Source organism: Nitrobacter sp. Nb-311A (genome assembly GCF_000152905.1).
Classification (GTDB): Bacteria; Pseudomonadota; Alphaproteobacteria; order Rhizobiales; family Xanthobacteraceae; genus Nitrobacter.
The window spans coordinates 56,965-103,826 of record NZ_CH672417.1 but is presented as its reverse complement, the minus strand read 5'-3'; the positions used below and the strand labels follow the sequence as shown (position 1 = coordinate 103,826).

General features: G+C 61.9%; 49 protein-coding genes and 1 pseudogene (1 of these 50 running past the window's edge). 31 read left to right on the top strand and 19 right to left on the bottom strand.

Going from position 1 to position 46,862, the window contains the following annotated elements:
- On the top strand, positions 1-1,259 hold a 1,259-nt coding region (locus NB311A_RS11775; RefSeq protein ID WP_009798787.1), incomplete at its 5' end, for a TadG family pilus assembly protein.
- Positions 1,260-1,270: 11 nt separating this feature from the next.
- Positions 1,271-1,522 carry a hypothetical protein gene (locus NB311A_RS23195; protein ID WP_366071503.1) on the top strand — a complete coding sequence of 84 codons (252 nt, stop codon included), beginning with the start codon at positions 1,271-1,273 and terminating at the stop codon, positions 1,520-1,522.
- Between the two features lie 172 nt (positions 1,523-1,694).
- On the opposite strand, the gene NB311A_RS11770 is transcribed toward NB311A_RS23195, so the two are convergent.
- Positions 1,695-2,222 (bottom strand): DUF3617 family protein, encoded by a 528-nt coding sequence (locus NB311A_RS11770; protein WP_009798785.1) that lies wholly within the window; start codon positions 2,220-2,222, stop codon positions 1,695-1,697.
- A gap of 161 nt (positions 2,223-2,383) precedes the next feature.
- Positions 2,384-2,674 (bottom strand): hypothetical protein, encoded by a 291-nt coding sequence (locus NB311A_RS11765; protein ID WP_040675123.1) that lies wholly within the window; start codon positions 2,672-2,674, stop codon positions 2,384-2,386.
- Between the two features lie 165 nt (positions 2,675-2,839).
- Here NB311A_RS11765 and NB311A_RS11760 point away from each other — a divergent pair, with 165 nt between their 5' ends.
- From NB311A_RS11760 to NB311A_RS11750, 3 genes are all read left to right on the top strand, one after another.
- Positions 2,840-3,295 carry a hypothetical protein gene (locus tag NB311A_RS11760; RefSeq protein WP_009798783.1) on the top strand — a complete coding sequence of 152 codons (456 nt, stop codon included), beginning with the start codon at positions 2,840-2,842 and terminating at the stop codon, positions 3,293-3,295.
- Between the two features lie 208 nt (positions 3,296-3,503).
- Positions 3,504-4,196, top strand: coding sequence for a ribonuclease T2 (locus NB311A_RS11755; RefSeq protein WP_009798782.1), 693 nt, complete (start codon positions 3,504-3,506; stop codon positions 4,194-4,196).
- Between the two features lie 92 nt (positions 4,197-4,288).
- The gene (locus NB311A_RS11750; RefSeq protein WP_009798781.1) at positions 4,289-5,143 is read left to right on the top strand and encodes a 23S rRNA (adenine(2030)-N(6))-methyltransferase RlmJ; all 855 of its coding nucleotides are present in this window, start codon (positions 4,289-4,291) and stop codon (positions 5,141-5,143) included.
- 97 nt (positions 5,144-5,240) lie between these two features.
- Here NB311A_RS11750 and NB311A_RS11745 read toward each other — a convergent pair whose 3' ends face one another.
- Positions 5,241-5,861, bottom strand: coding sequence for an outer membrane protein (locus NB311A_RS11745; RefSeq protein ID WP_009798780.1), 621 nt, complete (start codon positions 5,859-5,861; stop codon positions 5,241-5,243).
- Positions 5,862-6,202: 341 nt separating this feature from the next.
- Here NB311A_RS11745 and uvrC point away from each other — a divergent pair, with 341 nt between their 5' ends.
- From uvrC to NB311A_RS11715, 6 genes are all read left to right on the top strand, one after another.
- Positions 6,203-8,209: an excinuclease ABC subunit UvrC gene (gene uvrC / locus NB311A_RS11740; protein WP_050752111.1), complete on the top strand. Its 2,007-nt coding sequence runs from the start codon at positions 6,203-6,205 to the stop codon at positions 8,207-8,209.
- A gap of 137 nt (positions 8,210-8,346) precedes the next feature.
- Positions 8,347-8,964 (top strand): CDP-diacylglycerol--glycerol-3-phosphate 3-phosphatidyltransferase, encoded by a 618-nt coding sequence (gene pgsA, locus NB311A_RS11735; protein WP_009798778.1) that lies wholly within the window; start codon positions 8,347-8,349, stop codon positions 8,962-8,964.
- Positions 8,961-9,212, top strand: coding sequence for a molybdopterin converting factor subunit 1 (gene moaD, locus NB311A_RS11730; RefSeq protein ID WP_009798777.1), 252 nt, complete (start codon positions 8,961-8,963; stop codon positions 9,210-9,212). The genes pgsA and moaD overlap by 4 nt, the downstream gene beginning before the upstream one ends.
- 22 nt (positions 9,213-9,234) lie before the next feature.
- A complete protein-coding gene (locus NB311A_RS11725; protein WP_009798776.1) occupies positions 9,235-9,711 on the top strand; it encodes a molybdenum cofactor biosynthesis protein MoaE in 477 nt (158 codons plus the stop codon).
- Entirely contained in the window at positions 9,711-10,733 is a 1,023-nt protein-coding gene (gene prmB, locus NB311A_RS11720; RefSeq protein WP_009798775.1) for a 50S ribosomal protein L3 N(5)-glutamine methyltransferase, read from the top strand. The genes NB311A_RS11725 and prmB overlap by 1 nt, the downstream gene beginning before the upstream one ends.
- A 91-nt stretch (positions 10,734-10,824) precedes the next feature.
- Positions 10,825-12,252 (top strand): MATE family efflux transporter, encoded by a 1,428-nt coding sequence (locus tag NB311A_RS11715; RefSeq protein ID WP_009798774.1) that lies wholly within the window; start codon positions 10,825-10,827, stop codon positions 12,250-12,252.
- 89 nt (positions 12,253-12,341) lie between these two features.
- Here the strand turns inward: NB311A_RS11715 and NB311A_RS11710 are convergent, their stop codons facing one another.
- On the bottom strand, positions 12,342-13,454 hold the full coding sequence (locus tag NB311A_RS11710; RefSeq protein ID WP_009798773.1) for a branched-chain amino acid aminotransferase: 1,113 nt from the start codon (positions 13,452-13,454) through the stop codon (positions 12,342-12,344).
- A gap of 286 nt (positions 13,455-13,740) precedes the next feature.
- On the opposite strand from NB311A_RS11710, the gene NB311A_RS11705 reads away from it, so the two are divergent.
- From NB311A_RS11705 to rocD, 4 genes are all read left to right on the top strand, one after another.
- Positions 13,741-14,259 carry a MarR family winged helix-turn-helix transcriptional regulator gene (locus NB311A_RS11705; protein WP_009798772.1) on the top strand — a complete coding sequence of 173 codons (519 nt, stop codon included), beginning with the start codon at positions 13,741-13,743 and terminating at the stop codon, positions 14,257-14,259.
- Positions 14,256-14,984 carry a response regulator gene (locus NB311A_RS11700; protein ID WP_009798771.1) on the top strand — a complete coding sequence of 243 codons (729 nt, stop codon included), beginning with the start codon at positions 14,256-14,258 and terminating at the stop codon, positions 14,982-14,984. The genes NB311A_RS11705 and NB311A_RS11700 overlap by 4 nt, the downstream gene beginning before the upstream one ends.
- Complete coding sequence (locus NB311A_RS11695; RefSeq protein WP_009798770.1) at positions 14,981-16,381, top strand: ATP-binding protein; 1,401 nt, start codon at positions 14,981-14,983, stop codon at positions 16,379-16,381. The genes NB311A_RS11700 and NB311A_RS11695 overlap by 4 nt, the downstream gene beginning before the upstream one ends.
- A 216-nt stretch (positions 16,382-16,597) precedes the next feature.
- Entirely contained in the window at positions 16,598-17,815 is a 1,218-nt protein-coding gene (gene rocD / locus NB311A_RS11690; protein WP_009798769.1) for an ornithine--oxo-acid transaminase, read from the top strand.
- Between the two features lie 129 nt (positions 17,816-17,944).
- On the opposite strand, the gene NB311A_RS11685 is transcribed toward rocD, so the two are convergent.
- From NB311A_RS11685 to NB311A_RS11675, 3 genes are all read right to left on the bottom strand, one after another.
- Positions 17,945-19,453 carry an aldehyde dehydrogenase family protein gene (locus tag NB311A_RS11685; protein WP_009798768.1) on the bottom strand — a complete coding sequence of 503 codons (1,509 nt, stop codon included), beginning with the start codon at positions 19,451-19,453 and terminating at the stop codon, positions 17,945-17,947.
- Between the two features lie 156 nt (positions 19,454-19,609).
- Positions 19,610-20,440 (bottom strand): pyrroline-5-carboxylate reductase, encoded by an 831-nt coding sequence (gene proC, locus NB311A_RS11680; protein WP_009798767.1) that lies wholly within the window; start codon positions 20,438-20,440, stop codon positions 19,610-19,612.
- Positions 20,441-20,623: 183 nt separating this feature from the next.
- Entirely contained in the window at positions 20,624-21,124 is a 501-nt protein-coding gene (locus tag NB311A_RS11675) for a YbjN domain-containing protein (protein ID WP_009798766.1), read from the bottom strand.
- 695 nt (positions 21,125-21,819) lie between these two features.
- On the opposite strand from NB311A_RS11675, the gene NB311A_RS11670 reads away from it, so the two are divergent.
- The 3 genes from NB311A_RS11670 (at position 21,820) to ychF (ending at position 24,326) form a co-directional block, all read left to right on the top strand.
- Positions 21,820-22,521, top strand: a complete 702-nt coding sequence (locus NB311A_RS11670) for a 50S ribosomal protein L25/general stress protein Ctc (protein ID WP_009798765.1) — start codon at positions 21,820-21,822, stop codon at positions 22,519-22,521.
- 15 nt (positions 22,522-22,536) lie between these two features.
- Positions 22,537-23,151 carry an aminoacyl-tRNA hydrolase gene (gene pth / locus NB311A_RS11665; protein ID WP_009798764.1) on the top strand — a complete coding sequence of 205 codons (615 nt, stop codon included), beginning with the start codon at positions 22,537-22,539 and terminating at the stop codon, positions 23,149-23,151.
- A gap of 77 nt (positions 23,152-23,228) precedes the next feature.
- Positions 23,229-24,326, top strand: a complete 1,098-nt coding sequence (ychF, locus tag NB311A_RS11660) for a redox-regulated ATPase YchF (protein WP_009798763.1) — start codon at positions 23,229-23,231, stop codon at positions 24,324-24,326.
- Between the two features lie 91 nt (positions 24,327-24,417).
- Here the strand turns inward: ychF and NB311A_RS11655 are convergent, their stop codons facing one another.
- Positions 24,418-24,714 (bottom strand): DUF4282 domain-containing protein, encoded by a 297-nt coding sequence (locus NB311A_RS11655; protein ID WP_009798762.1) that lies wholly within the window; start codon positions 24,712-24,714, stop codon positions 24,418-24,420.
- 149 nt (positions 24,715-24,863) lie between these two features.
- On the opposite strand from NB311A_RS11655, the gene NB311A_RS22640 reads away from it, so the two are divergent.
- Both NB311A_RS22640 and NB311A_RS22005 read left to right on the top strand, forming a co-directional pair.
- Positions 24,864-25,136: a hypothetical protein gene (locus NB311A_RS22640; protein ID WP_245256992.1), complete on the top strand. Its 273-nt coding sequence runs from the start codon at positions 24,864-24,866 to the stop codon at positions 25,134-25,136.
- Between the two features lie 175 nt (positions 25,137-25,311).
- Positions 25,312-25,464: a hypothetical protein gene (locus NB311A_RS22005; RefSeq protein WP_009798761.1), complete on the top strand. Its 153-nt coding sequence runs from the start codon at positions 25,312-25,314 to the stop codon at positions 25,462-25,464.
- 21 nt (positions 25,465-25,485) lie between these two features.
- On the opposite strand, the gene NB311A_RS11645 is transcribed toward NB311A_RS22005, so the two are convergent.
- Entirely contained in the window at positions 25,486-25,743 is a 258-nt protein-coding gene (locus NB311A_RS11645; protein ID WP_040675116.1) for an accessory factor UbiK family protein, read from the bottom strand.
- Positions 25,744-26,040: 297 nt separating this feature from the next.
- Between NB311A_RS11645 and lgt the strand changes: the two genes are divergently transcribed.
- From lgt to NB311A_RS11625, 4 genes are all read left to right on the top strand, one after another.
- Positions 26,041-26,916 carry a prolipoprotein diacylglyceryl transferase gene (lgt, locus tag NB311A_RS11640; protein ID WP_040675114.1) on the top strand — a complete coding sequence of 292 codons (876 nt, stop codon included), beginning with the start codon at positions 26,041-26,043 and terminating at the stop codon, positions 26,914-26,916.
- On the top strand, positions 26,909-28,033 hold the full coding sequence (locus NB311A_RS11635) for a class I SAM-dependent methyltransferase (protein WP_009798758.1): 1,125 nt from the start codon (positions 26,909-26,911) through the stop codon (positions 28,031-28,033). Before lgt ends, NB311A_RS11635 begins: the two co-directional genes overlap by 8 nt.
- The gene (gene pgeF / locus NB311A_RS11630; RefSeq protein ID WP_009798757.1) at positions 28,030-28,800 is read left to right on the top strand and encodes a peptidoglycan editing factor PgeF; all 771 of its coding nucleotides are present in this window, start codon (positions 28,030-28,032) and stop codon (positions 28,798-28,800) included. The genes NB311A_RS11635 and pgeF overlap by 4 nt, the downstream gene beginning before the upstream one ends.
- A 396-nt stretch (positions 28,801-29,196) precedes the next feature.
- Entirely contained in the window at positions 29,197-30,150 is a 954-nt protein-coding gene (locus tag NB311A_RS11625) for a ribose-phosphate pyrophosphokinase (protein ID WP_009798756.1), read from the top strand.
- 97 nt (positions 30,151-30,247) lie between these two features.
- On the opposite strand, the gene NB311A_RS11620 is transcribed toward NB311A_RS11625, so the two are convergent.
- The 6 genes from NB311A_RS11620 to NB311A_RS11595 all read right to left on the bottom strand — a co-directional run bounded on the left by NB311A_RS11620 (position 30,248) and on the right by NB311A_RS11595 (position 37,213).
- Positions 30,248-30,676: a hypothetical protein gene (locus NB311A_RS11620; protein ID WP_040675111.1), complete on the bottom strand. Its 429-nt coding sequence runs from the start codon at positions 30,674-30,676 to the stop codon at positions 30,248-30,250.
- Between the two features lie 152 nt (positions 30,677-30,828).
- Entirely contained in the window at positions 30,829-31,695 is an 867-nt protein-coding gene (locus NB311A_RS11615) for a hypothetical protein (protein ID WP_245256991.1), read from the bottom strand.
- 633 nt (positions 31,696-32,328) lie between these two features.
- Entirely contained in the window at positions 32,329-32,670 is a 342-nt protein-coding gene (locus tag NB311A_RS11605) for a hypothetical protein (protein WP_009798752.1), read from the bottom strand.
- Between the two features lie 340 nt (positions 32,671-33,010).
- On the bottom strand, positions 33,011-36,037 hold the full coding sequence (gene uvrB / locus NB311A_RS11600) for an excinuclease ABC subunit UvrB (RefSeq protein ID WP_009798751.1): 3,027 nt from the start codon (positions 36,035-36,037) through the stop codon (positions 33,011-33,013).
- A gap of 45 nt (positions 36,038-36,082) precedes the next feature.
- Complete coding sequence (locus tag NB311A_RS22635) at positions 36,083-36,304, bottom strand: hypothetical protein (protein WP_009798750.1); 222 nt, start codon at positions 36,302-36,304, stop codon at positions 36,083-36,085.
- Positions 36,305-36,400: 96 nt separating this feature from the next.
- Positions 36,401-37,213: a PAS-domain containing protein gene (locus tag NB311A_RS11595; RefSeq protein ID WP_009798749.1), complete on the bottom strand. Its 813-nt coding sequence runs from the start codon at positions 37,211-37,213 to the stop codon at positions 36,401-36,403.
- A 191-nt stretch (positions 37,214-37,404) separates the two neighbouring features.
- Here NB311A_RS11595 and NB311A_RS11590 point away from each other — a divergent pair, with 191 nt between their 5' ends.
- The 3 genes from NB311A_RS11590 to sseA all read left to right on the top strand — a co-directional run bounded on the left by NB311A_RS11590 (position 37,405) and on the right by sseA (position 39,425).
- Positions 37,405-37,761: a hypothetical protein gene (locus NB311A_RS11590; protein WP_009798748.1), complete on the top strand. Its 357-nt coding sequence runs from the start codon at positions 37,405-37,407 to the stop codon at positions 37,759-37,761.
- Between the two features lie 134 nt (positions 37,762-37,895).
- Positions 37,896-38,489: a GNAT family N-acetyltransferase gene (locus tag NB311A_RS11585; RefSeq protein ID WP_009798747.1), complete on the top strand. Its 594-nt coding sequence runs from the start codon at positions 37,896-37,898 to the stop codon at positions 38,487-38,489.
- An 81-nt stretch (positions 38,490-38,570) separates the two neighbouring features.
- Positions 38,571-39,425 carry a 3-mercaptopyruvate sulfurtransferase gene (gene sseA, locus NB311A_RS11580; protein ID WP_371256507.1) on the top strand — a complete coding sequence of 285 codons (855 nt, stop codon included), beginning with the start codon at positions 38,571-38,573 and terminating at the stop codon, positions 39,423-39,425.
- Positions 39,426-39,461: 36 nt separating this feature from the next.
- Here sseA and NB311A_RS11575 read toward each other — a convergent pair whose 3' ends face one another.
- Together NB311A_RS11575 and NB311A_RS11570 are read right to left on the bottom strand one after the other, a co-directional pair.
- Positions 39,462-40,262: a hypothetical protein gene (locus NB311A_RS11575; RefSeq protein ID WP_040674975.1), complete on the bottom strand. Its 801-nt coding sequence runs from the start codon at positions 40,260-40,262 to the stop codon at positions 39,462-39,464.
- A 26-nt stretch (positions 40,263-40,288) separates the two neighbouring features.
- A complete protein-coding gene (locus NB311A_RS11570; protein WP_009798744.1) occupies positions 40,289-40,579 on the bottom strand; it encodes a hypothetical protein in 291 nt (96 codons plus the stop codon).
- Positions 40,580-40,709: 130 nt separating this feature from the next.
- Between NB311A_RS11570 and NB311A_RS11565 the strand changes: the two genes are divergently transcribed.
- Positions 40,710-41,834 carry a L,D-transpeptidase gene (locus NB311A_RS11565; RefSeq protein WP_009798743.1) on the top strand — a complete coding sequence of 375 codons (1,125 nt, stop codon included), beginning with the start codon at positions 40,710-40,712 and terminating at the stop codon, positions 41,832-41,834.
- Between the two features lie 375 nt (positions 41,835-42,209).
- Here NB311A_RS11565 and NB311A_RS11555 read toward each other — a convergent pair whose 3' ends face one another.
- Positions 42,210-42,416, bottom strand: coding sequence for a hypothetical protein (locus NB311A_RS11555; protein ID WP_009798741.1), 207 nt, complete (start codon positions 42,414-42,416; stop codon positions 42,210-42,212).
- Between the two features lie 394 nt (positions 42,417-42,810).
- On the opposite strand from NB311A_RS11555, the gene ettA reads away from it, so the two are divergent.
- Together ettA and NB311A_RS11545 are read left to right on the top strand one after the other, a co-directional pair.
- Positions 42,811-44,463 carry an energy-dependent translational throttle protein EttA gene (ettA, locus tag NB311A_RS11550; protein WP_009798740.1) on the top strand — a complete coding sequence of 551 codons (1,653 nt, stop codon included), beginning with the start codon at positions 42,811-42,813 and terminating at the stop codon, positions 44,461-44,463.
- Between the two features lie 43 nt (positions 44,464-44,506).
- A complete protein-coding gene (locus NB311A_RS11545) occupies positions 44,507-45,571 on the top strand; it encodes a hypothetical protein (RefSeq protein WP_009798739.1) in 1,065 nt (354 codons plus the stop codon).
- A 29-nt stretch (positions 45,572-45,600) separates the two neighbouring features.
- On the opposite strand, the pseudogene NB311A_RS23190 reads toward NB311A_RS11545, so the two are convergent.
- Positions 45,601-45,720: pseudogene (locus NB311A_RS23190) on the bottom strand (CopG family antitoxin); the annotation flags it as partial.
- A 150-nt stretch (positions 45,721-45,870) separates the two neighbouring features.
- Here NB311A_RS23190 and NB311A_RS11535 point away from each other — a divergent pair.
- On the top strand, positions 45,871-46,862 hold the 5' end (the start) of the coding sequence (locus NB311A_RS11535) for an AI-2E family transporter (RefSeq protein WP_009798737.1). It continues 1,060 nt past the right edge of the window; only the first 992 of its 2,052 coding nucleotides appear in the window; its start codon is at positions 45,871-45,873; its stop codon lies beyond the right edge, outside the window.

The following is a 46,862-nucleotide window of genomic DNA, read 5'->3' as shown; positions in this document are numbered from 1 at the left end:
AGAGCGCCGCCGATCTTGCGGCCATCGCCGCCGCCGGCAACCTTGGCAAGGCCACGAGCGCGGCCGCCGCCACCGTGATGGCCAATGGCTACCCGGCGAGCGCACTGCTGTCTGTCGAACTCGGCACCTTCACCGCGAATGCGGCGCTGGCGCCGTCGGCGCGTTTCGTCACGCCCGCGACCGGCACGCCCAACGCGGCGCGGGTGACGCTGCATACCGAGACGCCGCTTTACTTTGCCCGCATGTTCACCGGTGGCAGCAGCCACTTCGACATCACCAGCAGGGCGACGGCGGCGAGTACCGCGCTTGCCTCGTTCGCGATCGGTTCGCGGTTGCTCGCGCTCAATGGCGGCCTGCTCAATGCCATTCTCGGCAGGATGTTCGGAACGACACTATCGCTTTCGGCAATGGACTATCAGGCGCTGATCGATGCCCATATCGATGCCTTCGATTTTCTGAACGCGCTGGCGACGCGGCTCGACCTGACAGGCGTCACCTACGACTCCGTGCTCTCAGGCGAGGTGAAGGTCGCCGACATCGTGGCGGCGATGCTGAGCGCGCAGCAGGCTGCGAACGGCCTCAATGCCGCGACCGCCGCGCTGTCGAAGGTCTCGCTGGCGCTTGCCGGTCTGACCAACACCATCGTGCCAGGGAAGCTGCTCGATGCGGGTCCCTATACGGCGATGACGGTCGGGTCAAAACCGAAAACAGGCGTCAGCGTGTCGGTGTTCGATCTGCTCTCGGCAACCGGCGCGATCGCTAACGGCACCAGCCAGATCGCGGCCACAGTTGCTCTCGGATTGCCCGGCATCGCCGCCGTCTCCGTCACTGCGGCCATTGGCGAGCATCCGCAGGGCAAAAGCTGGATGACAGTCGGGACCGAAGGCGCGAGCGTGCACACCGCGCAGACCCGCGTGCTGCTGTCGATCAAGCTGGTCGGCAGCGGCGCGGCGCCGGCCGTCAATCTCCCGCTTTATGTCGAAGTCGCCTCTGGCACCGCAACGCTGGACGCCGTGAGTTGCGGTCGCCCGGACGTCGCGACGTCCAGCGTCACGCTCGGCGTGACCCCCGGCATCGTCGACGCCTGGATCGGCGACGTGTCTGCGGCCGAGATGACCAACTTCACCAGCAAACCGGATCCGGACGCGGCGATGCTGGTCAATCTGGGCGCGGTCACCGTCACTGGCCGCGCCCATGCCGGCATGGCAACACCTCGCCCACCCCGGTGTCGTTCAGCTACGCAGACATCGCCGGGCTGACGAAAAAGACGGTGACGACCTCGGATTTCACCTCGTCGCTGACCGCCAGCCTGCTCGGCGATCTCTCGCTCAAGATTAATGTGGGGCCGCTCGGTCTGCCGATTCCCGGCCTTGGGCCGACCGTGACCGGAATCATCGGCGGCGCCACCGCGTCGATCGATCAGTTGCTAGCGCAGGTTCTGGCGACGCTCGGCGTCGGCATCGGGCAGGCGGACGTCTGGGTCTCCGGTATCCGCTGCGACGGTGCGGTGCTGGTGAATTGAACTGCGAAAGCTGCTCCCGCGCCGCCGCGGCGTGAGACATCATCGGCCTGTCGGCGCTGGCTATAGCGTTTCCGAGCGAAGCATGTCCTCGGCTTGACCTGAGGATGGAATCCGCTTCGCATGAAGAAATCGCGTCAAATCAATCCCCGTTTTTGTGAAGCGGTGAAAGATTCTAGTGTGGCATCATCGACTTGAATTTTTCAAAGTCGCGGATGTTCATCTTGAAGCCGCCTGGCATCACGACATCGCCGGGTTTCTGGCCCTTCTTGCAGGGGCCGGTCCATTTCGCGGCTATGGTGATCTTGTTGTCTTGTTTTCCCAGCTTGCCGCCTTCGCTGTGCGAGGTGACGTTCACCGTGTAGGCGGAGTTGAAATCACCTGAAGTTTCGCCATGCGCTGTCACGGTGGTGCCGGCCATGGTGCAGACCGAATCCATGACGTAGCCGGTTGCGTTTTTTTGGATGTCGGCCTTTGAGCAATTCTGCTTGGCGGAGGGGGCGAAATCCGACGTGAACTCGCGGTCCACGGCCTCGCTGGTGCATTGCTGAACCATAACCGGCGGCATTCTGCCGCCCTCGTGTTTCACCTTGATGTCCCAAAGCCCGGCCTTGCGCAGCGGCAGTTGCACCTCCGCCAGCGCAGGTGCGGCGCAGAGAAGCAGCAGCGGCAGGAAAATCGAGAGCCGAAGGGACTGTCTCATCGCAAGCTCCGTCGGTGGGATGTAGTGGCGCGAGCCTATCATATGTATTCCCTTTTTCAGCAGTCGGACACAGCTGCACCGTAAGTTCTTGATCTGGAGTTTCACTTGCGGCGTTGCCGCAGCAAAAGCAGCGAACGTCGAATTTACCTCCACGAGGGTGCTCAGTAGCGCGTCCGCAGCGCAGGTTGGTCCGGACCATAAGGCACCCAGCGGCAAGCGAACGAGATATAGCCGCCGGGATAGGCCTGAACGCCGAGGAATTTCGCCACCTTGCCGTAGCGCGCGCAGTGATCGACCGCGAGTACGCGGATATCGGCCTGATGCGCCAGCGAATAGGAGATGATGCCGCCGGTGTCATTGCCCTTGAGCGGAAGCACCCAGTCGGCTCGCGCTGATCCGCAAACCAGCGCACCGGTCATCGCCGCCAGCAAAGCCGCTCCGAACAATCTCATCCTCATCTCCATTGTTGCAACTCCAACTTTAGAACGCGGAGCCGGCCGTGAAAAGAACAGCGAGCTGCTTATCGTGGAGTTAGGCCGCGGGTGTTGCCTTGCCGCACTTGACCTTGCGCACGCTTCACGGCACCGTCGCAAGACTCGATTAGTCGGCGGAACTCTATGCGCAACCTTATCACATCTTTGAAGAAACCTGCCGTTGGCGCCTTGCTCGGCGCAGCGTTGGGCCTGTTTGCCGCCATGCCGGTTGCGTGCGCGTTTAATTTTCCTGTGTTCGGTCCGAGCTATGAGGGGCGGCTGCCGAGCTGTGAGGCCGGACTGCCGACCATCACGGCGCAATTCTGGGAGAAGGAAAGGAAATTCTGGAATTCCCCGCTGCGCATCACCGCATATGGCAATGTCCATGAAAGGGCATTCCGGCCTCGGGAGTCCGACAACATCCCGCGTCGCTACTGCACCGCCGAGGCGATGGTCAGCGATGGCAAACTCCGCACCGTGCATTATTCCATCATCGAGGACGGCGGGATCGCCAGCATGGGGCAGGGCGTCGAGTGGTGCGTGGTCGGCCTCGATCGCAACTGGGCTTACAATCCTGGCTGTAGCGTCGCCCAACCATAAAAAGACGGATCTCGGTTCTGATTCCGGAAGCGGAAGGATACTATCCGTGTTTTCACCACGGGGGTGGGCAGAAATCCCTGACGCTCTATTCTTATAGGGATTCAGATATATCCCGGCCTCTGGTCCACTATGCTATGGTGGGCTCGTTCTCTTGTTCTCGGTTCATGCGAGAGGACCGGATTCCGGCTGGGCCTGAGGAGTTGGCGTCATGAGATGGGTGTCTCGCGCGGCGGCCGCGTCTATTTTGTCGTGGCTGCTTCTGCTTGCGGGGTGGACGGCCGATGCGGCGGCGAAAGACCAACGACAAAACGCGCCCGGTGCATTCGATTTCTACGTCCTGTCCCTGGCATGGTCTCCGTCGTTCTGCGCTGCCGCGGCGGAACGCGGCAATGCCAGCCGGTCGCAGCAGGCCCAGTGCGGAGGGCGACCGTTCTCTTTTGTGGTGCACGGCCTTTGGCCGCAATACGAGCACGGCTTTCCCGATTATTGCCAGCGTCCCGCGCCTCGGCTTGATCGTCGCATCATGACCTCGATGCTGGATTTGATGCCGGCGCCGGGTCTGGTCTACAGCCAGTGGGATAAACATGGCACCTGCTCGGGGCTCAGCGCGGAAGCTTACTTCAAGACCGTCCGCAAATCGCGCGCCGCTGTGAAGATCCCGGCGGAATTCCTCGATCTCGCCGCACCCAAGAGTATAACGCCCGATGCCATCGAGAGCGCCTTCATCAAGGACAATCCGGGCCTCAGCCATTCCGCAATTGCGGTGATCTGCGACCGGACCAGGCTCAGCGAGGTGCGAATCTGCATGAACAAAGACCTGCAATTCCGCGCGTGTGAGGAAATCGACCGGCGCGACTGCCGCCGCGACCAGGTGGTAATGCCCCCATTGCGCGGCGGATAGTATTTTTGTCTTCTTCCACGGGATATTGGCGAAGGTAAGAGTCATGGCGGGCGTGACGCTTTGCTTCGCGTAGCGCCAAAGAATCCATCATCATGAATTATCGCCACGCATTCCACGCCGGCAGCTTCGCCGACGTTATCAAGCATATCGTGCTGGTCCGCATCTTGACCTATCTACACGAGAAGCCGGCGGCATTCCGTGTCATCGACACTCATGCGGGCGCGGGCGTGTACGATCTGACCGGCGAGGAGGCGGGTCGCGGCGGGGAGTGGCTGACCGGCATTGCGCGGCTGATGCAGGCACGCTTTTCGGACGCCGTTGCTCCGTTGATTGCGCCCTATCTCGATATCGTCAGGGCCTTCAATCCCCAGCGCGGCCTGAAATGCTATCCGGGGTCACCCTTGATCGCACGGGCTTTGCTGCGGCCGCAGGACCGGATCGTCGCCTGCGAAATCGAGCCCGTTACACGCAAGCATCTGATCGATGCGCTGCGCCGTGACTCCCAGGCCAATGTGGTCGATCTCGACGGCTGGATGGCGCTTGCCGCCTTCGTGCCTCCGAAGGAACGGCGCGGGCTGGTGCTGATCGATCCGCCGTTCGAGCGCGAGGACGAGTTCGAGCGCCTCGCCGGCGGATTCGCCGGAGCCTTCGCCAAATGGCCGACCGGCTGCTACCTGCTGTGGTATCCGGCAAAGCGGCGCCGGGCCACGGATGACCTGGCCCACAGGATCGGCGCGGTCGCGGGAGGCGAGACCGACAAATGCTTGCGGCTGGAATTCAGCGTGGCGCCGCAGACCGCGGACGGGCCACTCACGTCGGCCGGGCTTTTGATCGTCAATCCACCATGGACGTTGAGGACCGAACTCAAGTCCATCCTTCCCGAACTGGAGAAGCCGTTGGGCCAGGGCGGAGCCGCCCGCTTCAAGCTTGAGACGATCGCCGGTTGAACGGGAGACGCCTGGAAGGATCGCCGTCAAAAAAACGGCCGCGTGAGCGGCCGGAAGTCGAGTACGATGATATTGTTCTCGTTATCTCAAAAAAATTCTAGAAGTGATAGTTCACGCCGGCGCGGACCAGTCCGGATTGGTAGCTGTGGGGCGCACCGGTAATCGTGAAATTGCTGCTCGACAGATCGACATAGAGATACTCGACCTTTGCGGTCCAGTTCTGGTAGATGCCGACTTCGGCGCCCACTCCGACCGTCCAGCCCGCGTTGGTGTGGGATTCCGACAGGGCGAAGGTTTCGGCGCGCAGTTTACCGAAGGCAAGACCGCCGGTGCCGTAAACCAGGACGTTGCTGAAGGCGTAACCGAGGCGGCCGCGCACGGTGCCGAACCAGGGATTTGAGAATTTCCAGGCCGCGAAAGTATCGTTGGCGGCGTTGGCCTGGATGTCGCCTTCGAGGCCGAACACCATCGAACCGCTCTGCCAATTGTAGCCGGCCTGTACGCCGCCAAACACGCCGTCCGGCTTGGTGAGGCTATTTTGAACGCTTCCCCAGGCATATCCGAGGTTGCCGCCCAGATAGGGTCCTGCCCAGCTGAAAGCATTGAGCGGCTGGTTGACGGTGTAGGGCGCCCGGTAGGAGAAATCGGCGGCCTGCGCGGTGCCGATCAGCGCTGTTGATGCCATGGTCGCCAAAGCGGCGATTAGTGTTTTGCTCATCTCGGCACTCCAACCCCTTGCCGTTCCTATCGTGACATCGCGAGCCAAGGCCGTATGGCTACGAAATGCTGAATTCGGTACGTAGGATTTATCGAAAGTTTTAAGTTAAACGGTTCTTAAGACAGCGCCCCCGCCGTCTCTTGTCCTTAAAAAAGTGTTACCCGCATGGCCGCGCCGGGAACCGGCCGCTCAATGCTGCAAAGAGCCGGCGCTCGCTCTCCTCGAGAGAGGGGTCGCTGGCATCGGCTGGCGTCATCGCTTAACTGATGGACATGACGATCGATTTTGACGATCCTGCGAAACCGAGTGGGCCCGGACAGCTGCCTGATTCCGGAACGGACATGCGACGGCGCGGAGAGGTGACGACGGAACAGGACGTCGATCCCGCAACCGTTGAGACCGACGAAGACGACGAGGCGCGGCTGCCTGATCTTCCGGACGATCCTGACGAACCGATCGTGGAAGCTCCGCTCGCGATCGGGCGTGCGGCGATCGAACACGCGGTTCGCCATGCACCGACCTCGCCCGGCGTCTATCGCATGATGAATGCCGCATGCGACGTGCTTTATGTCGGCAAGGCCAAGAACGTGCGCAAGCGTCTGTCGTCCTACGCGCGGCCGACAGGCCAGGTGATGCGCATCGCGCGCATGATCGCGGCGACGGCCGCCGTCGAGATCGTTTCGACCGAAACCGAGACCGAGGCGTTGCTGCTCGAAGCGAATTTGATCAAGCAATTGCGGCCGCGCTTCAATGTGCAACTTCGCGACGATAAATCGTTCCCTTATATTCTGATCACGGGCGATCACTGGGCGCCGCAGATTCTCAAACATCGCGGCGCCCAGTCGCGGCCGGGCCGCTATTTCGGGCCGTTCGCGTCTGCCGGCGCCGTTGGCCGCACCATAACCGCGCTCCAGCGCGCGTTCCTGGTGCGCTCTTGCACCGACTCCTTTTTCGAAAGCCGGACGCGCCCCTGCCTGCTGTACCAGATCAAGCGTTGCGCGGGTCCTTGCACCGGCGAGATCGATTTCCCCGGCTATACGGCGTTGGTGCGCGAGGCGACCGACTTCCTGTCCGGCCGGAGCCGCGCCGTGAAGGAGGATCTGGCCCGCGCGATGGAGCGAGCCTCAGCCGACCTCGCTTTCGAGCGCGCGGCGCTCTATCGCGACCGGCTGGCTGCACTATCGGCGATCCAATCGCAACAAGGCATCAACCCCCGCACGGTGGAAGAAGCGGACGTTTTCGCCATTCATCAGGAGGGCGGCTATTTCTGCGTCGAGGTCTTTTTCTTCCGCACCGGACAGAACTGGGGTAACCGGGCCTATTTTCCGCGTGCGGAGAAATCATTCACGCCGGAGGAGGTGCTTGGATCATTCCTTGCCCAGTTCTATGACGACAAGCCCCCGCCCGGGCTGATCCTGCTGTCGCATCCGATCGAGGAAGGCGAATTGCTCGCCGATGCGCTGTCGATCAAAGCGGGTCACCGGGTCAAGGTTTTGGTGCCGCAGCGGGGCGAAAAAAAGGAGCTGGTCGCGCACGCGCTGACCAACGCCCGCGAAGCGCTGGGCCGCAAACTGGCGGAGACCGCGACGCAGTCGCGGCTGTTGCAGGGCCTGGCGGCGGTGCTCGGCCTGCCGCGGACGCCGCGGCGCATCGAAGTCTACGACAACAGCCACATCCAGGGCGCTAATGCGGTGGGAGCGATGATCGTCGCCGGTCCCGAAGGCTTCCTCAAGAATCAATATCGCAAATTCAACATCAAGTCCGAGAGCCTGACGCCCGGTGACGACTACGCGATGATGCGCGAGGTGCTGGAGCGCCGTTTCAAAAGATTGCTGGCGCAGAAATCCGCCGATCCGTACCCCGTAGCGGAGTCGGAGAAGGACTCTGTGCCGCAATGGCCGGATCTCGTCATCATCGACGGTGGTCTCGGCCAGCTCAATGCCGCCTGCGGGGTTCTCGATGCGCTGGGGTTGAGTCAAGTATCGCTGATGGCGGTCGCCAAGGGGCCGGACCGCGATGCCGGCCGCGAAACCCTGTTTCTGCCGGATCGTCCGGGGATCAAGCTCGAACCGCGGGATCCGATTCTGTATTTCATCCAGCGATTGCGCGACGAGGCGCACCGATTTGTCATCGGATCGCATCGTAAGCTGCGTAGTAAGGATATCCGCGAAGCCGGGTTGCAGGAGGTTCCCGGTATCGGTCCGGCGCGCAAGCGCGCGCTGCTTCATCATTTCGGGACCATAAAGGAGATTGAGCGTGCCTCGGTGGCGGACCTTGGCAAGGTTCCGGGCATCAGCGCCGAAAGCGCCCGCAGGATATTCGACTTTTTTCACGCTCGGCCCGCATGAGAGGAATTTCGTTAGGATATCCGATGGCTTTTTTCGTATTAAGATCAAAGTATAGGGCTGAAAGGAGCCGCGTGATCGGCAAAATTGCGTTGCGTGGCCGGTTGACGTTCGCGCTGCGACAGTATTGGTAAGACGAAATGAACACTGCAACCAGCCAGGCGACCGCGAAGCATATCCTGTCGCTGCCGAATATCCTCACCTATGCTCGCATCGCCGCGATCCCGGTGGTGGTGGGTTGCGTCTATGCGCAATCGATCATGGACGGGCCGTTGCAACTGCGCTGGGTGGCGCTCGGCGTGTTCGTCGCGGCCGCCGTGACGGACTTTTTCGACGGCTACTATGCACGAATCTGGGATCAGCAGTCGGCCCTCGGCAAGATGCTCGATCCGATCGCGGATAAGCTTCTGGTTGCGTCGTGCCTGCTGATGCTGGCGGCGGATGGCATCATCCATGGCTGGACGCTGTGGGCGGCAATCGTGATCCTGTGCCGCGAAATTCTTGTATCAGGGCTTCGCGAATATCTGGCCGCGTTGCGCGTCAGCGTGCCGGTCACCAAACTCGCGAAGTGGAAGACCACCGTGCAACTGGTTGCGATAGGGTTTCTTCTCGCGGGGGAGGCCGGCGATCTGGTGTTCCCGTTCGTGACCCAAATCGGGCTTCTGTTATTATGGATTTCGGCGATCCTCACCATCTATACAGGCTGGGACTATTTCCATGCCGGCATTCACCACCTCATGGAGGAGGATGAGAAATGAAGGTGCTTTATTTCGCCTGGGTGCGGGAGCGGGTCGGCAAGGCCGAGGAAGCGCTCGATCCGCCGCCGGCCGTCGCGACGGTTGCCGATCTGATCGCGTGGTTGTCGCAGCGGGGCGATGAATATGCCTACGCCTTCGAGAAACCGAAAGTGATCCGCGCTGCGATCGACCGGATGCATGTCAATCAGGACACGGCGATTGCGGGCGCGCGCGAAGTTGCCTTCTTTCCGCCGATGACCGGCGGTTGATCTCTCAATAGCGGTAGCGTCCATGACCGTTCCCGTCACCATTCGCCTGCAGAAGGAGGACTTCGATGTCGCGCGCGAAGTCGCGGCGCTGTCGCGCGGTCGCACCGATATCGGCGCGGTCGTGAGTTTCAGCGGCATCTGCAGAAGCGACAAGGCTGACGGCGAGGGCGACGCGATAGCCGCACTTGTACTGGAACATTATCCAGGCATGGCCGAGGAAGAGATCGCGCGTCATGCCGAGGAGGCGGTTTCGCGCTGGCCCATCACCGGTCTCACCGTCATTCACCGCTTCGGCCGGATCGCGCCGGGCGACAATATCGTTCTCGTAGTGACGGCGTCAGCGCATCGCGAGGCCGCATTTCACGCGGCCGAGTTCCTGATGGACTATCTCAAGACCCGGGCGCCGTTCTGGAAACGCGAGGAGGGCTCCTCCGGCTCCAGTTGGGTTGACGCCCACGACCGCGACGACACCGCTGCGGCGCGCTGGGCCAAATCCTGATGGCGAAAACCGCCGCGCGCGGCGGACGATCGAAAGTCGCGATCGCCGGCTCAAACCGAAAACGCCCGCTGGCGCAGGTTGCAGCAAACGCTGCGAACCCTGTCGTTGCCGGAACTCCGGCACCGGAACTCGAGACGATATTCGACTATGTTCGCCATGCAGCCGCGAGGCTCAAGCGCGCCCGCGTCGTCTTCGCGCACGGCACCACCGATCCGGTCGCCGAGGCGGCCTTCCTTGTCGGCGAGGCCATGCGCCTGCATCCGGACGAGGTCGAACCGCAGGCCGCCCGACGCGTGCCGAAGGCGGCAGGCAAGCGCATCCTTGACTGGATCGAGCAGCGCATCGCAACCCGCAAGCCAGCCGCCTACCTCGCCAACCGGATGTATATGCGCGGCTTGTCGTTCTATGTCGACGAGCGCGTGATCGTGCCGCGCTCGTTCATCGGTGAAATCCTGGATTCGCATTTCGGCGGCGACGAGGTGCTGCGCCTGCGCGATCCCGAAACCATTACCCGCGTGCTGGATCTCTGCACTGGCTCGGGCTGCCTCGCCATTCTGGCTGCGCGCGCTTTTCCGAATGCGACTGTGGATGCGACTGACCTGTCGGCGGGCGCTCTCGCGGTAGCGGCGCGCAATGTGCACGAGCATGGCCTCGACGGTCGCATTCAACTTGCGCAAGGCGACCTGTTCGCGGCAGTCAAGAACAAGCGTTACGACCTGATCATCTCCAATCCGCCCTATGTCGATGCCAAGGGTATGGCGGGACTGCCACGGGAATGTCTTGCCGAGCCGCGGATGGCGTTCGACGGCGGCGCTGAGGGCATCGATCTGGTGCGGCGGATCATCGACGGCGCAGAAAGTTACCTCGCACCCGCGGGCGGGCTGTTGTGCGAGGTCGGCCGCTGTAAGCCCGCGATCGAGAAAGCGTATCCCCAAGCGGATTTGCTCTGGCTCGATACCGAGGAGTCCGAGGGCGAAGTGTTCTGGATCGAGGCCGTGCGGCTTAAGCGCCGGGATGGATGAGTGAGATACGATGCCTCCGGCGATGCGGTCAGAGGTTCCACCGTCTTGATACCGTCTTTCTGCGCCGATTGCCGTTGATGACCGAGCCGCCATGCGTTTTGATGCCCGCCATAGTGCACTTTCGCGTGATGCCTGGCTCGGAGAATTCCGGGCCACCCTGGCGCTCGGTTGGCCCCTTGTCCTCACCAATCTCGCGCAAATCGCGCTGACCACCACCGACGTGATCGTGCTCGGCCGCGTTGGTGCTTCCGCGCTCGCCGCCGGGACCCTTGGCGTCAATCTGTATTTTGCGATCCTGATCTTCGGCATCGGTATCGTCACCGCGACGTCGCCGATGATGGCCGAAGCATTTGGCCGCAAGCTGCATATGGTGCGCGACGTACGACGGACGTTTCGGCAGGGGATATGGGCGGCGGTCCTGATTGCGGTGCCGAGCTGGCTGCTGCTTTGGCACACAGAGGCAATCCTCATTCTGTTCGATCAGGAACCGCAGCTCGCGGCGGACGCTCAGATGTTCGTGCGGGCGTTGCAATGGGGCATGCTGCCGACGCTGGGTTTTATCGTGCTGCGTTCGTTCTTCGCCGCGCTGGAGCGGCCGTTATCGGCGATGATGGTGACCGCGGTCGCGATCCTGTTCAACATCGTCGCGAACTGGGCGCTTGTGTTCGGCCATCTTGGTCTGCCGCCGCTCGGTCTGCTCGGGTCCGGCATCGCAACGACGGTGTCGAATACATTTCTGTTCCTCGGGCTCGTGCTGGTGGCGAGCTTTGGCCACAAGTTCCGCCGCTATCGTCTGTTCGGTAACTGGTGGCGCGCCGATTGGCCGCGTCTCGTCACGCTGTGGCGCGTCGGTTTGCCGATCGGCGCCGCGCTCGGTTTCGAGATTACCGTGTTCAATGCCGCGGTGTTCCTGATGGGACAGTTCGGCACGGCCTCGATTGCGGCTCATGCCATTGCGATTCAGATCGCGTCGGTCTCCTTCATGGTGCCGATGGGACTGGCGCAGGCGGCGACGGTGCGGGTCGGTCGCGCGTATGGCGCGCGAGACCTCGACGGGATAACCCGCGCAGGATGGACGTCGTTTGTCTCGGCGATTGCTTTCATGTCGGGCGCCAGTGTGTCGATGATGACCGCGCCACGATGGTTGATCAGCGCATTTGTCGACATCAACGATGCAGCAAACGCCGACGTGATAGGGCTCGCGGTGTCGTTTCTCACATGCGCGGCGGTGTTTCAGATTGCCGATGGCGCGCAGGTGGTCGGCGCCGGCATGCTGCGCGGCTTGCAGGATACCCGTGTGCCGATGATTTATGCCGGCCTGGGCTATTGGGGCTTCGGCATGTCCTTGAGTTTGCTGTTTGCCTTCAAACTCGGGTTTCGGGGCACCGGCATCTGGATCGGGTTGGCCTCGGGCCTTGCAGTCGTGGCCATCCTGATGATGTCGCGCTGGGTCCGGCGTGAGCGAATCGGTCTGGTGTCTCTAAAAAGGCGGCATCGCGAAGTCTTGGTCACAGAATAAATCGCGTGATCCGCGCTCGGGCGATCCAGCAGGGGTGACGTTACCCTCGGTGAGTATAACTGCTTTCATTCGCGACGAACGCACGCCGGTCACGGCACCTTGCGAGTCCACTTGTGCGGGTCGGTCGCGCGGCCGTACTGGATGTCGACCAGCTTCTTGCGAAAGGCCATCGCGACGGGACCGGCGGCGCCACCGTTGATGGTGAAGTCACCGTGCGCCGAACACACCTTGCCGATCGGCGAGACGACGGCGGCGGTGCCGCAAGCGAAGGCTTCCCGAAGCCTGCCGCTGGCGGCATCGGTGCGCCAGTGGTCGATTGTGTAGGGCTCTTCGCGCACAGGCGTGCCGGAATCCTTTGCAAGCGTGATGATCGAATCGCGCGTGATGCCCGGCAGAATGGTCCCCAGCGGTGGCGTCGCGAGCGAGCCGTCATCGAAAACGAAGAAAACATTCATGCCGCCGAGTTCCTCGACGTAGCGCCGCTCGATCGCATCCAGAAAAACCACCTGATCGCAGCCGCGATCGATGGCTTCGGCTTGCGCGCGCAGGCTGGCGGCGTAGTTTCCGCCGCACTTGACGGCGCCCGTGCCGCCGACCGCCGCGCGCGTGTAGTTTTCGGACACCCAGATCGAGATGGGGGCGGGACCGCCCTTGAAATAGGAGCCGACCGGCGAAGCGATGACGGCGAAGATGTATTCCGCCGAGGGCTTGACGCCAAGGAACACCTCGTTCGCGATCATGAAGGGCCGCAGGTACAGGCTGCCTTCGCCGCCCGGAATCCAGTCCCGGTCGGTGCGCACGAGTTGCTCGATGGCCTCGATGAAAACGGCTTCGGGCAGCGGCGCCATCGCCATGCGCTCGGCCGAATTGCGGAAGCGTCGCGCATTGGCGTCGGGACGGAACAGATTGACGCCGCCGTCGTCACGCTTGTAGGCCTTGAGACCTTCGAAAATCTCCTGCGCGTAGTGCAGGACGGCGGTTGCGGGATCGAGCGGGAAGTTGGCGCGCGATGCGACCCTCGCGCCGTGCCAGCCCTTCGCCTGATCGTAGTTCACAACGGCCATGTGATCGGTAAACACCCGGCCAAAGCCTGGGTTCGCGAGTTTTTCGGCGCGCACGGTCGCCTGCGTCGGGCTGGATGTCGGTTGAATGTCGAACTCCAACTGCGTCGCGCCATCGGTTTTTTCGAATGAAGCTCTCATGAGTTTCTCCGGCTTGAAGCGGTCTGTCGTGGGGCATGACCCGGCGGCCGAGGCCGGTTTCCACTTTGGCGGAAGGCGCGAAGTCCAGTATGTTGGCCGAAACGTCGCCCGGCAACGGTCCGGACATCAGAATTCGTGGCCTTTGCCGCCGCTGTTTCGAAGATCGAGACCGAATTGGGCTCTGGACGAGGAGATATAATATTTCATCGTTCGGGGTCAGCTTGTAACATTGAAACCAAGATATGTCAATATGGCTGTCCTAAATTCTCCGACTCGATCCTCCACGATGGTTCCCGCCGATCCCCAAACGGCGGGGGAGGGGGAGCGCCCTGCGGAGACGCGTTGGGATATCATCGAGCTGCTGTTCTTCGCCTATCGTGATTTCGTCGGCGATCCTGACCACGTGCTTGAAGAATTCGGCTTTGGCCGCGCGCATCATCGCGTCATGCATTTCGTCCACCGTTACCCCGGACTCACCGTCGCCGATTTGCTCGATGTGCTGCGGATCACGAAGCAATCTCTGGGGCGGGTCCTGAAGCAGCTCCTCGATGAGGGCTACATCGTGCAGAAGGCCGGAGACGCCGACCGCCGTCAGCGCCTTCTTTTCGCCACCCCGAAAGGCGAGGCGCTGATAGCGCAGCTCGCGGGCCTTCAGACCGATCGCATCAAACGCGCGCTGCGTGGCCTCGACGCATCCGGCGCCGAGGTGGTGCGTCAATTTTTGCTCGGGATGATCGATCACGATGATCCTGACAAGGTACTGGAGGCCATCCTGCGGGCCGACGGCAAAATGGTGAAGGCATGACGGTAATGCAAACGGCAGCGGTCGCGCGGGTGCAGGTGAAGCTGGCTGACGACGCTCCGCACCTGCTGCTCGTCGACGACGACCGGCGTATCCGGGACCTGCTGTCGCGCTTTCTGGTGGGGGAGGGTTATCGCGTCACCACCGCCATGAGCGCCAAGGCCGCCCGCTCGAAATTGCTCAGCCTGCATTTCGACCTGTTGATCCTGGACATCATGATGCCCGGCGAAACCGGCTTTGATCTCGCCCGCTCCATCCGAGCCTCGTCACCGGTGCCGATCATCATGCTGACGGCCCTGCACGAGGCCGAGAATCGCATCGAGGGTCTGCAGATCGGTGCCGACGACTATCTCGCCAAGCCGTTCGAGCCGCGCGAGCTGGTGCTGCGGATCGGGAATATCTTGAAGCGCACGATCCCGCTGCCAGCGATGCGAAGCGAATCGATTGCGTTCGGCCCTTATGTCTATCATCTGGAGCGCGGCGAACTCCGGCAGGGCGACGACGTCATTCATCTGACGGATCGCGAGCGCGAGATGCTGCGTATGCTCGCGGCTACGCCGGGCGAGACGGTTCGCCGCGGGGAACTCAATGCCGGCGGAACCGTGAACGAGCGCGCCGTCGATGTTCAAATCAACCGGTTGCGGCGGAAGATCGAACGTGATCCGGCCAATCCGCTATTTCTCCAGGCGGTGCGCGGGGTAGGCTATCGCCTGGTCGCAGCTCCTTGACGTCGATCACGACCACGCTTGATGCCGGTCTGACGCTGATCCGCACGGCGTTGCGGCGGGTCTTGGTCGCCAATAGCCGGATTGGGCACGCGTTCAAGAAGTGGATGCCCGAGGGCCTCTATGCCCGGGCGCTGCTGATCATGATCGTTCCTATGGTGGTGCTGCAATCGGTGGTGGCCTTCGTATTCATGGAGCGCCACTGGAATACGGTGACGCGACGGCTGTCGACGGCAGTGGTGCAGGATGTCGCCGCTCTGATCGAAGTCTACAAGGATTACCCGCAGGACAAGGATCGTACGACGATCCGGCGCATCGCCCAGCAGCGGCTCGGACTCGTAGTCGATTTCTTGCCGCCGGGAGATATGCCGCCGCCCGGGCCGAAACCGTTCTTCTCTCTGCTCGACCAGTCGCTGTCAGTTCAGATCAGCAGGCAGATCGGCAAGCCGTTCTGGATCGATACGGTCGGCCGGTCTAACCTGGTCGAGATCAGGATCCAGCTCGATGACGCGGTGATGCGGGTGTTCGCGCAGCGAAGCGCCGCCTATGCCTCCAACTCCGAAATCTTCCTGTTCTGGATGCTGGGCACGTCGTCGATCCTGCTGTTCGTCGCAGTGCTGTTCCTTCGTAATCAGATCAAGCCGATCCTGCGGCTGGCGGACGCCGCCGAGAGTTTTGGCAAGGGCCGCGAGGCGCCGAACTTCCGACCGCGCGGGGCCCGCGAGGTTCGCCGTGCCGCGCATGCGTTCATCGAAATGAAGATGCGTATCGAGCGCAGTATCGAGCAGCGCACTGCGATGCTGGCCGGCGTGTCGCATGACCTGCGCACGATCCTGACCCGCTTCAAGCTGGAGCTGGCGCTGATCGGCGATAGTCCGGACGTCGACGGCATGCGGAAGGATGTCGACGAGATGCATGGAATGCTCGAGGCTTATCTTGCTTTCGCGCGCGGCGACAGCGGCGAGCATGCGCAGCCGACCGATATGGCTGCCGCGCTCGAGGAATTGCGCAGCGATGCCGAACGCAACGGTCACGCAGCGACGGCGGTATTTAGCGGACTTCCGGTCGCCACCGTCAAGCCGGCGGCGTTCAAGCGTTGCCTTGGCAATCTGGTGTCAAACGCGGCACGATATGCCGACTCCATCGCCATCAATGGTCACCGCGATCACCGCTGGCTCACCGTCATGGTCGACGATGACGGACCGGGAATTCCGCAGGACATGCGCGAGGAGGTCTTCAAGCCGTTCCTGCGGCTCGATAGCGCTCGCAATCAGGACGAGGGCGGCTCCGGCCTCGGCCTCGCTATTGCGCGAGACATCGCGCGCTCCCACGGCGGCGATATTACGCTCGGTGATAGCCCGATGGGCGGCTTGCGCGCGACTGTGCGGGTGCCGGTGTAATTATAATTTTCGAGCCAAGCATGTTCCTCGGGCCTGACCATCTTTCTAATTTGACGCGTTTTCTTCACGCGAACCGGTATCCACTTCGCTCGAAAACGCTATAGCTTTCCTGGTCCTGACATCCCACATTGAATGAGAGCTCGTTGCGGTCTGGCTGGCCAGGAACGCATGATGCTCTGCGGCCTCGAGTACACTCGAATTGAAGGAGCGGGTGATATGGATGGCTCGGTTCAGCTGGAAATGCGTTACGGCGCCTCCAACTATGCGCCGCTGCCGGTCACGATCGTGCGCGGCAAGGGTGTCTACCTTTGGGATGAAAACGGGCGGCGCTACGTCGATATGATGGGCGCTTATTCGGCGGCAAGCTTCGGCCATTCTCATCCCCGACTGGTTCAGGCGCTCACCGACCAGGCGCGACAACTGGACACGATTTCGCGCGCTTATTTTAACGATCGTCTCGGAGCCTTTCTCGCCCGCGCTTGCAGCCTGACCGGGATGGACCTGGCGCTGCCGATGAACAGCGGCGCCGAGGCCGTGGAAACGGCGCTGAAGGCGGCGCGCAAATGGGCCTACACGGTCAAGGGAGTGCCGGCCGACCGCGCTGAGATCATCGTGTGTGACGGCAATTTTCATGGCCGAACCATCGCCATCGTCGGTTTCTCGTCGGTCGCGCAATATCGCGACGGCTTCGGGCCGTTTCCTCCCGGTTTCAGGTCGGTGCCGTTCGGCGACGCGGCGGCACTCCAGGCCGCGATCACACCGAACACCGCGGCCTTTCTTGTCGAGCCGATTCAGGGCGAAGGGGGCATCAACGTGCCTCCGCCGGGTTATCTCGCCGAAGTCGCGCGCATCTGCCGGGAGCACGATGTCCTGCTGATCTGCGACGAGATCCAGTCCGGCCTCGGTCGCACCGGGCGGCTGCTGGCTTGCCAGCACGACGACGTGAGGCCCGATGCGGTGACGCTAGGCAAGGCGCTGGGCGGCGGACTCATGCCGGTGTCGCTGTTCCTGGCGCGGCGGGAGGTGATGCAGGTGTTCGCGCCCGGCGACCATGGCAGCACCTTCGGCGGTAATCCGATCGCGGCCGCGGTCGGATTGGCTGCGCTTAATACGTTGATGGAGGAGAGACTGGTCGAGCGGTCCGCGCGCCTCGGCACGTATCTGCTCGCACGGCTCAGCGCGATCGAGAATCCCATCATCCGCGAGGTGCGGGGGCGTGGGCTGTTCGCCGGCGTCGAGCTGGATCGTGATTTAGCCAACGCCGCCGCGGTCGCGACTCGACTGTTGCAGGCCGGCGTGCTGACCAAGGACACTCACCGCAACACCATTCGTTTTGCACCTCCGCTGATTATCGAAGAATCCCAGATCGATTGGGTGGCGGATCGGGTCGCCGAAGTGCTGGACGAATTCGCGCGCGCGGAAGCTCACTCCTGAGTTCTGTCTTAATCCAGCTTCTGATGGAATCAGAAAGGAGACTCTCAGATTTTTATTTGACGCGTTTCTTTACGCGAACAGGTCATCCGTCCTCGGGTCAAGGCCGAGGACATGTTTCGCTCGAAAACGCTATATGTCGAAGCGGACTCCTTGGGCGAGCGGAAGATCGTCGCCGTAGTTTACGGTGCTGGTGACGCGGCGCATATAGGCTTTCCAGGCGTCGGAGCCGGCTTCGCGGCCGCCGCCCGTTTCCTTTTCGCCGCCGAACGCGCCGCCGATTTCGGCGCCGGAAGGGCCGATGTTCGCATTGACGATGCCGCAATCGGAGCCAGCCACTGAAAGGAACGTCTCCACCTCACGCATATCGGTCGAGAAGATCGAGGATGACAGACCGTGAGCGACCGCGTTGTGCTGCTCGATCGCGGCATCGAGGTCGGTATACTTCATGACATACAGAATCGGCGCGAAGGTCTCGACCAGCACCGGCCCGGTCTGCGCTGGCATTTCCACCAGCGCCGGCCGGACATAATATGCATCGGGAAACTGTTTCTCATCGACACGCTCGCCGCCGTGGACTTGCGCGCCGTGCGCCCTCGCTTCCTTGAGCGCGCGCTGCATGTTCTCGAATGCGGCTGCGTCGATCAGCGGACCGACCAGCACTTCGTCGCTCTTAAGCGGGTCGCCGATCCGCACCGAGGCGTAGACGCGCTTCAGCCTCGCCATGAACTCGTCGTGGATGCTGTCATGAACGAACAACCGCCGCAGCGTGGTGCAACGCTGGCCGGCGGTGCCGATGGCGGCGAAGGCGATGGCCCGTAGCGCCAGATCGAGGTTTGCCGAGGGGCAGACGATCGAGCCATTGTTACCGCCGAGTTCGAGGATGCTTCGCCCGAACCGCCGCGCAAGTTGCGTTCCGACCTCGCGGCCCATCGCTGTCGATCCGGTCGCGGAAACCAGCGGCACCCGCGGGTCGTTGACCAGGACTTCGCCGACATCGCGCCCGCCGAGCAGTACGGTGCATAGGCCGTGCGGGATGTTGCCCGCCCTGACGGCGGCGCGTTCGAACAACGTCTGCACCGCCAGCGCTGTCAGTGGCGTTTTTTCCGAGGGCTTCCAGATCACCGGATTGCCGCAGACCAGCGCCAGCGCCGCATTCCACGACCATACCGCGACGGGGAAATTGAACGAGGTGATGACGCCGGCCGGGCCGAGCGGATGCCATTGCTCCATCATGCGGTGATGGGGCCGCTCGCTGGCAATGGTAAGGCCGTAAAGCTGTCGCGACAGCCCGACCGCGAAGTCGCAGATGTCGATCATCTCCTGCACCTCGCCACGGCCTTCCGAAACGATCTTTCCGGCTTCGATGGTGACCAGGCGGCCCAGCGCATCCCGGGCAGCGCGCAGTTCATGACCGAGCAGGCGAACCAGTTCGCCGCGCCGCGGCGGAGGCACCTCGCGCCATCGCCGGAACGCCGCTTCGGCCAGCGCGATGGTCTCGGCCGCATCCTGCTGGCTTGCATCCTGAACGTGCCCGATGGTCTTGCCGGTCAGAGGCGAGCGCACGGCGCGTGCGCCGGTCCGACGATCGGCTGAAACTCCGAGATGATCGAGCAGGGAGGTAACCTCGTTGGCGAGCATGTGAGCTTTCTCCCAAACGGGTCTGGCGGCCCATGTTGCGGCAAGTCACGACAATTCTTCAAGCCGGATGAGCGTTCCGGCAACCTGCGCGCCAAGCGATTGTGGAATTTCTCGGATCGCCGGGGGCACTTTAGCCGTTGCGCGCGCTTCGAAGAGTTAGTTCGCCAGTTCCTGCGATCGCCTCGTCGCGGCGGCGACCGCCCGCGTCATCAAGTCTTTCATGCCCTGCTCGCCCATCAATACGTCGAGCGCTGCGGCGGTGGTGCCGCCGGGCGACGTGACGTTCCGGCGCAGCGTTGCGGCGTCGAGATCGGATCGATGCAGCAATTCGCCTGACCCGGCCACGGTCTCCCGAGCCAGCTTTGCAGCGAGACCGGCAGGCAGGCCCGCGCTGACGCCGGCGCGCGCCAGCTCCTCGGCGAGCAGGAAGACGTAGGCGGGGCCGGATCCCGAGACGGCCGTGACAGCGTCCATCAGCGTTTCGTCATCGATCCATTCCACCGCTCCGGTCGCGCGCAGCAGCGCGTCGGCCATGGCGCGCTGTTTTTCGTTCACGCCCGTCGCGGCGACCGCGACCGTGATGCCGCGTCCGATCGCGGCCGGCGTATTGGGCATCGCGCGGACGATGCTGCCGCCGCAGAGCTTATCGAGCATGGCGATCGTCGTGCCCGCCATGATCGACACCACCAGGGTCGAGCGCCCGATCAGCGGCCGCAACGCCGGAGCGGCATCGCCGAAGGTCTGCGGCTTGACCGCGAGCACGAGCGCCGCGGCGTCGCCGATGTCCTCTGCTGCGGGGTTCAGCCGGATATCATGGCCGGAGAGCGTTCGGATGTCGTCGGACGGGTAGGGCTCGATCACGACGACGCGCTTCGGATCCAGTCCGCGCGCGAGCCATCCCGTGAGAAGCGCGCCGCCCATCTTCCCGGCGCCGGCGAGAACGACGGTGCCCGAGATGTCTGCGAGGGAGGTTTGTGATTCAACCATGAAAGATTCCGGGCTCGGCGAATAGACACCACACTATCACTGATATCAGCGTCATGGCCGTCTTGATTCGAGCCATCCACGTCTTCGAACCCCGTGAGGCGCGCTCAAGTGCGGACGATCCGGCGATCCATCATTTCATTGAACGAATTGCAAGGGGATGAACAACCAGGTCAAGCCTGGCTATTACGCCTCGCCCTCGGTGTCGAACATCGCGGCGGTCATCGCTTCCGTTGCCGACTTTCCAGCCCAGATCACGAATTGCAGCGCCGGGTAGTAGCGCTCGCAGGCGTGGATCGCCCCGGCCATCATGGTCTCGCACTGCGCGTTCGAGGCAATCAGCCCGTCGGGAAGGACAAGCGCATGGCGGTACATGATCGTCCCGGTCTGGATCCATATATCGAAATGGCCGACCCACAATTGCTCGTTAATCGCAGCGATCGCACGCTGGGCCTCATTGCGCCGGGCGGTCGGAATCTTCATGTCGAAGGCGCAGGCGAGATGCAGCGCATCGATTTCGCCCATCCAGGTGAAGGTGAGCTGATAATCGGTCCAGTTGCCCTTCGAGACGATTGTGATTTCGTCTTCGCCGGAACGCTCGAACGCCCAATCGTTGGTGGCGGCGATGTCCTCGACCACCGCCAGCGGATTGTTCTTGGAATCGATAACGCCTTCGAGCAGCGACATGCCGTCCCGATCCTTGCTTTTTCTTGTGTTGATACGCACGCATAGAACGGCCGGTGCTGGTACGCGGCGGACATCGATCTTTCAGACGATCCATCACCCGTGCTGATCGAATGAAGATGTTGTCTTGCGTGGATCAAGTGATGTGATTTGCGGAATCGGCGCAACGCCGCCCGGAGTCCGTCCACAGGCAAAGCGCGCGTCGTCCACAACTGATCGAAACGGGAAGACGGCTTGCGCCGTGAACAAAACGGAGTCGGACGCGCGTTGTACGAGTCTTGCGGTTAAGACTCGCTTGCTGCGAGTCCGGTATTCAAAGATTCCGGCGTGGATGATGTCCGGGCTCGTTGGCCACGCGATGGTGTGTCTGCCCCACGGCAACGCCGCATCAGTTTCGAAAACTTTCGATGTTTGATTCTTGTGCAAGCAGTCTCTTTTTTCACGGCGCATGAGTTTGACCGAAGCGTCTCCTTGCGCGCGATCCCGAGCGGATCCGCCTTCCCATTCTCCACGCTATAAAAGCGACTTACGCGACCGCCGGAGAGTCGGAAAAATCCGTCCCGATTCCTTGTTATTTCGGGCGTTTGCAGTTAGAACGCCGCCACGTCTCACGGCCCCCGCACCCCTGGAGGCTTGCCGGTGACGTGTAACGGGCCGCGATTGCGGCCTTTAACTTTTTGAAAAACAAGGATAAATCGATGGCGACCGTCAGGGAATTGAAGGCGACCGCGCGTCCGAAGAGCGGCAAGGGGGCCGCCCGGGCCGAGCGTCGCGCAGGCCGAGTGCCGGCTGTGATCTACGGAAACAAGCAACCTCCGCAGCCGATCTCGGTTGAAGGAGCCGAACTGCGTCAGCGCATTCTGGCAGGCCGTTTCCTGACCACGATCTTCGACATCAACCTGGATGGCAAGAAGCACCGCGTGATTCCGCGCGACTTCCATCTCGATCCGGTTAAGGACTTTCCGATCCATGTGGACTTCATGCGGCTCGGCGAAGGCGCCGCCATTCGCGTCAGCGTTCCGCTTCGCCTGCTGAAGGCGGATGTCGCGCCCGGCGTGAAGCGAGGCGGCACCGTCAACCTCGTGACCCATGCCATCGATATCGAGTGCGCGGCTGAAAACATCCCGCAATTCATCGAGGCCGATGTCGGCGCACTCGAAATCAACCACTCGCTCCATCTGTCCGACGTTGAGTTGCCGCCTGGCGTGAAAACGCTGGCCCGAGAGGACGTCACGTTGGTGACCATCGTGCCGCCGTCAGGCTACGCGGAAGAACTCAAGGCAGCCGCTGCTGCCGCCGCGGCCGGCACCGCGGCTCCGGCTGCCGGTGCAACTCCCGCAGCTGCTGCGGGCGCAGCCGGCGGCGCGAAGGCGCCCGCAGGCGGCGACAAGAAGAAGTAAGCGACAACCGACATCATGCGCCTGTTCGTCGGACTGGGAAATCCCGGCACGAAGTATCAGGGGAACCGACACAACATCGGGTTCATGGTCGTGGACGAGATTGCGCGGCGTCACGGTTTCGCACCGTGGCGCCGTCGCTTTCAGGGCGAGGCTTCCGAAGGCACGCTCGACCGGGAGCGGGTCATCCTGCTCAAGCCGGCGACCTACATGAACAATTCCGGCAACGCGGTTCAGGACGCCGTGCGGTTCTTCAAGCTGACGGAAGGTGATGTCGTGGTGTTTCACGACGAGATCGAACTCCCATCCGCCAAGGTTCGCGTCAAGGTCGGCGGCGGCATTGCCGGACACAACGGCCTGCGATCGATCTCGGCGCATATTGGCAACGGCTACCGCCGCGTCCGGCTGGGCGTCGGTCACCCCGGCGTCAAGGACTTGGTGCATGCGCACGTGCTGAACGACTTCGCCAAAGGCGAGCGCCCCTGGGTCGATGCGTTGGTGGATGTCGTTGCGGAAAACGCGGCGCTGCTCGTTGCCGCCAGGGATTCGACATTTCAGAACAAGGTGCATCTTGCGATGCAGGCGAAGGGATTCGTCGAGAAGGACAGCAAAGACGACAACGCCTGCAAGTAAACGCGCCGTCATTGCCGGACTTGATTCGGCGATCCAGTCCAGCGGCGCTGTTTGCGCCAATCATCGGAAAATGAATCATGGGTTTCAAATGCGGTATCGTTGGGTTGCCCAATGTCGGCAAGTCGACGCTCTTCAATGCGCTGACGGAGACTGCGGCGGCGCAGGCGGCCAACTATCCGTTCTGCACCATCGAGCCCAATGTCGGCGCTGTTGCGGTGCCGGATCCGCGCCTCGGCAGGCTCGCTGAGATCGCCAAATCGGCGCAGATCATTCCGACGCAACTGACGTTCGTGGACATCGCGGGTCTGGTGCGCGGTGCATCCAAGGGGGAAGGGCTCGGCAACCAGTTCCTCGCCAATATCCGCGAGGTCGATGCGGTCGCGCATGTGGTTCGCTGTTTCGAGGATTCCGACATCACTCATGTCGAGGGTAAGATCGCGCCGCTTGCGGACATCGAGACCATCGAGACCGAACTGATGCTGGCTGATCTCGAGAGTCTCGAGAAGCGCGTCGACAATCTCTCGAAGAAGGCGAAAGGTAACGACAAGGAGGCCAAGGAGCAGCTCGACCTGGTTGAGCGCGCGCTCAAGCTGTTGCGCGACGGCGAGCCGACGCGCGGCATGGAGCGCAAGCCTGAAGAAGAGCGCAGCTTCCGCATGCTTGGTCTGCTGACCTCAAAGCCGGTGCTCTACGTTTGCAACGTGGAGGAGGGCTCGGCGGCGAGCGGCAACGCCTTCTCGCAGGCCGTGTTCGACCATGCGGCGAAGGAAGGCGCGATCGCGGTGGTGATTTCCGCGAAGATCGAATCCGAGATCGCGACGCTGTCCCGCGACGAGCGCGCCGATTTCCTGGAGACGCTGGGGCTGGAAGAAGCGGGGCTCGACCGGCTGATCCGCGCCGGCTACCGGCTGCTTGATCTCATCACCTATTTCACGGTCGGGCCGAAGGAAGCGCGCGCCTGGACCATTACCCGCGGCACCAAGGCGCCCGCCGCGGCAGGTGTCATTCACACCGACTTCGAGAAGGGTTTCATTCGCGCCGAAACCATCGCTTACGCCGACTATGCGGCGCTCGGGGGCGAAGCCGGCGCGCGCGATGTCGGCAAGCTACGGCTGGAGGGAAAAGAATATGTCGTCGCCGATGGCGACGTCATGCATTTCCGGTTCAATACCTAGAGCATGATCCCGACCCGAAGGGCCGCGCCAGCGTAAAGTGGGAACCGGTTTTCGGATAAGATCATGCTCGATCAAAAGTTAAGGATGTGAGCTACGGCCGCGTCGAACCTTGATCGCGAATAGCACCGAGATGCTCGTTGATACGAAACACGATCAAGATGGATTCGGCTGCAATCCGCGAAAACACGATGCCAACGAGGACGCCGGCGACGTTCAGAAGAATTGTAATGAAGCCACTAAAGGGACTGACGGCCATTGAGGCCAGTCCCGCGAAGATGCCGGACAATCCGGACAGCACGATCAGGACAATGACCAGCCAATAAAATACCTTGATGATCGTGGGTGTGATGAAACGATCCCACTGAAACAGATCCCGGATTTCAAACATCTGCCGTTCCCCCTCGCGCGTCGCGGGTCATAGGCCGGGCGGCACTTACCCCAAGGGCCGCTCCCGGCAAGTTCGCGCCGCAGCACGCGTGCGGGTTGAGATTGCCGCAAATAGCGGCCACAATCGGGCGTCCTTCAGCAGGTCGCGCCATGACCCTGACTTTTGAAGATTTTCCCCTTGGTCATTTCGGGACTTTCGGGCCGCGGCATGTGGCGCGTGTGTCGCGTAGTCGTTCGGAATGGGGCGTTATGCAGGTGCGTAACACCGGCCCGGCACGAACCAGCGCGGTGAACTGTTTTTTATCTTGGGCTCGGTCTTCGTGCCGCGCCGGCATCCGCAGGATTGAGGTGCTGCACTGTTGCAAGATCGACCTGGTCCGGCAGGATTTTATTCGAGAAACGGCCAGCCTTAAGAAATTGTGAACCCTCAGAGGCTCTTGTCGAGTCGCTTGGAGTCTTGTCGCTTCCGATGGGGGTCGGAAGCGGGCTCCACGATCTTGATCTGACGCGTTTTTGTTACGCAAACAGGCAGGCCATCCCGGGTCAAGCCCGAGGGTGTGCTTCGCTCGAAAACGCTCGATGGGGCAGGGGGAACGCTATGACGGATCGCACCGGATTGAAGATCGTCGGCTTGCTGTTCGCGAGCGTGACGCTGGCCGTGGCGCTGGCAACCTGGATCGTGGTGAAGCGCTACGCAGACGGCATATATTCGCTGGACAATGTTGCAGTCGCGCGCATCGCTCCTCGCTGATTGCGACTGAACGCGATCCGCTCAGCCGGCCTGGCCGAGCCTGGCCTCAAGCGCCGCGATGCGTGCCTTCAGCGCCTCATTGTCCTCGCGCGCAAGCCGCGCCATCTCCTTCACCGCCTCGAATTCCTCGCGCTTGACCATATCGAGATCGCGCAGGATTTTCTCTGCCTGATGGCGGACCACCGCGTCGACCTCACGCTTGAGCCCCTGAGCCACTCCGGCGGTATCGTTCATAAGCCGTCCGATTTCGTCAAAAAACCGGTTGCTGGTCTGGGTCATCCTGGTGTCTCCGGCCGGCGGCACGATCGCCACGTCACCGATAGAGAATGGCGATCCCGGCACGGCAGTTCAAGTCCGCTTCTCAAACCTCCGCAAGCGTTGTTGGGGGCGGATTTCCCTTGCAATCGTCACGGGGCCGTTCGAGACGTGGATGCCCGCGGCGAGCGCGGGGATGATGCCTAAAGATTCGCTTCTGATTGAATCAGACGCGAATCTTTAGATTGTTGTTCTGATGCGTTTTCTTCATGCGAACCGGTATCCACTTCGCTCAAAAACGCTATAGATAGAATGAATCCGATGTTTCTCCTCATCACCTATCCCGTATTCGATCCCGTCGCCATTTCGCTTGGCCCGATCGCGATCCGCTGGTATGCGCTGGCCTATATCGGCGGTATCTTGCTCGGCTGGCTTTATGCGCGGGCGCTACTCAGGAGTGAGACGCTCTGGGGCGGACCGGCCCCGATCTCGGTGGTGCAGCTCGACGACTTCATCCTGTGGGTGACGATCGGGATCATCCTCGGCGGCCGCGTCGGCTATGTGCTGTTCTACAATCCGGATTTCTTCATTCACCACCCTGCCCAGATCTTTCAGCTCTGGAACGGCGGCATGTCGTTTCATGGCGGCTTCATGGGCTGTGTCGCGGCGGTCATCCTGTTCTGCCGCCGACACGGCCTGCCGATCCTGTCGCTTGGTGACGTCGCCACCGCGGTCGGGCCGATCGGCCTGTTTCTGGGCCGTATCGCCAATTTCATCAACAGCGAGTTGTGGGGGCGTGCGGCCGACCCAAGCCTGCCCTGGGCCATGGTTTTTCCTAACGGCGGTCCGTTGCCGCGCCATCCGAGCCAGCTCTACGAGGCCACGCTCGAGGGGCTGGTACTGTTCACGATCCTCGCGCTGATGATCCGTCTCGGCGCGCTGAAGCGGCCGGGCCTGGTTCTCGGCAGCTTCATCGCGCTCTACGCAATGGCACGGATCGTCTCCGAATTCTTCCGCGAGCCGGATCCACAGCTCGGATTTCTGTGGGGCGGATTGACCATGGGGATGCTATTATCGATACCGATGGTTATCGCCGGTCTCGTCATCGTCTACGCCGCCTGGTCCCGCGGCTCGCGGACGCTCGATACGCAAGCGATCCCGAATCCGGGCGTTTCAACCAAGGTCGATCGTGACTGAACCTGCTCCGCTGCTGGCCGACATCAAGAGGCTGATCAAGACGTCCGGTCCGCTGCCGGTCTGGCGTTACATGCAGCTTTGCCTGACCCATCCCGAGCACGGTTACTATATCGCGCGCGATCCGCTGGGGCGCGAGGGCGACTTCATCACATCGCCTGAAGTCAGCCAGATGTTCGGAGAACTGCTCGGATTGTGGGGCGCCTCCGTGTGGCGGACGATCGGCTCTCCGCTCACGCTGCGGCTGATCGAGCTTGGTCCTGGCCGCGGCACCATGATGGCGGATGCGTTGCGCGCGCTGCGGGTGCTGCCGCCGATGTATGAGTCGCTTAGCGTCCATATGGTCGAAATCAATCCGGTGCTGAGGGAGAAGCAGATGGCGGCGCTCTCCGACGCGCCGAACATCCAGTGGCACGCGAGCCTGGACGAGGTGCCGCAGGGGCCGGCGATCATTTTCGCCAACGAGTATTTCGACGTGCTTCCGGTCCATCAGATGGTCAAGGGCGACGACGGATGGCACGAGCGGGTTGTCGATATCGACGGCGGTCAACTGGTGTTCGGCGTCAGCGCTACGCCGACGCCCCGCTTCGATGTGCTGCTGCCGCCGCTGGTGCGCGCGGCGCCGGTCGGGGCTATTTTCGAATGGCGTCCGGATGCCGAGATCATGTCCATCGCAACCCGCGTTCGCGATCAGGGCGGCGCGGCGCTGATCATCGATTACGGCCATGAGCGCAGCGACGCGGGCGATACCTTTCAGGCCATCGCAAGACACAGCTTCGCCGATCCGCTGAAATATCCAGGTCGGGTGGACGTGACAGCCCATGTGGATTTCGAGGCGCTCGCCCGCGCCGCCGAGGACGTCGGTGCCCGCGTGCACGGGCCGGTGACGCAAGGAGAATTTCTGCGCCGGCTCGGCATCGAGGCCCGCGCCGTCAACCTGATGGCGAAGGCAACTGCTGAAGTATCCGATGGCATTGCGAGTGCGCTGAAACGTCTGACCGAAGGCGGCCGCGGCGGCATGGGGTCGATGTTCAAGGTGATCGGCGTGTCCAGCCCCGGCCTCACCGAATTGGCCGGACTGAGCGACCGGGAGCGTCGCGGGGGCATCAAGGCTCCATGACGCTGGCATCCACCCTGCTTTCGACGGTTTCCGGGTTGCGGCACGCTTTTTTCACCCGCGAGGGCGGCGTCTCGCAGGGCATCTATGCGAGTTTGAATGCGGGCATCGGTTCGCAGGATAACCCGGCGCACGTTGCTGAGAACCGGCGGCGCATGGCCGAGGCGATGGGTGTTGCGCCGGAAAATTTTCTCTCGCTTTATCAGGTCCACTCGCCCGACGCGGTGATCGCCGATAGGGCCTGGGATATGTCATCGCGGCCGCGTGCCGACGCCATCGTCACGCGAACGCCGGGGCTTGCGATCGGCGCGACCGCGGCCGACTGCGGCCCCGTCCTGTTGGCCGATCCGCGGGCTCGCGTTATCGGCGCCGCGCATGCCGGCTGGAAGGGCGCGCTGACGGGCGTGCTGGAAAAAACCATCGATGCAATGGAAGCGCTTGGCGGACGTCGCAGCGACATCGTCGTCGCTATCGGGCCGCTCATCCGCCAGCAAAGCTACGAAGTCGGCGCCGAGTTCGTCGCGCGATTCACAGCGGCCGATCCGGGTCATGCGCGGTTCTTCGTTCGGTCGGCGCGCGACGGCCATGCCATGTTCGATCTCGGCGGTTTTATCCGGACGCGGCTTGAATGCGCGGGAGTGTTGACGATCGATGATACCGGCATCGATACCTATTCGAATGAGCGTTTCTTCAGCTATCGCCGCTCGGTGCATCGCAAGGAGCCGGATTTCGGCCGCCACGTTCACGCGATCGTGCTGGACGCCGGATAGGGCGGCCGCCGACGATCTGGTGCCGAGCGAGGTCGCGGGCTGAGCGGCGCGGCGAAGTCCCGCTCAAAGGCGGAGTTGGCGCTTCCAGCCGGTACCGCAGGGCGGATTTTTCGAGGATGGCCGATGTGCCGGCGAGCGCGGTCGGCTTCGCCTCCTTAGAGTCTGGCTCAACCGCGTTGAATCAGACTCGTCGCCGAAAACCGATTTCCACTTTTCGGGATCATGCTCTAAGCCCTGGTTTACGCTCGATTCCGCGGGACCCGCCGCCGGATTCCGCGGGTAGCGTATTGCCAGACTTGGCCTCTCCTTGATACACCGCCTCGGTCGGGATCGGAGAGCTTCTCGGGAGACGGGATGTTGAACGTTGTATCCACCACATCGCGGGGAGACGCGTCGATGTCCGCCAAGAACGGCGCCGTCAAGCTCGTCGCCGGTAACTCCAATCCGGTTCTGGCGCGGGAAATCGCCAGTTGGCTCGGACTTGAACTCACCAAAGCCAGCGTCCGTCGCTTCGCCGACAACGAGATCTTCGTCGAAGTCCTCGAGAATGTGCGCGGCTCGGACGTCTACGTGATCCAGTCGACCTCGTATCCGACCAACGACCATCTGATGGAGCTTTTGATCATCACGGACGCACTGCGCCGTGCCTCGGCGCGCCGGATCACCGCGGTGATTCCCTATTTCGGCTATGCGCGACAGGATCGAAAGGTCGGTTCGCGCTCACCGATCTCGGCCAAGCTGGTGGCCAACCTGATCACGCGCGCCGGAATGGATCGTGTGCTGACGCTTGATCTGCATGCGGGGCAGATTCAAGGCTTTTTCGATATTCCGACCGACAACCTTTATGCGTCGCCGGTGATGGTCCGCGACATCAAGGAGCAGTTTGAACTCGGCAAGCTGATGGTGGTGTCGCCCGACGTCGGCGGCGTGGTGCGCGCGCGCGGTCTTGCGAAGCGCATCAGTGCTCCGCTGGCGATAATCGACAAGCGCCGCGAGCGCGCCGGCGAATCCGAGGTCATGAATGTGATCGGTGATGTTGCGGGCTATACGTGCATTCTGATCGACGACATCGTCGATTCCGGCGGCACCCTGGTCAATGCCGCCGACGCGCTGCTCGCCAAGGGCGCGCAGGACGTCTATGCCTACATCACCCATGGCGTTCTGTCCGGCGGCGCCGCAGCGCGCATTGCCGGTTCAAAACTGAAAGAGTTGGTCATCACCGATTCGATCCAGCCGACCGACGCCGTGAACAAGACCGGTAACATCCGCCTGCTGTCTATCGCCGGATTGATCGGCGAAGCGATCCGCCGCACTGCCGCCGAGCAGTCAGTTTCCAGTCTGTTCGACTGAACGTAAAATCGGAGTAGGACATTAAAGTCTGATCCAGGCTCGATCTGGATCAAACTTTAATATCCTGCTGCACGAGCATGATCTTAATTGGTGTACGCTACTCGTTGCGCAGGTTCTCCGCTTTGCGCTTCCATTGCGCGACGTTGTCGGCGATCATCCGCGTCGACTTCATTGCGGCCTGACTCAACTGGGCATAGCCCGAGATTTCGCGCTGGACCCGCTGTCCTTCCGCATGAAGCAGATCGCGAAGGCTTTCAAGTTCAGTGACCAGGCTCTCGATCTCGGCGAGCGAGGTCCCGGCGACACGCTGAATCAGCGAGTTGACATTGTTGACCGTCGCTTCCGTGCTCGGCTCCAGTTTCGTGTCGGCGTTCGGAGTGCTGGGGCCAGCGGCGGGCCGGCGCAGATAGGCGATGTCGTTGCGCACGAAATCCCGAATACCCGCTTCGACCTCAGAGACGGCGGCGAGGTTCGTATCGGCTTCGGGTGCGCTTGGTTCCGCATTTTCAGATGGAGTGGCGTTCATCGGCTTGTTCCCTGTTTCGCGTTGAGCGAGCGCGGTTGTCCCCCGCACGACGAGTTTATAGCGCTTACATCAGGACTGTCGATTTTGACAACATCGGGGCCGATCTGCGGCAAACAATGTCAATCGCCGAACAGGCGCACCCGGCGGAGAAGTCACCACTTGCGCTTGAACGCTGCGGTCAGGCTCGCGTTCAGGGGACCGTTTGACGTTTCGCTGACCGAGCCGGCGACGCTGATGTCGTCGAACAGCTTCTGCTCGGCGCCGATCCTGCGAAGCCATTTATTATCGGTCGATGACAGCGACTGCCCCGCGATCAGGCTGGTGCCGGTGTCGTTCAGGCTCAGCCTGGCCGAGTGGTTGATATTATAACGTCGCGTTCCTTTGATGCCCGGGACCGACAGCGCGTCCTGTTGAATGACGTTATAGCCGTTTTGAACGGTAAGTGCGTAACGGCCATCGCTGAGCGGCAGCGATTTGCTGAGCGAGGTATCAAGCATGGTTTGATCCTGGGCCGGATCGATCCGCGCTTCAAGCCCGGTCTTGTCCCAGATCTGACCCAGACCGGGCGCGGTGACGGCCACCCACGCCTGACCCGAGGACTGCGATGGGCGGGCATTGGTGGCAAGCTTGTCTGCCTCCGAAGCCGTCAGTGGCGACGGTTGACGTATGACAGTCAGGTCGGTCCCGATGTGCGTGTTCCAAATCGGCGAAACCGAACGTTTCGCGGTAAGGGCGGCGGAGCCGTCAGCGGTATCGCGCGATGTCCAGGTAAGTTCGTCGCCGGATTGGGGTGGCTGCTGTTGCGAACGAAGGACTTGCGGCGGCCTTTCCTTCGCAAGGGCGAACCCGTCGGCCCTGAGCTGGCCCCAGTCGATGTCGGGATCCCCCGGCGGGTCGTCGGCGGTCGTGACATGGCCCGGCGGGCTGTCGGGAACCCCGGCAGACCCCGATTGCGCCGACAGCGTCCCGGTTGTCCAGCCAGCAGCAGCCACCAGAAGCAGCAAACTCGCACGTCGCATTCTCGAAGCCATGATATTCTGCCAGCCGATCCGAAGTCGTACATTGCCGCCCCGTTCGTTCGAAATTATGGCGCGCGGATATGCGCGCATGGGCGCGATACCTATATGCTCATCATGGTAAATCCAGTCTCGCCGGCGACCGCCCGGCCGCGCCGGCCGCCACCGATATTGATCTGCAGGAAGTGCCTCAAGCGTGCTGCGAATGGTCCCGGGGTTAAACGCGCGTTGAAATCGGAATTGAAGGCATTGAGCCGGGCGCGCGGCGAGAAGCGCCCGCGGGTGGTTTTGACCGGTTGCTTTGGGGTCTGTCCAAAACGCGCGGTAACCGTGACCAGCGGCTTGATATTGGCGCGCAGCGAATTCCTATTGGTGGCGGATGACGAGCAGGCGAGGGTCGCGGCCGCGAGGCTGATGGTACGTGAAATCTAGAAGCAAGATCCGATCAAAGTTGAATCGGACTATGCTCTAGAAATTGTTGTCTGGTCGCATTTTCCGGCGAACCGGTATCCGCTTCGCCGGAAAATGCTCTAAAATCGGGAAAGGTGTGGTGCGGTTTTCCGCCCCCATCTCTCCCTGATCTGAATCAATCACTGTCATCACTCCGGATCGCATCGATCCGCAATCATCGTGATCTCAGCGTTTCAGGCTTTTACCGGTTTCGTTTTGCTGTCTTGCCGGAGTTTTTTTCGGCGCGGCGGCTGATTCAGCTGCAAGCATATCCGCCGCCCGCCGCATCCCGCGTGCGTAACTGTCGGCGGCGTTGTCGGCGGACATCTGCATTCGCCTTGCGGCGGCTGCGCCTTCCTCGAACGCGTGCTTCGCCATCTGCCGCAAGCGCTGCTTGGCGGCGGCATCCTTCGCCTTGGCGGCGAGGGCGAGATAACGGTCGCGCCGCGCCTTGACCGCACCGATCAGATTTTTGTGCTGCTGTTTCGCAAGCCGCCGGATGATGACGTCGAGATCGGCGTCCGCCATGGATATTCCCGAGTGTCGTGCAGGAAGTTGGAGGGGAATGAAGGTCACCTGACAGCGTTTTCGAGCGAAGCATCTCTCCAGGCTTGACCCAAGGATGGTTTCCGGTTCGCATGTAGAAAACGCGTCAGATTACAATCATAGCGCCTCGCTTCTGATTCCGTCAGAAACGAAAAGGCTGTAGCAGGCTACATGAGCCGGAGCAATCGGGACAGGCGCCGCTCAAGAAATGTCTGATTATTGATGAAGGAGGTGATGACGTGAACGGATCAGGGGAATCCGTCCAGTCCTAATGCGGCTCTCAATCCTGCGATAGAAATCGATGGATTGTTCTTCGGTCGAATTACTTTTTCTTCCACCCGCCTCTTTTCCCCGGCGCGCCGCCGCTCGATCGCGGGCGCGGGCCGAACTCCGGGCCGGCTTCGTGCGATGAGGTTGGCTGATAGATGCGGCTTTCCGTTCCCGGTCCCATTTCATCCAGCGTCGGCTTGCGCGGCTTCGGCCGCGCGCCGGTCGGCTTGACCTCGTGCCAGGTGGCGATGCCCATCTCGTCGAGCGAGGGCTTGTGGACTTTCGAGGTTGACGAGCCACGTTTGCCGAACTTGCCGGCTGCCTTGCCTTGCGCCGCCTTGTCGAGACGCGCCGGCAGGTTCGCCGCGTCGCCATACTTCTTGTTGCCCGCGTAGCTGCCGGCCTTCGCCGCGACGCCGCGCTGCTTGATGGTGGGATCGTCGATCACCGCAAGCTCGGTGGCGCGCAGCCGCTTGACCTCGTCGCGCAGTCTTGCGGCTTCCTCGAAGTTCAGGTCGGCGGCGGCCTCGCGCATCCGTGTTTCCAGATCGGAGAGCACCGCCTCGAAATTATGACCGATCGCGATCGCGTCGTCGGCCAGGAAACCTGAGCCCGCGCCGTCGCCGATTTCCACCAGCACATGGTCGCGCTCGTAGACGCTGTTGAGGATGTCGCCGATGGATTTTCTGACGCTCTCCGGCGTGATGCCGTTGGCGGTGTTGTACTCCACCTGCTTCTCGCGGCGGCGGTCGGTCTCGGCGATGGAGCGCTGCATCGATCCGGTGACCTGATCGGCATAGAGGATCACCCGGCCTTCGACGTTGCGGGCCGCGCGGCCGATGGTCTGGATCAGCGAGGTCTCGCTGCGCAGGAACCCCTCCTTGTCCGCGTCGAGGATCGCGACCAGCGCGCATTCCGGAATATCCAGTCCCTCGCGCAGCAGGTTGATGCCGACCAGCGCGTCGAACGCGCCGAGCCGCAGGTCACGGATGATCTCGATGCGCTCGATGGTGTCGATGTCCGAGTGCATGTAGCGGACGCGGATGCCCTGCTCGTGCAGATATTCGGTGAGGTCCTCCGCCATGCGCTTGGTCAGCACGGTGATAAGCGAGCGATAGCCCTTCGCGGCGGTGGCGCGCACCTCGCCGACGAGATCGTCCACCTGTGTGCGCGCGGGGCGGATGTCGACCGGGGGATCGATCAGGCCGGTCGGTCGGATCACTTGTTCGACGAACACGCCGCCGCTTTCGTTCAGCTCCCACGCGCCCGGCGTGGCCGAGACCGCGACGGTTTGCGGGCGCATCATGTCCCATTCCTCGAAGCGCAGCGGCCGGTTGTCCATGCAGGAGGGCAGGCGGAAGCCGTATTCGGCGAGCGTCGCCTTGCGCCTGAAATCGCCACGAAACATGCCGCCGATCTGCGGCACGCTGACATGGCTTTCGTCGGCGAACACCAGCGCGTTGTCGGGGACGTATTCGAACAAGGTCGGCGGCGGCTCGCCCGGGCGGCGGCCGGTGAGATAACGCGAATAGTTCTCGATGCCGGCGCAGCTCCCGGTCGCCTCCATCATTTCGAGGTCGAAGGTGGTGCGCTGCTCCAGCCGTTGCGCCTCCAGAAGGCGGCCCTGGGCATGCAGCTGGTCGAGCCGCTGCTTCAGCTCCACCTTGATGCTCTTGATCGCCTGCACCAGCGTCGGCCGTGGCGTCACATAGTGCGAATTGGAATAGACCTTGATGAAGTCCAGTTCGTCCTGCTTGTGGCCGGTGAGGGGATCGAACTCCTCGATGCTTTCGACCTCGTCGCCGAACAGGTTGACGCGCCAGGCCCGGTCCTCGTAGTGCGCCGGGAAGATGTCGATGACGTCGCCGCGCACGCGAAAAGTGCCGCGGGTGAAATCGGCGCTGGTGCGCTTGTATTGCAGCGCCACGAGGTCGGCGATGAGCTGTCGCTGGTCGATGCGTTCGCCGCGCCTCAAGGCGAAGGTCATCGCGGTGTAGGTTTCGACCGAGCCGATACCGTAAATGCACGACACCGAAGCGACGATGATGACGTCGTCGCGCTCCAGCAGCGCGCGGGTCGCGGCATGGCGCATGCGATCGATCTGCTCGTTGATCGACGAATCCTTCTCGATGTAGGTGTCGGTGCGCGGGACGTAGGCTTCGGGCTGATAGTAGTCGTAATAGCTGACGAAGTATTCCACCGCGTTGTCGGGAAAGAAGCTCTTGAACTCGCCGTAAAGCTGCGCCGCCAGCGTCTTGTTCGGCGCCAGAATCAGGGCAGGGCGCTGCGTCGCCTCGATCACCTTGGCCATGGTGTAGGTCTTGCCGGAGCCGGTGACGCCGAGCAGCACCTGGGTGCGGTCGTTGCGCCGGATGCCTTCCACCAGTTCGCGGATCGCCTGCGGCTGGTCGCCTTTGGGTTGATACTCCGATTTGATCTCGAAGCGGACGCCGCCTTCGCTCTTCTCCGGTCGCGGCGGACGGTGCGGCGTCCAGAGCTTCAGCGAACCGTCGTCTTTCTTGAACTCAGGGCGGCCGTCGCGAAGCAGCGCCTCCAGCGATTCCGCCGTCGCCTTGACGCCGAGGCCCTCCATCTTGCTGCGCGGTGGCCGCGCCAGGGCGTCCTCGTCGTCCTCGGCGGTCGGAAGGCCCAGCTGTCGCGCCAGTTCCGGATCGAGCATCGGGATCGTGGCCGATGTGCCGTAGTTCGGCGTCGCGAATTCCGGTTGCGGCGCTTCATCGAAGCCGTCTCGCGCCACTTCCCCTTGGGGAGAAAAGGGGGAACTCGTCGCATCCCGTTTCGCAGTCGCATCGCTCTTGCCGCGCGTTGACCTCCGCGCGCGATGCGCCGCGGCCTCTCCCCCGGAGCGGCGGTCCCACGAATTGTCCGGCGGCGGCTGCAATCCGGTGCCGGACCCGAGGCCGGCGTCGCCGCGGTTGATGGCCGGATTGAGCAGGTCGGCCAAAGCCGGCCCGATCGGCTGCACTTCGGGACGATGCGCCTTCGTCTTCGAGGTTTTGGATTTCCGTGCGCTCGCCGGCTTACCGGGTTGTCGAGGGGGATCGGGAGCCTTCGCCATGCGGGCAATATGGGACGAGTCCGGCCCGCACGAAAGGGCGCATTCTCACGGATCCGTGGACACGGGATCTGCCTCCCGCGATGAAGAACGAGCCGCCGCCTTTCGCAGGCAATCGCGGCACAGGCAATCACTGCCTTCGGGCGGCATTGGCAGCCGCGCCGTCTCCTCGGCGCACCAACAGTTGCCGGACGGATCGCAACTGAATTCCGTTCCGCACCCGGAACAGAGGAGGCGGCGAACGGCTTGCTGTCCGGTCCGGCGTGTCATGGCGTCGGATGTATTCTCAGCCCGGGTTGATGCGCAATCATACGTCCGGATCGATACTGATGAAATCCCGGCCGGCGCCTTCTTTCGGCGGCGGGATTATTCGGCCGCGCGAAGGCGATGGATCGGGAGCCGGCGGCCGTTGCCGCGCAGCGACAGGTAGTAATCGGTATCCGCTGGATTGTCAGTGCGGCGAATAAGATCGGTTACCGGCGTATAGCTCAGCATCCGGCTGCCGTCCGGAAGCGCTGTACAAACGAAGCGCAGCACTGCGCCAGTTCTAAGTTTGATGTTGATCGGGGTCGGATCACCCGCGCGCACCATCCCGACGCGCTCGGCGATGAAATGGCTGAGTTCGTCTTGTGGCAGTTCATACGCGCCGGTATCGCGGCCATGATACATCAGCGCGATAAATGGAGGTTTGCTGTCGGCCTTTTCGTCCGGCAGCGAGAAGTAATGCCGGAATGCGCGGTTGATGAATTCGGCGCGGGTGTCCGCGTCGAGCATGACGATCCCGATGTCGGTCAGGTTGAGGGCGGCGGACAGCCGTGCCGCTGTTGCATGCCGCTCGCGCTCCTGTTTGAGCGAATTCGCCATCCGCAGCCGCAGCAATCCGGTTATCAGGGCGGTGCCGACGGCGGCCAGGGTCAGCAATCCAAGGTGCAGAACAATGGAACCGTCAGCGACTGCCGCGTTGTCCTCTCTCAGAAATCCTGCGGAGGCGAGAATAGCTATTGCGGCGCTGATCAGGCCGGAAGCTGTTCCACCAAGCGAGCCGGCGAATGCGACGATACAGACATACAACGCTGACAGGTTCGGGAAGGCGGCGAGGTCGCGGCCGGCATAGGTGGACGCGCCTGCGAGCAGCATCGCGAGAGCCGGGCCCAACATCATTCGCCAGTCGATGCGCATGACCGTTCCATGATACCGAACGAGATTAGACCCGGTTCGATGACAAGTAGTTGCATAGTCCCGGGATTTTCGTCGCCAGCGTTAATGGCGTCTAACGCGGCGGAACGCGATTTGAAGTTAATGCTCCCGTCTGTCCTTGAGCGGCGTTCCGCCAAGCTGCCGGGGTCTCACTGTGCGAGATGAGAGGTTCAATGAACGACCGAAGTCTTCCGTTGATGTTGATGATCGCGGCTCTCCATACGCTCCGCTCCGGCGCTGCCCTGGCCCAGGACGTTCCCGGCATTGAGATCTGCACCGTCGAAAAGACGATGGAGAGACGGACAAGTTGCCTCCAGAGCAACATCAATTTCCTGCAAGCCGCCCTCAGCAGACATATCACCGGCAGCGGGCAGAAGATCGATGCGGCCAACCGACAGATCCAGCAGCTCGAGCGCACAGTTGCGGAACTGCGGAAAACGGTGGCCGAGCTTCAAGCGGCGGGCAAGAAGCAGCCGCAGTCGCCGTTGAAGGAGGACAAAAAAACTCCGGCGAAGGAGGACACGAAGTAGTTTAGATACCGTGTCGACTTCTTCCAGTCGCCTGCATCTGTCCCGCCTCGCCATCGCGATATGAGTGAGACGAAATTGCTTTTGCAAATTTTGTCGCGATGGCGCAAATGGCGGTACAAGGAACGGAGTATACTATGCCCTGGCTGCAGCCGGTCACGCTCGAAGGACCTCATGCGCGGCTCGAGCCGTTGTCGCAGGATCACCGCGAAGCCCTTGTTGACGCGGTGAAGGACGGCGAGATCTGGAAGATCTGGTACACTTTCGTGCCGGCGCCGGAAAAAATGGGCGCCGAGATCGAGCGGCGGCTGTCGCTGCAAGCAGCCGGAACCATGCTGCCCTTCACGGTGCGGGATGCCGAGGGACGAATTGCGGGTATGACGACCTACATGAACGTCGATTCCGCGAGTTGCCGCGTCGAGATCGGTTCGACATGGTATGCGAAGCGCGTTCAGCGCACGGCAGTCAACACCCAGTGCAAGCTGCTGCTGCTCACCCACGCGTTCGAAAAGTTGAACTGCATCGCCGTGGAATTCCGTACTCACGTCTTCAATCATGTCAGCCGGCGTGGCATCGAGCGGCTCGGCGCCAAGCAGGAGGGCACCCTGCGCAATCGCGAAATGTCACCGAACGTGACGCTGCGGGATACCGTCGTCTACAGCATCCTTCCCGGCGACTGGCCGAACGTTAAGGCGCATCTTGCCTACGAGCTCAATGAAAAGCGCCGATAGGACTCCGCCCGATCTCGCGCTATTGCTTGCAGTCGCGAATCTGTTGCTGACGTCTCCATTAACCTGGCGATGGACATCACAATGATCTCCATGCTCGACGATCCTCTCGTCTCCACCGAACGGCTGGCTGCGAATCTCCGTGACGTCAAGGTCATCGATGCCTCGTTCAAGATGCCTGGCATGCTGCCGCTGGCGGTCGATGATTTTCATGCCGCGCACATTCCGGGCGCGGTGTTTTTCGATGTCGATGCCGTATCCGATCGTGCATCGTCCTTTCCGCATATGTTTCCGGATGCCGCGCAGTTCGCGCGCGATGTGGGCGCTCTGGGCATTTCCTCGAAAGATAAGGTCGTTGTTTACGACTCCGGCGGCTGGCTTGCCGGGCCGCGGGTGTGGTGGATGTTCCTGTCGTTCGGCCACGCCGATGTCCGGGTGCTTGACGGCGGCCTGAAGAAATGGCGTGCGGAAGGCCGCCAGGTCGAATCCGGCGAGGCTTCGCCGAAGCCGGGCCATTTCACCGCGACCTTTGATCCGCTTAATGTACGCGACAAGGCTCAACTTGTGAGCAACCTGTCGTCACATCGCGAGCAGCTTGTCGATGCGCGTGCGGCAGGCCGCTTCACCGGCGCGGTGGCGGAGCCGAGGCAGGGCTTGCGGTCGGGTCATATTCCCGGCAGCCGCAACCTTCCATACACAGAGCTGTTCGATCCCGCCACCGGCGTCATGAAACCGCTGGACCAAATCCGCGCCGTGTTTTCTCGCGCTGGCGTGAATTTGGCAAAGCCGATCGTAACCACCTGCGGTTCGGGGGTTTCCGCCGCGGTGCTGACGCTTGCGCTTTACCGCCTCGGCGTGCGGGGCTCGGCGCTCTACGACGGATCATGGTCGGAGTGGGGATCGAACGAAGGTCCGCCGATTGCCACGGGGCCCGCTTAGAGTCTTTGCACGCCCGCAGTCGGGAGACGGCTCGGGTCAACGATGTGAGTGGCGGGTCTTATGGCGGTGATGCTTGGCCCTGCGCGGCTCCTTCGCAGAGGAGCGTTTGGTGGCCGATGGCGAGGGATCGGCGGTGACCTGCGCGGCTTCTACCGGACGGTGACCTGGCAGGGGTGGTTTGAAATGCTCTCCGGACGGAGATGTCATGGTTTCCACGACGTCGGCCGGCTTTTCCTGCTCCTGCGCTGAGGAGGTGTCGCTTTGCGCGGCCGGGGCAGCGGCGGCGTCGCTCGGGGGCTTTACGGCTTTACTTGCATCGACGGCCGTCTCATCGCGCGATGCCGGCTCCGATGGTTCTGGCGCGGCCGTATTGACCGGAGGCATTGTGTCTGCCGTCGCCGGAGCGGAGGCCGATGGTGGCGGAGAAGCTGCCGGTACATCGTTGCCGGCCGGAGCCGCGGGTGAATCTGTGGCCGAAAGCGTATCGGGGGCCGGCGGTGCATCCTTGGCCGGAAGCGCATCCGTTGCCGGCGCATCGGGTCCGTTTTTCGGCAGCGCGTCCGATAGCTGCGCGTCCGATAAAGGTGTCAGGTGCTGTGTTTCGGCCTGGTTTGCCTCCGGCGTGGCAGGCTCGGCCGATGGATCGACCTGTAGTACCGCCAGTGTGGGCTGTTGGGCTTCTCTCGATGCAAACGTGACTTCGGGCATCTGCTTGAGCGGCAGACTTGCGAACTCTTCGTGGGTCGCTCGCAGCAAAGCCGCGGCCCCGAGGCCGAAAATCAGCATTGAGATCGCCAGCACGACCACAACGAACAGGGAACGGAAACCAGGTAACATGAGGATGGTTGCGCCTTCCCGCGTGTCTAGTCCAGGGCGGTGATCGAGCCATCAAAACGCGACTGAACGTACCTGCTCGACAGGTTGCGGCGGCAATCCACCGAATCAGGACAGATCGAGAATACCGCAAGAGACGCGGTCGCGCCCTCCAAAAATCCACCGCAACAATCGCCGTCGGAAAATTTGCCGGAAACCGGTGAGACCTTGGAGTTTTTCACCGCTTCACGGAAACGGTGAAAGACTCCATCTTTTTGATTTGACGCGCTTTCTCCGCGCGAGCCGGATTCCCCGTCGCTCGAAAGCGCTATAAAGGTCACGGTTTGCCGCGATCTTCGAATTATGACTGAATCGGGGAGGCTTTTGCCGGTATTGTCTTGAATGCGCCGCTATCGTGCGCGATGTCGCCGTTAACGATCCGGTGTCTTGTTGGATTTATATACAAGGGCGATGATGATCAAACGCATTCTGACGGTTTTTGCGGCGATCGTGGCCGCCGCAGCGGGAACGCCGTTAGCCTCGGCGCAGGACTACCCATCCCCGCCAAGCCCGGTCTATTCGGTGCCGCCCTCCCCCTATCCGGATGTAGACGATCGTTCAGGTGCAGTCGACGGGCTTCACAATTTCGATCCGGGCGACGACCAATCGACACGGAGCCGCAATTCCGCAACGCTGACACCGCCGGGCCCCGTGATGTCGCCGGATGATCCGCGCTACGGTCGCCCCGGTTCCTCGCCAGTCTACTCGAATCGCGATCTTCCGCCGGGTCCGGTAATGTCGCCCGACGATCCCCGTTACGGGCAACCCGGCCCTACGCATTATCAGACGCGTGCGCCGGAAACAGTCGCTTCGACCGGCGGACCGTCTGACGGCCTTACGCCGCCGGCTCCCGTCGGCGCGGACGGCAGGCCGACGCCGATGTCGGCGCTGCCGCCGGATGAGCAGCCGGAGGTCGATCAAGGCGGCGAGAAGCAACTGCCGGAGAGACTGCGCCGCAAGGAAGTCACTTTTGCTACCAAAGAGCCGGCGGGCACCATCGTGGTCGATACGTCGAACACGCACCTGTATTATATCTTGGGCAACAATCGCGCGATCCGTTACGGCGTGCGCGTCGGCCGCGACGGCTTCACCTGGTCCGGCGTGCAGAAGATCAGCCGCAAGGCGGAGTGGCCGGACTGGCATCCGCCGACCGAAATGATCGAACGCCAGCCTTATCTGCCGCGCTTCATGGCGGGCGGTCCCGGCAATCCGCTGGGCGCGCGCGCCATGTATCTTGGTTCGACCGTCTATCGCATCCACGGCACCAATCAGCCTTCGACGATCGGCAAGTTCGTATCCTCCGGTTGCATCGGTATGCTCAACGAGGATGTGTCGGATCTGTTTGACCGTGTGAAGGTCGGCACGCGCGTTGTCGTGCTCCCGGGCGGCCCGCCGCACACCGATACGACGGCCTCGACGCAGCCGGCTCCGGGATCGGGCGCTGCGCCGACTCCGCAGCCGCCGCAGACGGCGAGCTTGCCCGGAACTCAGCCAACCTCGGTGCCGCCGCTACCTGCGCCGGTCACGGTCCGGTAGCCGTGTCGCTTAACGCGGCCGAGGGCAGTGCCGAGCGCGCATAACGATTCTCCCGCGCGGATCTTTCCCGAGGACACGCTTCACTCAAAGCTGCTTCGGCTCACCGCAGCGCGCGTACCCGTGCGTCCTTGAGCCACGCGGCAATGTTCCCGATCATCTCGATGTAATAGTGCCCGTAGTTCTGCGTGATCTCGCAGCCGATAGGTGAGGTCCCCAAGCGCCTATCAAGCCTGCGTTTCGGATGATTGAGGCGTGGCGTTTTCCGGCAGAGGAGACTCGGTCTGGAATCCGCCGTCAGACGTTCCTTTGTCGTCGCTTCGACGATCGGCGCGGTCGTGCTCGATATTGTGTGATGCCGACTGCGGGTGAGTCTGCTCATTGGGAATGAACCGGCGGACGCTCGCCGTGCTTGGCTCGCCAGGCGGGCCCGGGTCCGCGCATATAATGCAGTTCGGGCCGGTAGGAGTTGAACGCGATGGCGATGAATTCGCGCCATAACTCGCGAATGCCGTGAGGCCGTCCGCGTTGATGATCCTGTTTTTCGATCGGTTTGGAGGCTGACGCCGATACGCTGGTCGCCATGGTGTTTCTGCCTTGTTGGTCGCGAACGTCCTGCTGGAAGACCGGCAAGATCCGCTGGTCTCGCCATTCTTCACCGATTCAATTAAAAGGCGGTTTGAATGAGACGGAGCGGAGTATTCCTTTCGTCAACCTTTCTGAGTGGTTAAGGCAAGGTTGCCCTTTCGCCGCCGCGCGGCTACATCAGCGGGCAGCAACTTTCCTGAAACCAGCGCCGTGAATCTGACGTTCGGCCCCCGCGAGCTGTTCAGCGACTTGGATTCGAAAGAAGCATAAACCTTCGGTCGGCGCGGAGGTCGATTCTGACGTTCTCCTGACGATGTCGCCGCAAGGCGGAAGAGAACGTCTGAACACCGCCGCGGGGCTTTTTAAGAATCACGCTGAATTAGGGATCACGATGGCGCGCCAGTTCATTTACTTCATGCAGGGCTTGTCCAAGACCTATCCGCCGAATCGGAAGGTGCTGGATAACATCCACCTGTCGTTCTATCCGGACGCCAAGATCGGCGTGCTCGGCGTCAACGGTTCGGGCAAATCGACCCTGCTGAAGATCATGGCCGGGCTGGACAAGGACTACACCGGCGAGGCCTGGGTCGCGCAGGGCGCGCGCGTCGGCTACCTCGAGCAGGAGCCGCAACTCGACCCGGCCAAGACCGTGCGCGAGAACGTCATGGAGGGCGTCGCCAAGCAGAAGGCGATCCTCGATCGCTATAACGATCTGGCGATGAACTACTCCGATGAGACCGCCGACGAGATGACCAGGCTGCAGGATGAGATCGAAGCCGCGGGATTGTGGGATCTCGACAGCAAGGTCGATCAGGCGATGGACGCGCTGCGCTGCCCTCCCGATGATGCCGACGTGACCAAGCTCTCCGGCGGCGAGCGCCGCCGCGTCGCGCTGTGCAAGCTGCTGCTCGACCAGCCGGACCTCTTGCTGCTGGACGAACCGACCAACCATCTCGATGCCGAGTCGGTGTCGTGGCTCGAAGGTCACTTGCGCAATTATCCCGGCGCGATCCTGATCGTCACCCACGATCGCTACTTCCTCGACAACGTCACCGGCTGGATCCTCGAACTCGATCGCGGCCGCGGCATTCCATACGAGGGCAACTACTCCTCGTGGCTTGTGCAGAAGCAGAAGCGGCTCGAGCAGGAAGGCCGCGAGGACGCCGCGCACCAGAAGACGCTGGCGCGGGAGCAGGAATGGATCGCCGCCTCGCCCAAAGCACGGCAGGCCAAGTCCAAGGCGCGCTATCAGCGCTACGAGGAACTGCTCAAACAGGCCAGTGAGAAGCAGACCCAGACCGCGCAGATCATCATCCCTGTCGCCGAGCGCCTCGGCGCCAATGTCGTGGACGTCGAAGGCTTGTCGAAATCGTTCGGTGATCGCCTGTTGATCGACGATCTCACCTTCAAGCTGCCGCCCGGCGGCATCGTCGGCGTCATTGGCCCCAACGGCGCAGGCAAGACCACGCTGTTCCGCATGATCACCGGACAGGAGACGCCGGACAAGGGCACGATCACGGTGGGCGAGACCGTGCATCTCGGTTATGTCGACCAGTCGCGCGATGCGCTCGACGGAAGCAAGACGGTGTGGGAGGAAATCTCCGGCGGCACCGACCAGATTTTGCTCGGCAGGAAGGAAGTGAATTCGCGCGGCTATTGCTCGGCGTTCAACTTCAAGGGCGCCGACCAGCAGAAGAAGGTAGGTAGCTTGTCGGGCGGCGAACGCAATCGCGTGCATCTCGCCAAGATGCTGAAGTCCGGCGCCAACGTGCTGCTGCTCGACGAGCCCACCAACGATCTCGATGTCGATACGCTGCGGGCGCTGGAAGAGGCGCTGGAGGATTTCGCGGGCTGCGCCGTTATCATCAGCCACGACCGCTGGTTTCTCGACCGTATCGCCACGCATATCCTCGCGTTCGAAGACGACAGCCACGTCGAATGGTTCGAGGGCAACTTCCAGGACTACGAGAAAGACAAGATGCGCCGGTTGGGCCAGGACAGCGTCATCCCGCATCGCGTGAAGTACAAGAAGCTGACGCGGTGATTTGTCAAGCTAATGACCAAGTATAGCGGCGAGGAATCGACGGATGCTACGAATTGACGGTGCTAGCAAAAAGCTTCTTCGACTAGAACCGAAGACCATGCGTGAATCGGGCTATTGGGAACGGCGCGACATCCAGAACATGATTTGTCGGAGCCCCGATGCTTTTTGCAACGAACTGGGTGAGGATATTCGTATCGTCGGCACCGAAATTCAGCCTACTGAATTCGTTCAAGACCGGATTGATTTACTTGGAGTCGATCCTGATGGAGTGGCGGTGGTTATTGAGTTGAAGAGAGATAGCGACAAGTTGCAACTCCTTCAAGGTCTGTCTTATGCTGCCATGCTTTCCAAATGGGAGCCGTATCAATTTATTGATGCGCTTGCAAATTTCAACGGCAAGTACGGCGACAAGCTTCAGACGATCGAAGAAGCTCAGGAAGAGATCGGCGAGATACTAGAAGAGGGTGACATTGCCGTAATGAATAGAAGTCAGCGTGTCCTTTTGCTGGCTGAAGAGTTTGACTATGGGGTGCTTGCGACCGCAGAATGGCTCTGGGAGAAGTTTGAGCTAGACATCAGATGCTACCGCCTTCAGTTGGCGAGACACGATGACCTTAATTTCTTGACCTGTACGAGAGTTTACCCTCCCCCTGAACTCTCAGATATCGCAATAAGGCGAAGGCGAACGAAGGAGATCGGATTAGGAACATCGGCAACTTGGGACGATGTTTACAAAACGCTCCAGAGCGATGCCGTGTGTGGCTTCTTCAGATCGGAGGTGCTGGCAGGGGTAGACAATCTTCCCGGTCGAAGACGTCTCATATACCGTCGTGACGGAAGAAGCCTGTTTCGGATTGGAGCAAGAAAACAGTTCGCGACCGTCCATCAGTTCGGGCGATTTGAAAATGATGAGAGTTACTGGCGCGGACGGTTGGCTCCGGATGCCAATGTCCGATTGGTACGAGATGGTAAGGAGCTTCGTTTCAGGCTTCAGACCGAGAACGATTTCGCAGCTTTCAAATCCGCATGGCGTTCTGACCTGACCAATAGGCAGTTTTTCAAAGATGCGGAAGACGCAATCGCTGACGGCGAGGATTTGAAGGATTAGGAGTTGAGAATTCTTTATCTCGCTCTTCGCTACCCCACCTTCTCCGCCAGCCACATCTTGATCAGCGACCGATAGGGCACGTCGCGCCTGTTGGCGGCGATCTTGATCTGCTCGAGCAGGTTGACCGGCAGCCGCAGCGAAATCGCCGTCGGTTGGAAGTAATCCGCAGTGCTGGGGGGCAGGTAAGCGGACGCAACGCCTGGGCAGAAGAAGAATCTCCGGTTCGCCATTTTCGGAACACGATGGAACCAAATCGCTCATCGGCCATTGAAGGACCACGAATATCGGGGTCATCGGCGGTGAGTCTGGATCTGGACGCGAGGGTAGCGCCGCGGGTAGCGAGGGGAGGCATCGGCGACCGGGCGCTAACAGCGGTCGTTGTTGCGGCGCTGGTAATCTGCGGACTCTATGTGGGTCGGGAGATTTTCGTCCCCATCGTGCTGGCCGTGCTTTTGAGCTTCGTGCTTGCCCCGCTGGTTGATATTCTCGAACGCTGGCATTTTCCGCGCGCGGCCAGCGTTCCTGTCGTGGTCCTGCTTGCTTTCATAGCAATCTTTGCCCTCGGCGGTCTGATCGTGAGGGAAGTCAGGGGCCTCGCAGAGAGCCTGCCGCTATACCAGCAGACGATGCAGCAAAAGATCCAATCGCTGCGGGCCCTGACGATGACCGGGCCGCTGGATCGCGCGGCCGAGCTTCTTCAAAATCTCGACAAGGAAATCAGCGGCCCGCAAAATCAGCCATCGCCATCGGCGGCGGGTTCGCCATCCTCCAAAACGGCCGATCACGTCGAGCCTATACCCGTCTTGGTGCGTTCGCCGCCGCAGTCCGCCCTTGAGAATATTTCCGCGCTCATCAGCCCGCTGCTGCATCCGCTGGCGATCGTGGGCATCGTGATCGTATTCGTGATCTTCATCCTGTTCCAGCGGGAGGATCTCCGCAACCGGTTCATCAAGCTCGCAGGATCGAACGATCTACAGTCCGCCACCGCGGCGATCGACGACGCGGCCGGCCGGCTCAGCCGTCTTTTCCTGATGCAGGTCCTGCTTAATGCCGGATTCGGTGTGATCGTGGCGGCCGGACTTCTATTGATCGGCGTCCCCAGCGCCATCCTTTGGGGCATTCTGGCCGCGATCATGCGGTTCGTGCCTTATGTCGGTCCTTTCATAGCAGCATTTTTTCCGTTGACCCTGGCTATCGCGGTCGATCCCGGCTGGTCGATGCTGCTGTGGAGCGGCGCGCTCATTCTGCTGACGGAGCTGGTGGTCGGTCAGGTGTTCGACCCTTTGCTTGT

What these genes read in the sequence shown, in the direction of transcription:
- NB311A_RS11770 (WP_009798785.1), bottom strand. Translation starts at nt 2,222, where the DNA reads ATGAGACAGTCCCTTCGGCTCTCGATTTTCCTGCCGCTGCTGCTTCTC.
- NB311A_RS11765 (WP_040675123.1), bottom strand. Translation starts at nt 2,674, where the DNA reads ATGAGATTGTTCGGAGCGGCTTTGCTGGCGGCGATGACCGGTGCGCTG.
- NB311A_RS11760 (WP_009798783.1), top strand. Translation starts at nt 2,840, where the DNA reads ATGCGCAACCTTATCACATCTTTGAAGAAACCTGCCGTTGGCGCCTTG.
- NB311A_RS11755 (WP_009798782.1), top strand. Translation starts at nt 3,504, where the DNA reads ATGAGATGGGTGTCTCGCGCGGCGGCCGCGTCTATTTTGTCGTGGCTG.
- NB311A_RS11750 (WP_009798781.1), top strand. Translation starts at nt 4,289, where the DNA reads ATGAATTATCGCCACGCATTCCACGCCGGCAGCTTCGCCGACGTTATC.
- NB311A_RS11745 (WP_009798780.1), bottom strand. Translation starts at nt 5,861, where the DNA reads ATGAGCAAAACACTAATCGCCGCTTTGGCGACCATGGCATCAACAGCG.
- uvrC (WP_050752111.1), top strand. Translation starts at nt 6,203, where the DNA reads ATGCGACGGCGCGGAGAGGTGACGACGGAACAGGACGTCGATCCCGCA.
- pgsA (WP_009798778.1), top strand. Translation starts at nt 8,347, where the DNA reads ATGAACACTGCAACCAGCCAGGCGACCGCGAAGCATATCCTGTCGCTG.
- moaD (WP_009798777.1), top strand. Translation starts at nt 8,961, where the DNA reads ATGAAGGTGCTTTATTTCGCCTGGGTGCGGGAGCGGGTCGGCAAGGCC.
- NB311A_RS11725 (WP_009798776.1), top strand. Translation starts at nt 9,235, where the DNA reads ATGACCGTTCCCGTCACCATTCGCCTGCAGAAGGAGGACTTCGATGTC.
- prmB (WP_009798775.1), top strand. Translation starts at nt 9,711, where the DNA reads ATGGCGAAAACCGCCGCGCGCGGCGGACGATCGAAAGTCGCGATCGCC.
- NB311A_RS11715 (WP_009798774.1), top strand. Translation starts at nt 10,825, where the DNA reads ATGCGTTTTGATGCCCGCCATAGTGCACTTTCGCGTGATGCCTGGCTC.
- NB311A_RS11710 (WP_009798773.1), bottom strand. Translation starts at nt 13,454, where the DNA reads ATGAGAGCTTCATTCGAAAAAACCGATGGCGCGACGCAGTTGGAGTTC.
- NB311A_RS11705 (WP_009798772.1), top strand. Translation starts at nt 13,741, where the DNA reads ATGGTTCCCGCCGATCCCCAAACGGCGGGGGAGGGGGAGCGCCCTGCG.
- NB311A_RS11700 (WP_009798771.1), top strand. Translation starts at nt 14,256, where the DNA reads ATGACGGTAATGCAAACGGCAGCGGTCGCGCGGGTGCAGGTGAAGCTG.
- rocD (WP_009798769.1), top strand. Translation starts at nt 16,598, where the DNA reads ATGGATGGCTCGGTTCAGCTGGAAATGCGTTACGGCGCCTCCAACTAT.
- NB311A_RS11685 (WP_009798768.1), bottom strand. Translation starts at nt 19,453, where the DNA reads ATGCTCGCCAACGAGGTTACCTCCCTGCTCGATCATCTCGGAGTTTCA.
- proC (WP_009798767.1), bottom strand. Translation starts at nt 20,440, where the DNA reads ATGGTTGAATCACAAACCTCCCTCGCAGACATCTCGGGCACCGTCGTT.
- NB311A_RS11675 (WP_009798766.1), bottom strand. Translation starts at nt 21,124, where the DNA reads ATGTCGCTGCTCGAAGGCGTTATCGATTCCAAGAACAATCCGCTGGCG.
- NB311A_RS11670 (WP_009798765.1), top strand. Translation starts at nt 21,820, where the DNA reads ATGGCGACCGTCAGGGAATTGAAGGCGACCGCGCGTCCGAAGAGCGGC.
- pth (WP_009798764.1), top strand. Translation starts at nt 22,537, where the DNA reads ATGCGCCTGTTCGTCGGACTGGGAAATCCCGGCACGAAGTATCAGGGG.
- ychF (WP_009798763.1), top strand. Translation starts at nt 23,229, where the DNA reads ATGGGTTTCAAATGCGGTATCGTTGGGTTGCCCAATGTCGGCAAGTCG.
- NB311A_RS11655 (WP_009798762.1), bottom strand. Translation starts at nt 24,714, where the DNA reads ATGTTTGAAATCCGGGATCTGTTTCAGTGGGATCGTTTCATCACACCC.
- NB311A_RS22640 (WP_245256992.1), top strand. Translation starts at nt 24,864, where the DNA reads ATGACCCTGACTTTTGAAGATTTTCCCCTTGGTCATTTCGGGACTTTC.
- NB311A_RS22005 (WP_009798761.1), top strand. Translation starts at nt 25,312, where the DNA reads ATGACGGATCGCACCGGATTGAAGATCGTCGGCTTGCTGTTCGCGAGC.
- NB311A_RS11645 (WP_040675116.1), bottom strand. Translation starts at nt 25,743, where the DNA reads ATGACCCAGACCAGCAACCGGTTTTTTGACGAAATCGGACGGCTTATG.
- lgt (WP_040675114.1), top strand. Translation starts at nt 26,041, where the DNA reads ATGTTTCTCCTCATCACCTATCCCGTATTCGATCCCGTCGCCATTTCG.
- pgeF (WP_009798757.1), top strand. Translation starts at nt 28,030, where the DNA reads ATGACGCTGGCATCCACCCTGCTTTCGACGGTTTCCGGGTTGCGGCAC.
- NB311A_RS11625 (WP_009798756.1), top strand. Translation starts at nt 29,197, where the DNA reads ATGTCCGCCAAGAACGGCGCCGTCAAGCTCGTCGCCGGTAACTCCAAT.
- NB311A_RS11620 (WP_040675111.1), bottom strand. Translation starts at nt 30,676, where the DNA reads ATGAACGCCACTCCATCTGAAAATGCGGAACCAAGCGCACCCGAAGCC.
- NB311A_RS11615 (WP_245256991.1), bottom strand. Translation starts at nt 31,695, where the DNA reads ATGCGACGTGCGAGTTTGCTGCTTCTGGTGGCTGCTGCTGGCTGGACA.
- NB311A_RS11605 (WP_009798752.1), bottom strand. Translation starts at nt 32,670, where the DNA reads ATGGCGGACGCCGATCTCGACGTCATCATCCGGCGGCTTGCGAAACAG.
- uvrB (WP_009798751.1), bottom strand. Translation starts at nt 36,037, where the DNA reads ATGGCGAAGGCTCCCGATCCCCCTCGACAACCCGGTAAGCCGGCGAGC.
- NB311A_RS22635 (WP_009798750.1), bottom strand. Translation starts at nt 36,304, where the DNA reads ATGACACGCCGGACCGGACAGCAAGCCGTTCGCCGCCTCCTCTGTTCC.
- NB311A_RS11595 (WP_009798749.1), bottom strand. Translation starts at nt 37,213, where the DNA reads ATGCGCATCGACTGGCGAATGATGTTGGGCCCGGCTCTCGCGATGCTG.
- NB311A_RS11590 (WP_009798748.1), top strand. Translation starts at nt 37,405, where the DNA reads ATGAACGACCGAAGTCTTCCGTTGATGTTGATGATCGCGGCTCTCCAT.
- NB311A_RS11585 (WP_009798747.1), top strand. Translation starts at nt 37,896, where the DNA reads ATGCCCTGGCTGCAGCCGGTCACGCTCGAAGGACCTCATGCGCGGCTC.
- sseA (WP_371256507.1), top strand. Translation starts at nt 38,571, where the DNA reads ATGATCTCCATGCTCGACGATCCTCTCGTCTCCACCGAACGGCTGGCT.
- NB311A_RS11575 (WP_040674975.1), bottom strand. Translation starts at nt 40,262, where the DNA reads ATGTTACCTGGTTTCCGTTCCCTGTTCGTTGTGGTCGTGCTGGCGATC.
- NB311A_RS11565 (WP_009798743.1), top strand. Translation starts at nt 40,710, where the DNA reads ATGATGATCAAACGCATTCTGACGGTTTTTGCGGCGATCGTGGCCGCC.
- NB311A_RS11555 (WP_009798741.1), bottom strand. Translation starts at nt 42,416, where the DNA reads ATGGCGACCAGCGTATCGGCGTCAGCCTCCAAACCGATCGAAAAACAG.
- ettA (WP_009798740.1), top strand. Translation starts at nt 42,811, where the DNA reads ATGGCGCGCCAGTTCATTTACTTCATGCAGGGCTTGTCCAAGACCTAT.
- NB311A_RS11545 (WP_009798739.1), top strand. Translation starts at nt 44,507, where the DNA reads ATGCTACGAATTGACGGTGCTAGCAAAAAGCTTCTTCGACTAGAACCG.